This is a genomic window from Salinivibrio sp. AR640, from assembly GCF_001995405.1.
GTDB classification, from domain to species: domain Bacteria; phylum Pseudomonadota; class Gammaproteobacteria; order Enterobacterales; family Vibrionaceae; genus Salinivibrio; species Salinivibrio costicola.
On the sequence record NZ_MUFD01000015.1, the window covers coordinates 1 to 57,671 of the forward strand.

Here is a 57,671-nt window from a genome sequence, read left to right on the forward strand (position 1 = left end):
AATATTATAAATTTAAGGTGATTGTGGTATCCGCGTAAAAGGACGCCTGCTCTAAAGCTGATATTGACAATGAAGTAGATAGGTGTGGGTGTGGGTGTGGGTGTGGGTGTGGGTGTGGGTAGAATACTAGGGAAGTGAGAGAAAACCAGAGAGAGTAAAAAAAAGAAAAGGGAGCCTGAGCTCCCTTTTCTCCAGAATCTTAGCGACGGATGCCTAGACGCTTGATAACGTCCAAGTAACGGTCAACACTGTTCTTTTTCAGGTAGTCCAGCAGCTTACGACGACGTGAAACCATGCGTAGCAGGCCACGGCGGCTGTGGTGGTCACCTTTGTGCTCAGAGAAGTGCGATTGCAGATCGTTGATTGATGCGGTCAACAGGGCGATTTGAACTTCCGGTGAACCCGTGTCGTTCTCAGTTTTACCAAAATCAGCAACGATTTGTGCTTTTGCTTCTGCAGTCAGAGACATAATGCTCTCCTAATAAGAGTGTGTGATTATCATGCACCAGCCAATCTCTGATTCAGCCGGTGCCCGAAGGCGCGTATTCTACTGACTTTCGTCTAAGGTAGCAATCTATCCACGCCGCTTTTTCCGTTAAACACGTGCAAATGGCAGCGTGTTTTTTAGCCTGCTTCCGGCTGGCGACTGGCCACTAAACGACGTGGCGCAACCAAGCCATCAGCGTCAATTTCACCGACACCAATAAAGTGACGTTCCTCGCCCGCGGTTAAGCGAACAAAGCCACTGGTAGGTGCATTGGGCACCTGTACCGCTTGTCCTTGTAAGGCATAGCTGGCCATTACCGGCAACAAGTTGATTTCTCGCAAGTCTTGTACCGCGGTATCAAGTGGAAGTAACAAAGGATCCAGCAACTGCTTAGGTTGGATCTCTTGTTCTCTGGCTTCATTCAACAAGCTTTCGAGCTGCTCTAATGTCACCATCTGGCGCGTCGGATAGCCAGAAACACCCGTGCGACGCAGTGCGGTGACGTGGGCACCACAGCCTAGCATTTCTCCAAGATCATCGACGATGGTTCGAATGTAAGTGCCTTTAGAACAATGGACTTCCATCTCAATCTCATCACCTTCAAAGCGCAACAATTCAATTTGATGAACATGAATCGTACGCGCTTCACGCGGTACTTCAATACCTTGACGCGCATATTCATACAAAGGCTTACCTTGATATTTGAGCGCAGAGAACATCGATGGGATCTGCTGAGTTTCACCACGGAACTTAGCAATACAGCGCTCCAGCAATCCTAAATTGACTTTTACATCGCGGGTTTCTACCACTTCACCATCGGCGTCTGAGGTATTGGTGCGCTGACCCAATTTTGCCACCACCCGATAACGTTTGTCGGCATCCAGCAAAAACTGAGAGAACTTGGTCGCTTCACCTAGGCAAATTGGCAACATGCCCGTTGCAAGCGGATCCAAGGCTCCAGTGTGTCCTGCTTTCTCGGCAAAAAAGATACGTTTTACTTTCTGCAGAGCATCATTAGAGGTTATGCCCGTGGGTTTATCGAGTAGGATAATCCCATCAACGGGGCGACCTCGACGACGTTGACGACGCGCCATCTTTTATTCCTCACCTTTGTCATCATCATCACGGCGCTCATTATCACTGCGCACCGCTTTGCTCACCAGGTTCGAGATACGAATACCTTCAGTCAGCGACTCATCAAATACAAACGTCAACTCTGGGGTCACACGCAAACGAATCGCCTTTCCGACCAAAGAGCGGATATAACCACTTGCTTCATTGAGGGCTTTGAGGCTTTCTGTCGGTGCTTGTTCGTCAACGGTTAAAAAGGTGACGAAGACTTTGGCGTAAGCAAGGTCACGCGAGATTTGGACGTCAGAGACGGTCACCATACCGATACGTGGATCTTTCACTTCACGCTGCAGGATCAGTGCAATTTCTTTTTGCAACTGATGGGCGACGCGGTCCGTCCGGCTAAAATCTTTACCCATTTTCTTTTCTCTCAATAAAATGGGGGTAAGCGCATGCGCCTCCCCCCACGGTGTATCCAAACAACCTGGTTGATTTATACGCTTAATTAGTCAATTGAGCGCTGAATTTCAACCGTTTCAAAGACTTCGATTTGGTCACCAACGCGAACATCATTGTAGTTCTTCACGCCAATACCACACTCGTAGCCTTTCTTCACTTCGTTCACATCATCTTTAAAGCGACGCAGCGATTCCAGCTCCCCTTCGTAGATAACCACGTTATCACGCAGAACACGAATTGGGTTGTTACGCTTAATCAAGCCTTCAGACACCTGACACCCGGCAATTGCGCCCAGTTTTGGTGACTTAAAGACATCGCGAACTTCTGCCAAACCAATGATTTCTTGTTTGAACTCAGGCGCAAGCATACCGCTCATCGCTTGTTTCACTTCATCAATCATGGTGTAGATAACAGAATAGTAGCGAAGATCTAAGCTTTCATTCTCGATAGTCTTACGTGCGGTCGCATCGGCACGCACGTTAAAGCCACAAATGATCGCGTTCGATGCCGCTGCCAGTACCGCGTCGGTTTCAGTAATACCGCCCACGCCGGAACCAACAATCTTCACTTTGACTTCGTCAGTTGACAGTTTAACCAGTGAATCGGCAATTGCCTCAATCGAACCTTGTACATCGGCTTTCAGAACGATGTTGAGCTCAGAGACTTCACCTTCTTCCATGTTCGAGAACATGTTTTCCAGTTTGGCTTTTTGCTGACGCGCCAGTTTCACATCACGGAATTTACCTTGACGATAAAGTGCCACTTCACGGGCTTTCTTCTCGTCACGTACAACCGTAGCTTCATCACCGGCGGCAGGGACACCTGACAGACCTAAGATCTCAACCGGAATGGATGGACCAGCATGTTCGATGTCTTGGCCGTTCTCATCACGCATCGCACGAACACGACCGTATTCAAGGCCACAAAGTACAATATCGCCTTTATTCAAGGTACCTTCTTGAACCAAGACAGTCGCAACAGGACCACGGCCTTTATCCAGACGAGATTCAACCACAACGCCACGCGCCATGCCTTTCTCAACCGCTTTCAGCTCAAGGACTTCTGATTGCAACAAGATGGACTCGAGCAAGGTATCAATGTTTTCACCCTGTTTCGCAGAGACGTGAACAAAGATGTTCTCACCGCCCCACTCTTCTGGGATAACATCATACTGCGCGAGCTCATTCTTGACGCTGTCAGGGTTAGCACCTTCTTTGTCCATCTTGTTGACGGCAACAATCAAAGGTACACCCGCGGCTTTGGCGTGTTGAATCGCTTCTTTGGTTTGTGGCATCACACCATCATCGGCCGCAACCACCAACACAACGATATCCGTCGCACCCGCACCACGTGCACGCATCGCGGTAAACGCTGCGTGTCCTGGCGTATCCAGGAAGGTGATCATGCCGTTATCAGTTTGTACATGGTACGCACCGATATGCTGAGTAATACCGCCAGCTTCACCCGTTGCAACGTGTGCTTTACGGATGTAGTCGAGCAAGGATGTCTTACCGTGGTCAACGTGACCCATGATAGTGACAACCGGTGCACGCGGTGCCATAGGTGCATCGTTATCACGATCAGAGAGTACGGCCTCTTCCAGCTCATTCTCTTTGCGCAGGATAACTTTGTGACCCATTTCTTCCGCAACAAGCTGTGCGGTTTCTTGGTCAATCACCTGGTTAATGGTCGCCATTGCACCCATTTTCATCATGGTTTTAATGACTTCTGCACCTTTCACCGCCATTTTATTCGCGAGCTCAGCAACCGTAATGGTTTCACCGATCTCGACTTCGCGGTTGACTTTCTGGGCAGGTTTTTTAAAGCCATGCTGCATCGAAGACGGCTTAGCCATACGGCCTTTGCCTTTACCACCTTTGCCTCGACGGCCGCGGGGGTTTTTGTCTTCTGTTGCAGTGGCTTTTTTCTTTTTCTTACGACGCGGCGCGGCTGTTTCTTCGCGGCGATCCGCTTCGTCTTCCGCTTCGCGGGCATATTCGGAGGTAACCGTATGGTGGTCAGCCGCCTCCATGGTACTTAGCGCTTTGTCTTGATCTGACCAGCGCTCTTGGTTTGCTTCTGCCATTTTGCGTGCCTCTTCTAACTGCCGCTGACTTTCTTCTTCAGCTTTACGCTTGGCTTCCTCTTCCTGGCGACGCTTAAGTTCATCAGCTTCTTTCTTCGCTTGCGCATCAGCAGCACGAGTGGCAGCAGTATCCGCTGCGTCGTCTTCAGGCTGCTCAGATTTTGGTTGCGCTTGCGGCTTGGCTTCACGCTTAGCTTTTTCTTCAGCTTCGCGTTTGGCTTTCTCTTGTGCTTCACGCTTGGCTTTTTCTTCGGCCTCACGTTTCGCTTTCTCTTCTGCTTCGCGTTTTGCTTGCTCTTCCGCTTCTAGACGCGCTTTTTCTTCGGCTTCGCGTTGGGCTTGCTCTTCCGCTTCTTGCGCTGACTTTTGGTCTTCAAGCTCGCTACGCTTCACATAAGTGCGCTTTTTACGCACTTCGACTTGGACATCTTTGTTTTTTCCGCCAGCCCCTGACACGCTCAGTGTGCTACGTTTCTTGCGCTGAAGCGTCAGACGCGTCGGAGCATTGCCGTTGTCACCATGCTCACGCTTTAAATGCGTCAACAAAGCTTGTTTTTCATCTTGGCTTACCTGATCGTCCGCCGATTTTTGCATACCAGCTTCTTTAAACTGCTTCAGCAGACGATCAACCGGCGTATCAATTTCCTTCGCCAGTGTATGTACTGTAACCTCTGACATTCTGCTCCTCCTTTGCCGTCTTTACGCTTCGTCGCTGAACCAGCAGATATTACGCGCTGCCATAATAAGCTCGCCCGCACTGGTTTCGTCCAATCCATCAATATCTAACAGATCGTCAGTGCCTTGATCAGCAAGATCTTCCAGCGTCTTCACGCCTTTCGCGGCCAGTTTAAAGGCCATCTCACGAGAAAGGCTGTCTAATGCCAGCAGATCTTCGGCAGGTTCAGCGTCTCCCAGCGATTCTTCTTGTGCGAGCGCGATGGTGGTCAACGCTTCTTTCGCACGTGCGCGCAAAATGTCGACAGTATCTTCGTCTAAGCCGTCAATTTCGAGCATTTCGCTGGTTGGCACATAGGCCACTTCTTCAAGGGTGGTGAAACCTTCTTCCACCAAGGTTTGTGCAAAGTCTTCGTCAATATCGAGATATTTAACAAACAGCTCTAACGAAGCTTGTGCTTCTTCTTGGTGTTTTTTCTGGAGGTCTTCAACCGTCATCACGTTCAGTTCCCAACCGGTCAGTTGAGAGGCCAAACGCACGTTTTGTCCGTTACGCCCAATCGCTTGCGCCAGGTTATCAGCCTCGACGGCAATATCCATGGAGTGAGTATCTTCATCGACGATGATAGAGGCGACGTCTGCAGGCGCCATGGCATTGATCACAAATTGGGCAGGATTATCGTCCCAAAGCACGATGTCAATACGCTCGCCACCCAGTTCAGTTGATACCGCTTGTACACGTGCACCACGCATCCCCACACACGCACCGACGGGATCGATACGTTTGTCGTTGGTTTTCACAGCAATTTTAGCGCGTGAAGCAGGATCGCGGGCAGCGCCCATCAGCTCAATCATCTCTTCGCCAATTTCTGGCACTTCGATGCGGAATAGCTCACTGAGCATTTCTGGCTTGGAGCGCGTCATGAACAATTGGAAGCCTCGCGCTTCAGGACGCACAGCATACAACAGACCACGTACTCGGTCGCCAGGACGGAAGTTTTCACGAGGGAGTTGATCATCACGTTGGATAACCGCTTCCGCGTTGTTTCCTAAGTCGACAATGATAACATCGCGATTGACTTTTTTGACCACACCGGTGACAAGCTCACCTTCGTTGTCCATGAACTGCTCAACCACTTGTGCACGCTCAGCTTCACGCACTTTTTGTACGATCACTTGCTTAGCGGTTTGGGTGGTAATGCGGTCGAAGACAACCGATTCAATTTGATCTTCTACAAACCCGCCTAGTTCGAGGGTTTCATCATCATATTGGGCCGCTTCCAACGTGATTTCACGCGTTGGCTGGGTGACTTCATCGACGACAAGCCAACGACGGAAGGTGTCGAATTCACCGGATTTGCGATCAATGGCGACACGCACATCGATTTCGGCCTCGTACTTCTTTTTGGTTGCCGTTGCCAGCGCGGTTTCCAGTGCTTCGAAAATACGCTCTCGTGGAACGGCTTTTTCGTTTGAGACCGCTTCGACAACAGCCAAGATTTCTTTATTCATCTACTAATGCCTCATTTACTCTTAAAATGAAGGAACCAGGTTTGCTTTGGCGATGTTACTCAAGGCAAACGCCTCATCTTGGCCGTCCACGCGAACCGTGATGGTATCGCCATCGACAGAAAGGATTTCGCCTTTCCACTTACGGCGGTTTTGCATAGCCATTTTCAGCACGATGTTCACTTCATGCCCGATGAATTGCTGATAGTGATCAGCGGTGAACAGTGGACGATCAACACCTGGAGATGACACCTCTAGGTTGTACGCCACTGTGATTGGGTCTTCCACATCCATTACCGCGCTCACTTGACGGCTCACATCGGCACAATCGTCCACCGTGATACCATTTTCATGGTCAATAAAGATACGCAGTGTTGAATGCTGGCCAGCTCGAACAAATTCAAGCCCAACCAACTCATAATCCAACGCCTCAACAGGCGCGGTTAAAAGTTCAGCCAGTTGTTTCTCTAATCCTGTCATTCCAAACCCCAGAAATAAAAAAAGGGCTTAAAAGCCCAGTTACTATCCGAATGGTCTTCTTCAGATAACAAAAAACCCCGAAAATCGGGGTTTAATGTAACTGGACCCTGATGCTATGCCATCAACATAAGTCGTTAGCATAGCCGTTATTGCTGGTGTCGGAATCATCGCAACAATAACGAGAGAGTAACTCTCTACACAAAGGCTTATTGGTCCGCTTCGTGCTGCCCCGAGGGCAAAAAGGCTAGCACGTGGCTAGCCCGGTCAGCGTGGCTTTGACAACAAACGCTGACGCGTTATTCAGTTTAGCCGTTATTTAAACAACAAACTTAAAATTGGTTGCGCGATGCGATTTTTATCGCTTCACCAACCTAAAATTGGTTGCGGGAGACGGATTTGAACCGCCGACCTTCGGGTTATGAGCCCGACGAGCTACCAAACTGCTCCATCCCGCGTCCGATTCGCGATAATTATATCGCTTTTTACAACAAAGGTGCAAGTGATTGCCCTTTGTGAACTTGGTGCCGAGAGCGGGACTTGAACCCGCACGCCTATAAAGGCACTACCCCCTCAAGATAGCGTGTCTACCAATTCCACCACCTCGGCTCAATTTTTACTGAGGGATCTCACTGTTATCAACAGGGATTTCATCCTCTTTTGGCGCAGCTTGCTGTTGTGTAGCAGGCTCGCTTAAATCTTCAAAACCGCTTTTTGCTTTAGGGTCATGCGCTGTCAGGTTACCGAGCACAAGACTCAGTGCGAAGAACGCGATTGCAAAACCGGTTGTCATTCGGGTTAAAAAGTTTCCAGAGCCGCCAGAGCCAAACACGGTGTTTGATGCCCCAGCCCCGAATGAGGCTCCCATATCTGCGCCTTTACCTTGCTGAACCAGAACCAGGCCAATTACACCGATTGCGGCCAACAGATAAATCACAAGTAGAATTTCGTACATGGTTCCACCTATGCTCCAGGTTGTTGAGCCGGCAGTGTTACTTCTCAGCCAGCGCAGCCCCCTTTGTTGGGAGCGGGTGAATACTAGCGAAAGCGCGGTGATGAAACAAGAGAAATTTACAAAAAACCTTGATTTCGACGTCGTTTGCGCAATCTATGACCACCCGCCCTTTATTATTAACAGTTCGCCTTCACCGCCTCTGCGATTTCGAGTGCGTAGGCGTTCACGTTATCGGCATCCGGTCCTTCGACCATCACCCGAATCAAAGGCTCAGTGCCTGATTTGCGCAGCAACACGCGCCCCTGCTCACCCAGTTTATTTTCCACTGCGGCTTTGGCAGCCAGTACGGGCTCACTTTGTAGTGGGTCGACACTGCCACTAAAGCGCACGTTTTCTAGTACTTGTGGCAATAACGTCATGCCATCGCTTAACGCTTTTAAATCCATTCCCGTGGCGGCAACACTGGCCAGTACCTGCAATGCCGCCACAATGCCGTCTCCGGTGGTGACTTTATCCAAGACAATCACATGGCCTGAATTTTCCGCACCAATTCGCCAGCCTTTTTCTTGGAGTAGCTCCATCACATAGCGATCACCGACTTTGGCACGTGCGAATGGGATCCCGAGCGATTGTAATGCCAACTCCATGCCCATGTTGGTCATCAAAGTGCCAACCACGCCGCCTTTCAGCTCACCACGGCGTAAACTTTCGCGCGCGATGATGTAGGCAATTTGGTCGCCATCAATTTTATTGCCAAGATGATCAACCATGATCACACGATCACCGTCACCATCAAAGGCTACCCCAAGGTCTGCTTTTTCTTCCAACACGCGTTGCTGCAGCGCGCGTACATCGGTAGCCCCCACTTCATCATTGATATTGGTGCCGTTAGGGGCACAGCCAATGGTGGTCACCTCCGCACCCAGCTCACGAAATACCGAAGGCGCAATGTGATAGGTGGCACCATGGGCGCAATCAAGGACAATTTTTAACCCACTCAGGCTCAACGCGCTGGGGAAGGTGCCTTTACAGAATTCGATGTAACGCCCGGCCGCGTCGTTAATGCGGCTGGCTTTACCTAACTCCGCCGACTCGACACAAGTCAGTGTTTTTTCGAGTTCCGCTTCAATCGCAAGCTCAGCATCATCGGGAAGTTTGGTGCCCTCGGAGGAGAAGAATTTAATGCCGTTGTCGTAATGCGGGTTATGTGAGGCAGAAATAACGATCCCTGCTTCAGCGCGAAACGTTTGAGTCAGATACGCAATCGCCGGCGTTGGCATAGGGCCAGTGAAGGCAGCTTCTAAGCCTGCTGCGGATAAGCCTGATTCAAGTGCAGACTCAAGCATGTAGCCCGATATTCGAGTATCTTTACCAATCAGCACTTTGCGGGTGCCTTGTTGCGACAAGACGCGCCCGGCGGCCCAACCTAGTTTGAGCATAAACTCTGGGGTGATCGGAAATTCACCCACCTTACCGCGCACACCATCTGTGCCAAAGTATTTACGTTCTGTCATTGTTTTTATTCTCCTGGTGCTTCATTTTCTTGCATCGTCAACGCCACGACCTTGAGCGCATCGGCAGTCTCTTTAACATCGTGAACACGGATAATCTGTGCGCCTTTCACTGCCGCTAACGTGGCACAAGCGATGCTGCCACCTAGCACGTCGTGAGGTGTTTTATCTAGCGCTTTGTAAATCATAGATTTGCGCGACATCCCCGCCAAGATCGGCAGACCAAAGTGATGGAAATGATCTAATTGTGCGAGCAACTGATAGTTGTGTGCCAGGGTTTTACCAAACCCATAGCCCGGATCCAAAATGATATTTTGCCTGATAACGCCAGCATCTAGGCAAGCATCTATTCGCTGGTTTAGAAACTGCATTACGTCTTGGATAACATCCGTGTAGTCGGGTGCCGCTTGCATGGTTCTTGGCTGACCCTGCATGTGCATGATGCACACGGGTACCTGGAGATCGGCAGCGGCAGTCAATGCGCCAGGCTCTCTGAGCGCGCGAACATCATTGATCAGGTTCGCGCCAGCTTCGACAGCGGCGCGCATGACCGCAGCTTTGCTGGTATCAATCGAGATCCAGCAATCCGATCGCTCGCGGATAGCTTTTATCACTGGTACAACACGATTAATTTCGTCTTGCTCTGCCACATCAGCGGCACCAGGACGGGTCGACTCGCCCCCAATATCGATAATCGTCGCGCCATCAGCCAGCATCTGTCGTGCCCGCTCAACGGCTTTGCTTTGTTGTTGAAACAATCCGCCATCAGAGAAAGAGTCCGGCGTGACATTGAGGATCCCCATAACGACGGGGCTATCAAGAGACAGGGTTTTATTCTGGTGTGTTATTTCCATGCGTTTACTTCCAAGCACGATCAAAAAAACCCCGACGTATCGGGGTTTGTATTACTGTTGGTTTACGCTTCAGATTGGTTTTCTGAATCTAACGGCTTTTGTTTTTTATCATCTGATTGTTCATCAGATGCTTTCGTCGCTGATTCATCCGGTTTTTTGGGCGTGTCATCCGATGAAGACCCCCCGTCACCGCCTTCCCAACCTGCAGGCTCGCGAACATCACGACGGGCCATCAAGTCATCGATTTGTGCCGCATCGATGGTCTCGTATTTCATCAACGCATCTTTCATCGAATGCATGATATCGAGATTGTCTTCCAAGATTTGTTTTGCACGGTCGTAATTACTGTCAATGATTTGACGGATTTCTCCATCAATCAAGCGCGCCGTTTCGTCCGAAATATGTTTGGTCTGTGCCATTGAACGGCCAAGGAAAACTTCGCCTTCCTCTTCCGCATAGAGCAATGGACCTAGTTTCTCTGAAAAGCCCCATTGCGTGACCATTTTGCGAGCAATTTCTGTTGCACGTTCAATGTCATTGGATGCCCCGGTCGAGACTTTGTCTTTTCCGTAAATCAGCTCTTCGGCTAAACGACCGCCATAAAGGCTTGAGATCATCGAGTTCAGGTGCTGACGCGACATGCTGATGCGGTCCTGCTCAGGCAGGTACATGGTCACACCCAATGCGCGTCCACGTGGGATGATCGAGACTTTGTAGACAGGATCATGTTCCGGCACTAAACGTCCAACAATGGCATGGCCTGCTTCGTGGTAGGCAGTCGACTCTTTGATTTCTTCTGACATCACCATCGAACGGCGCTCTGCACCCATCATGATTTTGTCTTTAGCCAGTTCAAACTCGACCATGGAGACCACACGCTTGTTACCGCGAGCCGAGAACAATGCTGCCTCGTTGACCAAGTTAGCTAAATCGGCCCCTGAGAACCCTGGGGTACCACGTGCAATAAGCGATGCATCGACATCATTGCCGAGGGGGACTTTGCGCATGTGCACTTTTAGAATATGCTCACGGCCGCGGACATCAGGCAAGCTCACCACGACTTGGCGGTCAAAACGCCCCGGACGTAATAACGCAGGATCCAAGACATCAGGACGGTTCGTCGCGGCGATAACAATCACCCCTTCGTTCCCTTCAAAGCCGTCCATTTCGACCAGCATTTGGTTAAGGGTTTGTTCACGCTCATCGTGACCGCCGCCTAAGCCAGCGCCACGTTGACGACCCACTGCATCGATCTCATCGATAAAGATAATACACGGTGCCGCTTTCTTGGCTTGCTCAAACATATCACGGACACGTGATGCACCCACACCCACGAACATTTCGACGAAATCAGAGCCGGAAATGGTGAAGAAAGGCACTTTCGCTTCACCTGCAATGGCTTTCGCCAGCAAGGTTTTACCCGTACCCGGAGGCCCCACCATCAATACACCGGTTGGAATTTTACCGCCCAGTTTTTGGAATCGGCTTGGATCACGCAGGTAATCCACCAGCTCTTTGACGTCTTCTTTTGCTTCGTCACAACCAGCGACATCGGTGAACGATGTTTTGACCTGCTCTTCGCTCATCATTTTGGCTTTTGATTTACCAAATGACATAGCGCCTTTGCCGCCCCCGCCTTGCATCTGACGCATGAAGAATATCCATACCCCGATAAGCAACAGCATAGGGAACCACGAGATGAAGATAGACGCCAACATGCTTGGCTCTTCTGGTGGTGTCCCTTTGACACTGACATTTTTGTTAAGCAAGTCATCTAACAACTTTGGATCGTTCATAACAGGCATGTAGGTGACATAATTCGAGCCGTCACGTCGGGTGACACTCAGCTCGCGATCGTCAAATTTTACTTCCTGTATTTGATCGTTGCCGATTTCGCGTACGAAAGAGGTATAGTCGACTTGACGACCGGCGTTGTCACCTGGTCCAAAACTTTGGAACACAGACATTAAGACAACGGCGATAACCAGCCACAGAATCAAGTTTTTTGCCATGTCACTCAAGGTGTTAGCCTCGCATAACTGAGATAGATAAATGTAAGGGTACTACAGTTTATAACCTGTAGCCACAATGTAGACCTCTCGCGACCGTGCGCGGGATGAGTCGGGTTTACGAATTTTGACCGCTGTAAACATTTTACGGACTTCGGCCAGATAATGATCAAAGCCTTCTCCTTGAAATACTTTTACCACGAAGCAGCCTTTGGGGCCTAACACTTCCCGGCACATATCCAACGCCAGCTCCACCAAATACATCGCACGCGGTTGGTCTGCCGCCTGGTTGCCACTCATGTTCGGCGCCATGTCAGACATCACCACGTCAACCATGTCAGGTTGTATACGATCAAGAAGGGCATCAAGAACGGTTTGTTCACGAAAATCGCCTTGGAGAAAGCTGACGCCTGGCATCGAATCCATCGGTAAGATGTCGCACGCGATCACTTGGCCTTCATCGCCGACTTGCGTCGCCGCATACTGCGACCATCCGCCAGGCGCGGCCCCTAAATCGACCACTGTCATACCGGGCTTTAAGATGCGATCTTTTTGCTGGATTTCTTCCAGTTTAAAGATAGCGCGTGAGCGGTAACCTTTTTTTTGCGCTTCGTGCACATACTTATCGTCAAAGTGTTCTTTCAACCAACGTCCTGAGCTAGCTGAATGCTTTTTGTTCGCCATGTTGTTCCTAACCAAACCCTATTGTTGGCAACGCATTATCATAAAATTCAATCGATTGCGCACTGAATGTTATTATTAAAGGTAGCTCAAAAGCGGCTATCTAGATAATTCGGTTGCCATGGAGCATCTTTATACTGTTTCAGTTTGTGATGAGATGGCGTTAGAATGGCATGTTTTCAACCCCTAGCAAATAGAAATCGAGCCAACATGAAACTCAGCACCAAACAAAAACAGTATCTCAAAGGACTGGCTCACCAGCTTAAGCCTGTAGTCTTAATGGGCGCCAATGGCTTAACCGAAGCCGTGGTCGCTGAAATTGAGCTTGCGCTTGACCACCATGAATTGATCAAAGTGAAAGTCGCATCAGAAGACCGCGAGACCAAAAACCTGATTGTCGACGCTATCATTCGTGAAACTGGCGCCGAAAAAGTGCAGGTTATCGGCAAAACACTGGTGATTTACCGTCAAAGCGAAGAGCGTAAAATCACATTACCACGCAAATAGTTTGGGTGGCCTTAGTGGTTTGCCGCACTTGCGCTGAAGCATAACAAAAAAGGCCGCGTCGCGGCCTTTTTACTGTTGAAAACTCAGCGAAAAGTTACATCTCGTAACACTTTACTTAGACGTAATCGACGCTGCCAATCTCAAATTCTTTCACACCACCCGGTGTGGTGATACTCACTTCTTCGCCTTCTTCTTTACCAATTAGGCCTCGGGCAATCGGTGAGTTCACTGAAATAAGGTTGGCTTTAATGTCCGCCTCATCATCACCCACGATACGATAGGTCAGTTCTTCGTCGGTATTGATGTCAATCACAGTCACGGTAGCACCAAAAATCACTTTGCCATTATTCGGCATTTTGGTGACATCAATCACTTGAGCGACCGATAGTTTGTATTCAATATCGCGGATTTGCGCTTCACAAATCCCCTGCTCTTCTCGCGCAGCATGATATTCCGCGTTTTCTTTTAAATCACCCAGCTCACGCGCCTCTGCAATGGCGTTAGAGATCTCTGGGCGACGTTTGGTCAACTTGTCCAGCTCTTCTCGTAGCAGCTGCTCGCCGCGTACGGTCATTGGCACTTTATCCATAAATGACATTACCTCTTTCAATCCACAGCAAAGGGATTTTGGCAAAACAAAGCCACGCCCAAACAAAAATTTGGGCGCGGCGGAATTCAACGCTTTTTTTCGATTGTAAACAAGAATTGGCGCAAAATCATCTCTGATCCGGCAATAGCGTGACCGACCAACCGGTGATTGTCCAGCCGATGAGGTGTATCAGGCCATGCGGGCGGCTTGTCTTCAAGGCTGGACAGGGTAGGATAAACACGATGCAATAACACAAAGGCTCTCACTCATGATTCGCGCTCTTTTTCGCTGCCTAGCACCGATACGTTGCCTAGCGGTTATTTTCTGCCTCGCACTTAGCGTATTGTTCACGACATCACTAGCTTATGCATCGAATCAGCTGACGATTGAACAGCTGACCCCTTTATTGCCCAAAGGCAGTCAGGCCGCCTTGTGGGTCAGCGATCCCCAACACACACAACCGCAGCTTAGTCAGCAAGTGGATGCATTGCTTCCCCCTGCGAGTACACAAAAGCTACTCACCGGGCTCGCTGCACGCCTTTATTTACCCAGTACCTTCCGTTTTTCGACACGGCTGGTACAAGCTGGCGATGACATCGCGCTTATTTTTAATGGCGATCCCTTATTAACTCGCAAAGATATTCGTCAGCTACTTAGTCAACTGCCTCGTCGAGGGCTGGATAATATCAATCATCTTTACCTGGACGGCCAAGCCTTCGCCGGTCGCTCTCGTGCCCCCGGATGGCCTTGGGATATTCTCGCCGTCTGTTACAGCGCTCCCTCAACCGCAATAACACTAGATCATAATTGTGTGCAGGGGGCAATATACAGCCAGCCCGATCAGGGACAAACACGCGTTCATATCCCTCGCCATCAGCCAATTTCAGTGACTAGCGACGCCCTTGCGGTGACAGAAGAACAGCAAACAGCGCGTCACTGCGGGCTTGATTTAACCGCCACCGCGGATAATCAGTATCACTTTTCTGGCTGTCTTGCCCACCGAGACAGGCCGCTACCATTAAATTTTGCGGTTCAAACCCCTTCCGCCTACGTAAAAGCCGTTGTTGCCGATGAGCTCGCACGATTGAATGTGCACCTCAATGGTCAAATTCTGGTCGCACCGGCTCCCCGCCAACATCGTGAACTTGCCCGCCATCACTCTGTCCCGTTGCCGTCACTGCTGACCACCATGTTGCGAGACTCAGATAACTTGATTGCGGATAACCTTTTGAAAGCGCTCGGGCGGCGCTATTTTCAGCAGCCGGGATCTTACCGCAATGGCGTCGCGGCAGTTAAAGCCATCTTGCAAAAGGCAGGGATCGAGCTATCCCGCGCGATTTTAGTAGACGGATCCGGTTTATCCCGAAACAACCGTTTAAGCGCGCGCCAGTTGGCCAGTGTTCTTCACTATATCTCGACGCATCCTGAACTGGGACTGGTTGATATGCTCCCCACAGCAGGCATAGATGGCACACTCAAATATCGTCAAAGTGTCCGAAACGCGCCGATTAAAGGGCGATTAAAAGCCAAGAGCGGCTCGCTTTATGGCAGTTTTAACTTGGCCGGTTTACTAGAGGATGACACCGGGCAGGCGCATATTGTGGTGCAGTTGGTCAGTCATTATCACCCGGATGAAGACGCGTTACCTGACAATGTACCCGCACCGATCACCCAATTTGAACGTGAGTTTTATCACGCATTGATCCGTGGCCAGCTCGTACCTGCTTTCGCTCGCGCTCAGCCATAAACGCACGATAAGAAAGACCCGCCAAAAAGGCGGGTCTGATGGCTGCTTATTAACGTCTCATCGGGGTTAAGACTTGGTCAGTACTCGTGCGTGCAGCGATTGCACCGGATTCACTTTGGTGATGTCGGCCGCCGTTAGCGCCATGCACGTGGCGAAGGCCGCATTCAATGTGGTGGTATAGTTGACCTTGGCGGCCAGCGCACCACGACGTAAGACTTTTGAATCTTCAATCGCTTGGCGCCCCTCGGTGGTATTGACAATATAGCTATACTCACCGTTTTTGATGCGGTCAAGAATGTGCGGGCGTCCTTCGTGCACTTTGTTGACAAGGCGCGGATTGATCCCCGCTTCTCCCAGAATAACGGCAGTGCCGTGGGTGGCATCAAGCTCAAAGCCAAGTTTCAGCAGCTTCGCGGCCAGATCAACCACGCGCTGCTTATCGTTGTTGCGAACCGACAACAAAGCTCGCCCGCTTTCGCTATAGGCTTTGCCACAGGCTAAATCCGCTTTAGCAACCGCTTCAGCAAAGGTATCGCCCACGCCCATCACTTCACCGGTTGAGCGCATTTCTGGCCCAAGCAAAGGATCCACGCCTGGGAACTTATTAAACGGGAGTACCACCTCTTTCACGGAATAGTAAGGTGGAATCACTTCGTTCACGAACCCTTGCTCGGCAAGTGATTGTCCTGCCATGACGCGAGCAGCAATTTTCGCCAGCGGCACTCCTGTCGCTTTAGACACAAATGGAACCGTTCGTGCAGCCCGCGGGTTTACTTCAATCAGATAAATTTCATCATCTTTCACCGCAAACTGGGTATTCACCAAGCCGCGTACACCAAGCTCTAAGGCTAATTTACGTACTTGTTCACGCATCCGGTCTTGAACGTCATCGCTCAGCGTATACGCAGGCAGTGAACACGCCGAATCGCCCGAGTGCACCCCCGCTTGCTCAATGTGCTCCATAATGCCACCAATGACAACAATGTCACCGTCACACACGGCATCAATATCAACTTCGGTCGCGTCATCAAGGAAGTGATCGAGCAAGACAGGGGATTCATGCGACACACTCACGGCCTCATTAAAGTAGCGACGCAAATCCACTTCGTCATACACGATTTCCATCGCCCGTCCCCCAAGCACATAAGACGGACGCACCACCAGTGGGTAGCCAATCTCTTTCGCTTTTTCCACCGCCTGCTCTAATGCCGTCACGGTGGCGTTGGCAGGTTGTTTCAGCCCTAGGCGATCTACCGCATCTTGGAAACGTTCACGGTCTTCCGCGCGGTCAATTGCATCAGGACTGGTACCAATGATCGGCACCCCAGCTGCTTCTAGCGCTCGAGCCAGTTTAAGTGGGGTTTGGCCACCATACTGAACAATCACCCCTTCAGGGTTTTCGACCCGAACAATCGCCAACACATCTTCCAAGGTCACTGGCTCAAAGTAGAGGCGATCGGAAGTATCATAGTCGGTAGAGACGGTTTCAGGGTTACAGTTCACCATGATGGTCTCATAGCCGTCTTCGCGCAGCGCTAACGAAGCATGGACGCAGCAATAATCAAACTCGATGCCCTGTCCGATACGGTTCGGCCCACCACCGATAACCATGATTTTCTTTTTATCGGTTGGTTGCGATTCGCATTCATCATCATAGCTTGAGTACATGTACGCGGTATCAGAGGAAAACTCAGCTGCGCACGTATCAACGCGTTTGTAGACCGGATGGATGTTGAATTTATCCCGCAGTTTGCGCACTTCAATTTCAGACACCCCGAGAAGATTCGCCAAGCGCACATCGGAAAAACCTTTACGTTTTAATTGGCGCAGCGCGACCGCATTAAGGCCAGCAAACCCATGCTCTCGGACTTGTTGTTCATGTTTGACGATGTCTTCAATTTGTACCAAGAACCAGCGATCAATATTAGTGAGGTTGAAAACCCCATCGACCGACATGCCGGCACGGAAGGCATCCGCGACATACCAAATCCGCTCGGCGCCCGGCTCTTTCAGCTCATGGCGAATACGCGTCAATGCGGTATCATCATCCAGGTTGACCATCTCATCAAAACCAGACGCGCCGGTTTCTAGACCGCGTAATGCTTTCTGTAACGATTCTTGTTGGTTACGGCCAATGGCCATCACCTCGCCCACGGATTTCATCTGGGTCGTCAGTCGATCATTAGCGCCAGCAAATTTTTCAAAGTTAAAACGTGGGATTTTCGTGACCACGTAATCAATGGTCGGTTCAAATGAGGCCGGTGTGGCGCCGCCGGTAATATCATTCATCAGCTCATCAAGGGTAAAGCCAACCGCTAATTTGGCCGCTACTTTGGCAATCGGGAAGCCGGTTGCTTTTGATGCTAAGGCTGATGAACGCGAGACACGCGGGTTCATCTCAATGATCACCATGCGCCCGTTATTAGGGTTAATCCCAAACTGAACGTTTGACCCACCGGTTTCGACACCGATTTCACGCAGCACAGCCACGGAGGCATTGCGCATCAATTGGTATTCTTTATCGGTCAACGTTTGGGCGGGCGCGACGGTGATCGAATCACCAGTGTGGACACCCATCGCATCGACGTTTTCAATCGAGCAGACAATGATGCAGTTATCGTTTTTATCCCGCACCACTTCCATTTCGTACTCTTTCCAACCAATCAAGGATTCATCAATCAACAGCTCGTTGGTTGGCGACAAATCCAAGCCTCGCTCGCAAATGTCTTTAAATTCTTCTTGGTTGTAGGCAATACCGCCACCGGTGCCGCCCATGGTAAATGAAGGACGGATAATACAAGGGAAACCCACTTCGTCGAGTACCTTGTACGCCTCATCCATACTGTGGGCAATGCCCGCACGCGGACACTCAAGGTTAATGCTGCGCATCGCTTCATCAAAACGGTGTCGGTCTTCCGCTTTATCAATGGCGTCGGCTGTTGCACCAATCATCTCTACGCCAAATTCCGCCAGTACGCCGTGACGCTCGAGATCCAGTGCACAGTTTAATCCCGTTTGACCGCCCATGGTCGGTAACACCGCATCGGGGCGCTCTTTCTCAATAATATGTTTCACTACCTGCCACTGAATCGGCTCGATATAGGTCGCATCGGCCATTTCGGGATCAGTCATGATAGTCGCTGGGTTCGAGTTCACGAGAATAACCCGGTACCCCTCTTCGCGTAGCGCTTTACACGCTTGTGCCCCCGAGTAGTCAAATTCACAGGCTTGGCCGATGACAATCGGGCCTGCGCCCAGGATTAGAATGCTTTTTATGTCTGTGCGTTTTGGCATGCTCAACGACTCCGATTAGGCGCGATGTTGTTTGATAAGGTCGATAAAATGGTCAAAAAGAGGCGCCGCATCATGCGGTCCTGGACTTGCCTCTGGGTGGCCTTGGAAGCTAAAGGCGGGTTTTTCAATATGATGAATGCCTTGTAAGCTGCCATCGAACAAAGACACATGGGTCGCCCGCAATGTGTCTGGCAAGCTATCTTTATCGGCCGCAAAGCCATGGTTTTGGCTGGTGATCATCACCACGCCTCGGTCTAAATCTTTCACCGGGTGATTGGCACCATGATGGCCAAATTTCATTTTCACCGTCTTAGCACCGCTCGCCAGTGCTAAAATTTGGTGGCCCAAGCAAATACCAAATAAAGGCACGCCTTTCGCTAAGAAGGTTTGCGTCGCCGCAATCGCGTAGTCACACGGGGCTGGATCGCCAGGACCGTTGGATAGGAAAACGCCATCCGGATTCATCGCCAGCACCTCGTCTGCGGGCGTGGTGGCAGGCACCACCGTCAAACGACAGCCACGGTCAACCAGCATACGCAAAATGTTACGTTTAGCACCAAAGTCATACGCCACTACGTGATAAGGCAATTCACTATCAGGTAAAGCATCGGGTAAGCCTTGATGAAGTTGCCAAGAGCCTTGTGTCCAGCTGTAGCTTTCCTCAGTGGTCACTTCTTTGGCGAGATCCATGCCCTTGAGGCCAGGAAAATCTTGCGCGTTAACCAAAGCCAATGCTTCATCCACGCTGTCGCCAGCGACAATGCAACCATTTTGCGCCCCTTTTTCACGCAACAAACGGGTGAGCTTGCGTGTATCAATGTCGGCAATGCCAACAATGTTGTGTTGCTTGAGGTAATCAGAAAGGGATTGTTGATTGCGGAAGTTGCTAGCTAACAGAGGAAGATCACGAATCACGAGGCCTTGAGCGTGAACTTGGGAGGATTCTTCGTCTTCGGTATTGGTACCGGTGTTGCCAATGTGGGGATAAGTAAGAGTGACGATTTGACGGGAATAAGAGGGGTCGGTAACAATTTCTTGATACCCCGTCATCGAGGTATTGAAAACCACTTCTCCCACCGCGGAGCCATCCGCGCCGATCGGGGTACCGTGGAACACTGTCCCATCTTCTAGGACTAAGAGCGCAAACTTGCTCAAGACAACCTCCAGTTTATATAACAATGCACTTTTAACGACTAAACTTGCATCTAGGTATTCCATCTAAGATCAAAACCCGCGTCAAGCTGAATTTTGACAAATTGCGCGCATTCTAGGGATGCGTAGCGTAGCTGTCAATTATAGCGCCCTATTTTTCTTTCTTTTATTCGTCACTCAATACGATTGCTCATATAAACCGCCATAACATACAGCCTAAACCGACCTTATCGTGCAAAAAACGACCCGAATACGTTTATTTTAATCATGCATCAGGGGGGAAAGACCTAAAAAAAACAAATCATCAGAGCAAACGTTTACTTTGGACAGTTAATGATTCACAAGGAACAACTCACTCACGTAAGCAGGGATAAGCCCGATAAACTACAGAGACAAAAGAGAAGGTGAAACCAGCAGGCAGGCCGTTTTCGGTGTGATAAAAAAACATCGCGCCGAAGCGCGATGAATAGTTATTTTAAATCGAGGACATCTTGCATGGTATAAAAACCCGACGGGTGCTGATTGAGCCAAACCGCTGCACGGACCGCGCCTTTGGCAAAGGTATTACGGTTTGAGGCCTTATGCGTGATCTCAACACGCTCACCGATATCGGCAAACATCGCAGTATGTTCGCCAACAATGTCACCGGCTCGAAGGGTGGCAAAACCAATCTCGTCTTTGCTGCGCTCGCCGGTATTCCCTTCTCGCGCATAGACAGCCACATCGCTGAGGTTGTTCCCCATTGCCCCCGCAATCGCTTCGCCCATACCTAGCGCTGTGCCTGAAGGGGCATCCACTTTATGGCGGTGGTGGGCTTCAACAATTTCAATATCGCATTCCTCCCCCATCACTTTGGCGGCTTGCTCGAGCAACTTAAACACTAGGTTCACCCCCACACTGTAGTTGGGCGCCATGACTAAGGCAGTTGACTCAGCGGCCTCATGAATGGCTTGTTTTTGCGCCTCGTCAAACCCGGTGGTGCCAATGACTAATTGTTTACCTTGCTGTTGGCATAACGCCAAATGCGCCATCGTGGCCGACGGTGCGGTAAAGTCGATAATCACGTCGAAGTCGTCACTGACATTGGCAAGGTCGTCCACTACGTTAACCCCTAAACGGCCAATCCCTGCCAACTCACCCGCATCTGTGCCTACTAGGCTAGACTCAGGGCGCTCACTCGCCGCCCCCAATGTTGCGCCCGAGTATTGTGCAACCGCTTGAATAAGGTTGCGGCCCATTCGTCCAGCCGCGCCTGCAATGGCAATACGTACCATGATTTTCCCCTTTGTCACTTTGCCAGCAAATTGGCTCCTTGATCATAACTGACCACTCTAGCGCGTTCCCTGGCACTTGTATATTGGCGAAAAAAAGGGAAGCTTTCGCTTCCCGTTTTGGTCTGGATCATCACGGTTAAGTGACCTCACGAATTTGTAATTCCTTCGGCACTTCAAAGAACATGTTTTCTTCTCGTCCAGAGAGATTTTCAACCTCTGTGGCACCAAGCTGCTTGATGCGCTCGATAATATGATTCACCAGCTCTTCAGGCGCCGATGCTCCTGCCGTGATCCCAACGGTATGCTTGCCGTCTAACCAAGCGGGGGCAATGTCTTGTGCTGTATCGACCAAATACCCAGGCGTACCTAGCTTTTCAGAAAGCTCACGGAGGCGATTTGAATTTGAGCTATTTTTCGATCCAACGACAATCATCACATCACAGCTTTGCGCAAGATCGCGTACTGCATCTTGGCGGTTCTGTGTGGCATAACAAATATCATCTTTGCGCGGGCCTTGGATATTGGGAAATACCTGCCGCAAGGTATCAATCACATCTGCCGTTTCATCCACAGACAGTGTGGTTTGACTGACATAGTGTAGGTTATCTGGATCGTTGACCTTGAGGGTATAGACATCGTCTGGAGTTTCAACCAAATACATGCCACCCGTTTCGCTGGCGTATTGACCCATGGTGCCTTCCACTTCTGGGTGGCCCGCATGGCCTATCAGCACCACTTCCATGTTTTTGCGGCTTGCGCGCGCCACTTCCATATGGACCTTGGTCACCAATGGACAGGTGGCATCAAACACGGTCAATTGACGCGATTTCGCCTCGTTCCGCACCGCTTGTGATACACCGTGTGCAGAGAAGATCACAATACTGTCGTCAGGCACTTCGCTGATCTGCTCAACAAAAATCGCCCCACGCTGCTTTAACCCTTCCACGACGAAGCGGTTGTGCACCACTTCATGACGCACATAAATCGGCGGTTGATAGATTTCTAACGCGCGTTCAACAATACTGATTGCACGATCGACGCCCGCACAAAAGCCACGGGGGTTAGCAAGTAGGATCTTCATGACTACGCCTTATTGCACACTTATAATTTCAACGTCAAAAATGACGGTTTTACCCGCCAAAGGATGATTAAAGTCAACGGTGACTGAGTCGCCAGAGACCGCGGTAATAATTCCGGGAATTTCTTGCCCTTGAGGACCACTAAACGCAATGATCGCCCCTTCTTCGGCGGGTGTTTCTCCTCCGAAATGACGACGGTCCATATGATGAATATTATCAGGGTTTGGCTGCCCAAAGGCATCTTCAGGCGCTAAGGTAAAGCTGCTCGAGGCGCCTTCTTTTAAGCCCAACAAGCAGTTTTCAAAATTTTCGGTCAGACTGCCGTCTCCCATCACCAATTTCGCTGGCTTCCCCGCATTATGGGTGGTATCGGCCACCGAGCCATCTTCAAGTTTGATGGTAAAATGCATAATCACTTCGCTAGCGGCGCTGATCGCTTTCATAATTCATCCTTTTTGCAAGTCAGAGTGTGCTGATAGATACGCATTATCCCTGCTTGGTCGATGACGCGTCCTGGCGAAAACTTTCCAGAATCACCAACGCCGCTCCCAAACAAATCGCGGAATCCGCCAAGTTAAACGCCGGCCAATGCGATGTGCCAATGTAAAAATCTAAAAAGTCGATGACATAACCATGAACAAGCCGATCGAACAAATTGCCCAATGCGCCGCCGATGATCATCGCGTAGGCAATATTGATCAGCCGTTGGCTTGCCGGGGTAGTCCGCATCCAATAAGCCAGTAAGCCACTGACTCCTAGTGCAATCACGCTAAACAGCCAACGCTGCCAGCCTCCAGCATCACTCAAAAAACTAAAGGCTGCGCCATGGTTGTGCACGTAGGTAAGATTAAAAAAAGGCAACAGTTCAATGCGGTTAGCAAACCCGTATTCCATGGTTTGCATCACCAGCCACTTACTACCAATATCGAGCGCAAACACCAGAGGCGCCAGCCAAAGCCAGCGCCATCCTGATTGCGAGAGGGAAAGAGTCTGCATCACGCAAATTGGCGAGTTTCGCCTTCTCCTGCAATGTTGGTCACACAACGGCCACAGATCTCTTCATGGCCAGCAATGGTGCCCACGTCGGCGACGTGATGCCAGCAGCGTTCGCACTTCGCCGCACTTGAAGCCGTCACCTCAACAGCAAGGCCTTCAACATCCGTTTTCGTCGCAGATATTGGGGCTTCACCGGCGACCACAGTTGCTTTTGACGTTAACAGCACAAAGCGAAGTTCATCGCCCATTAAGCGCAGTTTTTCGGCAAAATCGGCGGGCGCATACAAGGTCACTTCGGCTTCTAGTGAGCCACCAATGACTTTTTCGTTACGGGCCTGTTCAAGCGTTTTATTGACCGCATCGCGTACGTTTAACAATTTCGCCCAGAACGCCTGATTAAGGGCAGCACTGTCTTCAAGATCAAACAGGCCGTCATACCAGACATCGGTAAAGACAAACTTGCTACGCTCACCCGGCATTTCATTCCAAATTTCATCCGCCGTGAACGACATAATAGGAGCCATCCAACGGACCAAGGCTTCGACAATGTGGAACAGTGCCGTTTGGCAGCTTCGGTGCGCATGGCTGCCGGCTTTCGCGGTGTATTGGCGATCCTTAATAATATCGAGATAAAAAGAGCCCATCTCAATCGAGCAGAACTGCATCAAGCGTTGCGTGACTTGGTGGAAATTACAGGCTTCAAATGCTTCTGTAATTTCTTGCTGTGCCGCCAACGCACGTCCCACCGCCCAACGATCGACCGCGACCAAAACGTCTGGGGCAACCAAGTCGGTTTTAGGATCAAAGCCATGTAGATTAGCCAGCAAGAAACGCGAGGTGTTGCGGATACGACGATACGCATCGGCGCTGCGTTTTAGGATCTCATCCGAGACGGTGATCTCACCCGTGTAATCGGTTGATGCCACCCATAAACGCAAAATATCGGCACCCAGCTTGTTCATCACGTCTTGCGGCGCGATGGTGTTCCCCAAAGATTTCGACATCTTGCGGCCTTTGCCGTCAACGGTGAAACCATGAGTCAGCACTTTTCGATACGGGGCCTTCTCTTTGATGGCGACCGAGGTCATTAACGATGATTGGAACCAACCACGGTGCTGATCCGACCCTTCGAGGTACATGTCAGCTTCTTGGCCGTTGAACTCGTCACGCTGGTTAACCACCGCATAGTGCGTCGCGCCTGAATCAAACCATACATCGAGCGTATCCAACACTTTCTCGTACTGGTCTGCTTCATCGCCAAGCAGTTCGTTAAGATCCAAATCCCACCACGCTTGAATGCCCGATTGCTCTACCCGCTGTGCAACCTGCTCAATCAGGTTAATCGTATCGGGATGAAGCTCTGACGTTTCTTTGTGAACGAACAGGGCAATGGGTACGCCCCAGGTACGCTGACGAGAAATACACCAGTCTGGACGGCCTTCAACCATGGATTCAATGCGGCTTTGCCCCCAGTCCGGGATCCATTCAACGTTTTTGATCTCTTGTAAGGCTTTATCTCGCAGACCGGCTTTATCCATGGCGATAAACCATTGTGGCGTCGCTCGGAAAATAATCGGCGTTTTGTGGCGCCAGCAGTGCGGATAGCTGTGTTCATAGGCATGATGATGCAGCAGCGCGCCGTGCGTTTTAAGCGTTTCAATGACATTATCATTGGCTTTAAACACGTGCTGACCGGCAAACAGTGGTGTATCAGGTAAATACACACCATTGCTCCCCACAGGATTGGCCACTTCTAGGTCGTATTTTTTCCCCACCACGAAGTCTTCTTGGCCGTGTCCAGGCGCAGTGTGGACAACCCCCGTACCCGACTCAGTTGTCACGTGATCGCCAAGGATCACCGGCACGTCAAAATCATAAAATGGGTGTTGAACACGTTGCAGCTCTAACGCTTCACCTTTACAAAAACCAAGGTTGTGATAGTGCTCGATACCAGCACGATCCATGACGTCTTTGGCCAACTCTGCCGCCAGAATTAAGCGCTGTGGCTGCTCGCCTTCGACTTGCACCAGCACATATTCCAGATCCGCGGACACAGCAACGGCGCGGTTAGCCGGCAGAGTCCAAGGCGTCGTCGTCCAGATCACCGCCGAAACAGGCCCTTCGCCTTGATGCTCACCTGCAAGGGTAAAGGTGTTCACGAGCGCCTGCTCATCGACCGCACGGAACATGACGTCAATCGATGGGGAGGTCTTGTCTTGATACTCGACTTCGGCTTCGGCAAGGGCTGAACCACAATCCGTACACCAGTGAACCGGTTTAAACCCTTTGTGCAAGTGGCCATTCCCAGCAATCTTACCCAAGGCACGGATGATGCTGGCCTCAGTGTTAAAGTCCATGGTGAGATAGGGCTTATCCCACTCACCTAACACGCCAAGACGTTTAAAGTCGGCTTTTTGACCTTCCACTTGCTTGGCCGCGTATTCACGACATTTTTCACGGAACTCGGCGGTGGAGATTTTCTGACCCGGCTTGCCCACTTTTTTCTCTACCATCAATTCGATAGGTAGACCGTGGCAGTCCCAGCCAGGGACATACGGTGCGTCATAGTCCGCCAGCGTTTTCGATTTAATAATAATGTCTTTGAGAATTTTATTAACAGAGTGACCAATATGAATATTGCCGTTCGCGTACGGAGGGCCGTCGTGCAAAATAAATGTTTTTTTGCCGTGCTTCGCTTGACGGATTGCACCGTAAAGATCTTCATCATACCAACGCTTGAGCATATCAGGCTCGCGCTTAGCAAGATTACCTCGCATCGGAAACGCAGTTTCCGGCAGGTTTAAGGTATCTTTGTAGTCACTCATTGATTATTGATTCCGTATGGAGGTTACTCTAGACATTATTGCCATCAGCCAGCCACGCACGCGCTGCCGATGCATCTCGTTGAATTTGCATTTTTAATGCGTCTACTGACGCGAATTTGGTTTCATCACGCAATTTGTGCAGTAGGCTAACTTCTAATTGTTTGCCGTATAAATCGAGCGTTTGATCGAATAGATGCACTTCTAACTGCTGATGGGTGCCATTGACCGTCGGTCGATTACCCACGTTGGCAACGCCCGGCAAAGATTGCCCTGCACGCGCACCGGACACGGTTACCGCGTACACACCCGATACAGGAGAGACTCGCCGCTTAAGCAGCACATTCGCGGTAGGAAAGCCGATCGTGCGTCCAAGCTTTCGCCCATGCGCGACCCGCCCGCAAATACTGTAGGGTCGCCCCAACATATCGGCTGCCGCCTCTAACTGGCCCGCGAGAAGCGCATCTCGGATAGCGGTGCTACTCACCCGTCGGTCGCTGACACAAAAGCTTTCGGTACTCACCACCGCAAAGTGATGCGCTTTCCCGGCTTGCTCTAATCGAGAGAAGTCACCGGCACGCTTGAGGCCAAAGCGAAAGTCGTCACCCACTACCAGAAACTTAACACCCAATTGATTGACCAACAAGCGATCAACAAAAGCATCCGGGCTCATGGCGGCAAATGCTGGTGTAAAGCTGACACACAAAAGCCTATCCACGCCTAACTTAGCCAGCTGAGTATATTTGTCGCGCAGCCGGGATAAACGTGCAGGGGCCTGATCGCCTTGAAACAATTCGAGCGGTTGAGGCTCAAACAGCATGACAGTCGCAGGCAAATCGAGGGCCCTGGCCTTCTCGACCACTTGGCGCAAGACCGCTTGGTGCCCAAGGTGGACACCATCAAAGTTACCGATGGTGAGTACACAGCCTCGGTGTTTGGCCCGGATATTGTGAATGCCTCGAATTAATTCCATCGCCTGCTGACTATTTGAACTATAAAAACTGGCGGATTATATACTAGTCAGCGCTGGCAATCAGCCCTGGATTGATATTCCGCGCTTACCATCATCCTCGGTGGCGGATATCGCCTAATCTCACACCAAACATCACTGCCGTGATCAGATAGAGGCTCCCCCCGCCAAGAATACAGCCAGCCAAGCTAATGCTGCGAGAGAATAATGGCATGGCCACCCATTGTGACAAACTTGGCATTAAAACATAAAGCCCAATAACCATGGCACAAACAGCCACCAGTAACTTAACAATAAACATCACTGTTTCTCGAGAAAGGCGATAAATATGACGACGGTGTAGCCCTTGATACAACAGGCCTGCATTAATCAGCGCCGATAAGGCCGTGGCCATTGCTAGCCCCACGTAGCTGAAGAAATAGGCAAAAATCGCGTTAAAGACCATATTGCTGACCATTGCGATGACACCGTATTTGACCGGTGTTTTAGTATCTTGGCGCGCATAATAACCAGGCGCCAGGACTTTGATCACCATAAAATTGACCAAACCACAGGCATAAGCCACCAGAGATAGACTGGCCGCCTCCACGTCAGGTACACCAAATTCACCCCGCATAAACAACACCATCAACATGGGCTTGGCAAGCACAATCAATCCGGCCATGGCGGGGATCCCGAGTAGCAGAACCATACGTACGCCCCAGTCCATGGTCGCAGCAAACTGATCCGCCGATTTATCGACATGTTTTTTGGATAACGCGGGCAAGATCACCGTCGCAATCGCAATGCCAAATAACCCCAGTGGGAACTCTAATAAACGATCGGAGTAATACAGCCAACTGATAGAACCCGTCATTAAGAAGCTAGCAATAAAGGTATCGAATAACAGATTAATCTGACTGACGGATACCCCAAACAATGCTGGGATCATTAACTGTCGAATTTTGACAACGCCGGGATGATGCCATCCCCATTTAGGCCGCACGAGCATCCCCTCTTGCGCTAAAAAAGGCAGTTGGAACAAAAGTTGAATCACACCGCCTGCAAACACACCGATCGCAAGGCCTATTTCAGGTTGTGCCAAATGCGGGGATAGACCGATCGCCGCAGCAATAATCGCAACGTTTAAAAACACCGGCGTAAAGCTGGAAACTGCAAATTTATTCAGCGTGTTAAGGATAGCCCCCGATAGCGCAACAAAGGTAATAAACCACAAATAGGGGAAAGTGATTTTCAACATCAAGCTGGCCAACTCAAATTTTGCACCATCAGGCCCGCCGTCTAGCCAATCGACAAACCAACCGGTACCAAACAACGCGGCTAAAACGGGCGAACCGACCACACCGAGCAATGTCACAACAGTGACCAGCCCACCAAGCGTGCCGACCACATTGGCCACCAACTCACGTGAGTGGGCTCGGGTGTTATCATCTTTATCAAGCGCCTGGTATTCGGTTAATACCGGCACAAACGCTTGTGAAAATGCCCCTTCGGCAAATAGACGACGCAAAAAATTAGGGATTTTATTGGCAAAGAAAAAGACATCGGCGGCCGCACCCGCGCCCATTAAGTTGGCAATGACAACATCGCGCACCAATCCTAAAACACGGGACACTAATGTCATGGTGCTCACGATGAGCCCAGAGCGTAAAAGTCGCTTACTCACGGTTACCTCTTGAAAACACGTGCCCGATGCGCGCGTTGCTTCTACTTTTTCGCCCCTGGCGATACGCCGAAAGGGAGAACAAATCGAAATATAGGTGACGTCGGGGCTGAAATGCTGATAGAATCAGCCGCCATATTAACTGTGATAACCCCGCAGCGCCAATACTACCTTGGAGCGGCGGATCTTTGCACAAATGAATTGACAATAGAGGCAAAAAGAGGCATAGTCCTCCGCCTTGAAATGTCACCGAACAAAAAGATTTGGGAGTTAGACCCTTGGCGAATATCAAATCTGCTAAGAAGCGTGCGATCCAGTCTGAAAAGCGTCGCCAGCACAACGCAAGCCGTCGCTCTATGATGCGCACCTATATGAAGAAAACTGCTTCAGCAATTGCTGCAGGCGACAAAGAAGCGGCAACTGCTGCTTTTGCACAAGTTCAGCCTATTCTTGATCGTTCAGCCACTAAAGGCATGATCCACAAGAATAAAGCAGCTCGTTACAAAGCAGCATTCTCAGCACAAATTAAAGCGCTGTAAGATTGCTCTTTGCTTATAGATAAAAAAAACCGGCCCTGGCCGGTTTTTTTTTGCTTATCACTTGTTGCTTACCTAGGTGCTAATTTGCGGTTTCGCTGCAGTAGAGGTCATGTAAAAGCTGAATGACAGCGACGACTTCATCACTTTTTAGCGAATAATATACCGTCTGCGCCTCTTTGCGCGTTGTCACCAGACCATCTTTTCGTAACCAAGCAAGATGCTGCGATAAGGCTGACTGGCTCAGAGGAACCCGCTCCACTAACTGCCCCACCGACAATTCACCTTGTAGTAAATAACACAGAATAAAAAGGCGTTTTTCATTGGCCATGGCTTTTAGCAGGCTGACTGCCTTAGGCCCATTCTGCTGCATGCGGGCTAAATCCATTCAACTTCCATCATCAGTTAATACTCAATGGCACGAGTCTAGCACGATCTTTATGCTAGCTTGTAATTAAACAAACAAGTGACTGTAATCTGCCTCACAAATCCTTTTTACCGCTGGGTGCTGGATCATACGTTCCGCAAAGATGACGAAATATTCCTCTTTTACCATACTTAGCTCAGCAATTTGTATCGCTTGACCCAAACGGGTAACTTCCTCAGCATAGGTCGTAGGCGCAATAAATAACGCTTGATGGCTAATCCCAAACGCTTTCATTAAGGCGGAATCGTCAAATTCTCCCAGGATATTAGGTACGATGCCTTGTTGATCAAACCACTGCGTTAACTTACGTCCCATTGCGGTCGATTTGCTAGGAATTAAGACTTTCTGTGTCGCTAAACGTATGGGTAACGGCACATCGAGGTCTTCTGCAGGGTTTGAGGAATATAAGCTCATGCTACTTTCACCTAACTTGACGCTAAATAAGCCGGCCTGTTGGGTCGAATCTATCGGGCAATCTGAAAGGATCATATCTAATTTATGCTCTGCGAGTTGCTCAAGCAGCATTTCATGCGTGGATTCAAAACAGCGCAGGTGGATGGCGTTATCGTGAGGTATCGCATGCAAGAGAATTTGGCTAATCAGCCGCTTCGATAATGCATCAGCAACCCCTACATCGAATAAGATATTCTCTTGCTGGCTGTAATTGACAATATCTAGCAATTCGTAGCTCAGGCCAAACATACGATCAGCATATTTAAAAACCAGCTGGCCGAGTTCTGTGGGCTCTACGTAGCGCCCATTGCGTTTAGTGAGCTTACCATTTAAGCGCTGTTCCAGAGCCCGAATTTGCCCAGTAACGGTTTGTGGTGTTAAACAAAGCTTATCCGCCCCTTGGGTGATTGAACCTTGCTTGCAGACCATCCAGAAGTAGTACAGGTGGTTGTAATTTAGGTGAGCCATGCTGATAGATAAAAAAACGCCAGACGAAGCAGCTTACGCTGCCTCTCTGGCGCCTTCAAGTGGCATACGCGTTTTAGTTTTTCACATCGTCTTTATCAAGCGGCTTTCTTACCCGCTCACCCGCTCGATGCTCTAAAGCACGCTCTGAGAAGCTTGAGGATTTATCCTGTTCTTCTCTATCAACCTTATCAACGTTCGATGTCACCATCGCCTTTCCGGCCGCGACACCAGCGCGATAGGCTTGGCAAACATCGCTTTGGTCTTGCTTTCCGTTGCAATACATATCTTGGTTTACCGCCATGGCAGAGCCAGAGACGGTAACCAGGCTAGTAATCAACGCCAGTATTACCTTCTTCATACTCGTCTCCTTGTTCATCTGCAAGCGCGCTGGCTGGTGGCAGTGCAAAGTGCAACACTACGTAGCCAATCACGGCCGCCAAGGTCGATCCTATCAAGATACCAAGACGAGAGAGTGTGACGAACTCGCCATTCACACCAACAAAAGCCAGTGATGAGATGAAGATAGACATGGTGAAACCAATACCACAGAGCACTGACACGGCAAAGATATGGGTGAAATTCACGCGTGCTGGCAGTTTGGCAATACCTAATTTCACTGCGGCCCAACTAAAGGTAAAGATCCCTAGTGGTTTACCCAGAAGCAAGCCCAAGGCAATACCTAGCGGCAACATTTCCGTCAAGTTAGCCAGTGATACACCGTCAAGCGATACCCCAGCATTCGCGAACGCAAAAATCGGCAGGATCAGGTACGACACGTATGGATGTAGCGCATGTTCCATTTTTTTCAATGGCGAGGGAGCATCATCCGTTTTACCTTTAAGCGGGATGGCAAAACCAAGCACCACACCGGCAAGCGTCGCATGAACGCCCGATTGCAACACGCTGAACCATAAAATCAGTCCAACCACGACGTACGCAGGAATACTGGTCACTTTGCGCATATTCATCGCCACTAGTACCACAGTGGCTATAAAGGCTGACGCTAGGGCAACCAGCGATAAGTCGCTACTGTAAAACAGGGCAATGATCACAATCACCCCAAGATCATCAATGATCGCCAATGCCAGTAAGAATACTTTTAACGCAAGCGGGACACGATTACCCAACAACGCCAACACACCGAGCGCAAACGCGATATCCGTAGCAGCTGGGATAGCCCAACCAGACACGGCCAGTGGGTCGCCCCAGTTGAACGCCAAGTAAACCAGTGCGGGAGCGAGCATACCGCCGATCGCTGCAACCGCAGGGAATGTGGCTTTGTCTTTTGAGTTTAGGGCACCTTGAACCAACTCACGTTTGACTTCCAAACCAATCAGCAGGAAAAAAATCACCATCAGACCATCGTTGATCCAATGACCAACGGATAAGCCTGCTACATAGGTATGAAGCGTGCTGTCATATAAAGGCTGTAAATCCGAGTTCGCTACGAACATCGCTAATACCGCCGCTACAATCAGCACAATACCTCCTGCGGATTCCATTTTCAGAAACTGACGAATGACATCAGTCATTTAGAGCACTCCATACAATAAAAGTGGATTTCAGTAGTCTAGACAGTCAGACCACTTTTAGAAAAATCGTTTGTTCTGATAGTAAACATCGGGAAAACCGATGTTAAAACTAACTTACCATTGATTTATTCGTAGTCTAACGCTTTTATATCCTGTTTACCGATTTATAGCCTAACGCTTTCTCTCTAGCATAGTGTCGATTTCAACCTTGTTATTAATTTTTATCTCTGTTTTTTCCATCCGTGTATTTAGGGACAAATAACGCTAGGAATCAGGGGGCTAACAGCCCTTTTGCTGCGGCATATCCGTGCCAAGATCGTATTTTCAACTCACTGCAGTATTTATGTCATATTTCTGAAATATTCCCTTCTTACTATCGCCTCAGATTTTGCTTTGACACTAAACTGACATCGAACTGTCACGGAGATATCTTATGACTCCCCATGCTACAGCAGTAGAGGCAACTCAGAGCTCCTCAAATTGGTTCCGTTGGACCAAGCTTGCCGTCATGCTTTACCTCCTACTGGTGGCCGTTGCCATGGTAGGAAGCGGCTTCAAATGGGCCGTAGGCGACGAAGCGAAGACGCTCTTTGCGTTTGCGTCTCATCCCGTAGCTGGCTTAATGATTGGTATTGTTGCCACTGCATTGATTCAATCTTCAAGTACCGTGACGTCTATTATCGTCGGCCTGGTCGCGGGTGGCTTGCCGGTTGAAGCGGCGATTCCCATGGTAATGGGAGCCAACGTGGGTACCTCAGTGACTAATACTATCGTCAGTTTAGGCCATGCCCGCTGTAAAGTAGAGTTTAGTCGAGCCTTTAGTTGTGCCACTGTTCATGACTTCTTTAATCTCTTTGCCGTTGCTATTTTTCTCCCACTCGAAATGGCATTTGGAATACTGAATAAAATTTCTGGCTGGTTGGTGTCGCCACTGGCACAAGCGAACGATATGAGTATCAAGGGGTTAAACTTTATTAAGCCATTGACCAAACCCGTCGTTAATGCTGTGCAATCGCCCTTGGATGCTATCTTTCCGGGCAACATTGGTGGCTTCGTGATGATTGCCATGGGGATTGTTACTATTGTCGTTGCCATCACCGTGATGGGTCGCGTGATGAAAAAACTGATGGTGGGTCGGGCAAAAGACATGCTTAAAAATGCGATCGGTCGCGGTCCATTGCACGGTATTTTCTCAGGCTCAATCGTCACTGTGTTGGTGCAATCTTCATCAACGACCACTAGCTTGATGGTGCCATTGGTCGGCTCAGGCGTGTTAAAGGTGCGTGATATTTATCCATTCACATTGGGCGCAAACATTGGTACCTGCATTACCGCGTTACTTGCTGCCACAGCCGTCACGGGCGAGTTCGCCGTCTTTGCGCTGCAAATTGCATTAGTACACCTTAGTTTTAATATCCTAGCCACCGCGCTTATCTTTGGTGTGCCGTTTTTACGCGAATTACCGCTCAAAGGTGCAGACTTGTTGGGAAAAATGGCCGCCAAATCAAAAATGGCCGTCCTCGTTTATATCAGCATGGTCTTTGTTGTAATCCCAGGCAGCATCGTCCTCTTATCCCAATAAGCCTAAGATTTAGGTCGCACACAAAAAACGCAGCCAGCTGGCTGCGTTTTTTTATTGAAAATTGGCTCAAGATGACACCAAGTCGTCTCGTTAACGTTACTGCCTATCAAACAGCTATGTGTTAAACAGCAATGCGTTAAACCGCAATCGGCGCTTTAATGGTCGGATGCGGATCGTAGCCTGCAATCTCAAAGTCATCGATTTTATATTCAAAGATAGAGGCAGGCTTGCGTTTAATGGTCAATGTCGGCAACGCACGCGGTTCACGCTTTAGCTGTTCATGGACAATATCATCGGTCAGATGGTTATGATAAAGGTGAACATCACCGAAAGTATGGACAAAATCACCGACCGCTAGGTCGCACTGTTGCGCCACCATATGGGTGAACAGCGCATAGCTGGCAATATTAAACGGCACACCCAAGAAGTAGTCTGCACTACGCTGATAAAGCTGGCATGAGAGCTTGCCATCCGCCACGTAGAACTGAAACAAGCAATGGCAAGGGGCTAAGGCCATTTTGCCTTGCTCCGCGTTCTCTGATGGGCTGATGGACTCATCCGGCAAATCGGCAGGGTTCCACGCAGTGATAATATGGCGACGCGAATTGGGTTTGGTTTTAATTTGCTCGATCAATTGCGCAATCTGATCCACGGTTGAACCATCTGGACACGCCCAAGAGCGCCACTGAGCGCCATAGACGGGACCGAGATCACCTTGCTCGGTGGCCCATTCATCCCAAATACGTACCTTGTTGTCTTGTAAGTACTGGATGTTAGTCTCGCCGTTAAGAAACCACAAAAGCTCGTGGATAATCGCTCGGGTATAGAGTTTTTTGGTCGTTAACAGTGGAAAGCCTTCAGCAAGGTCAAACCGTAGTTGGCGTCCAAATACCGATCGCGTTCCGACACCAGTGCGATCTCCCCTATCTGTCCCATTATCGAGAATATCCTGCATCAACGCCTGATACTGCTTCATAGTGTTTCCTATCATTGACCGAACAAACAAAAGGCACCGCTGAGGTGCCTTGGTGTATCACTTACTATAACCGATTCGCGTTATTCGGTCACTTGGCGGGTTGGCATCGATACGCCCATAGCATCATCAACGCCCCTACGATCACCATCGGCAACGATAAAAGCTGCCCCATACTGAATATTCCTGCAAATAACCCAAGATGTGCATCTGGCTCGCGGAAATACTCCACGGTAAAGCGGAACGTGCCGTAACCGGCCAAGAAAAGCCCCGAGACCGCCCCCATTGGGCGTGGCTTTTTAATGTACATATTGAGGATCACAAATAACGCGACGCCTTCTAATGCAAACTCATAAAGCTGCGAGGGATGGCGTGGCCACGGGCCCCCGGTTGGAAAGACCATTGCCCAAGGCACATCCGTGACGCGCCCCCATAGCTCACCGTTCATAAAGTTGCCCAACCGGCCAGCGCCAAGGCCGAATGGTACTAACGGCGCAATAAAGTCAGCCACGGTAAAAAAGTGGCGCTGCGTTTTACGTGCATACCATGCCATGGCGGTGATCACACCCAACAGACCACCATGGAAGGACATGCCTCCTGTCCATACTTTGAACAAAAACAAGGGGTCGGCGATAAAAGCATCCAATTGGTAAAAAAGCACATAGCCAATGCGTCCACCCAATACCACGCCAAGAAAGCCGGCAAACAGCAGATCGCTGACTTCTTCTTTGTTCCAACCACTGTTGGGTTTTGTCGCACGATGGTTTGCCAGCCAAAGAGCAAACACAAACCCTAACAAATACATCAACCCGTACCAGCGTACCGCAATGGGGCCTAACTCGATTAATATCGGGTCGATTGACGGAAAGGTGAAATAACCTTCAGCCATGAATTTTATCCTTTATTTCAATAACATGCTAGCGCCGACAATAACAAGAAAGACGGCAAAAATACGTTTTATTTGCTCAGTAGGTAACTTCACCGCAAGCTGCGCGCCTACCCGTGTCATCCACACAGACGTGGAAACCACCCCGAGCAACGCGGGTAAATACAAGTATCCGACACTGAGTGGCGGTAAGGGTTCCGTCTGTCGCCAGCCCAACCACACAAAGCTAATCATGCCACCGAACGCTAATACCGCTCCCCCCGCTGAGGCACTACCGATCGCTTGATGCATGCTGACCCCACGCCAGTGTAAATATGGAACAGTAAAGGATCCGCCACCAATGCCTGCCAAGCTAGAAAGCGTCCCAATCAAGGTTCCAGCCGCAGAAAGCCGCCACCAATGCGGCAATGGGCGCGCTTGATAGACGCGGCGATTAAGTAACATTTGCAGTGCCATCGCAAGCACAATCACACCAAATAAACGGGGTAGCCAATCAGGAGGCAGCAAGTCAGCAAATCCGGCCCCAAGACTACCGCCTAACAACATGCCAGGAACAAGAGCTTTGACCGCCTCGACATGCACATTACCTAAGCGAAAATGCCGCCATGCCGACGCACTTGAGGTCAAAACGATCGTTGCTAACGACGTCGCCAGAGCAATGGGCATCACCACCGTCGGTGAAATGCCAAAAACCGGCAATAGAAACGTTAAAGCGGGTACCACCACCAGTCCACCGCCAATGCCAAGCAGCCCTGATAAGGTACCTACGCACGCACCGACTAGCATGCAGACCACAAACAACAACAGTGTTAGGCCAGTGATCATCGCATTTGTCCGATTTTGACTAGCGCATCAAGCCCATGTTCGGCGAGAAAGGCCTCGGTCGATGCTCGAATCGCATCAGGGTCGTCTAATGTCAGCATAGTATTCGCCTGCACCACTAGCGCCTCATACGGTAATCGGCTTAACAGATATTTGATTTTGGCGACATTCCGAGTGTTCATACTCAGTTGCTGGTAACCCAATCCTACTAATAATGCTGCACCCACAGGATCGCCGGCCAACTCACCGCAGACACTTACCGGTAATTGATGGCGCGCCCCCATGGTTGCAATGGATGATAAGGCATGGAGTACTGAAGGATGCAGGGCATCAAAAATATCCGCGACCCGCGCATTATTGCGATCAACGGCGAGTAAATATTGGGTCAAGTCATTGGTCCCTACCGATAAAAAATCGATATCACGCGCGATATTATCCAACTGATACAAAATAGAGGGGACTTCGACCATGATCCCGAGCATAGGGATATTAACGCTCTCACCCGTGCTCTCGGCCTCTTGGCTGACCTCTTGATACGCGCGGCTGACCAAGGTTTTCGCTTCCAATAACTCATTGCGGCCAGAGATCATTGGCAGTAGTAACTTAAGGTTATTTAAACCTATGCTCGCGCGTAACATCGCACGGACTTGGATCAAAAAGATATCCGGATGATCTAAGCTGAAGCGAATACCGCGCCACCCCAGAAAAGGATTATCTTCTTCCACACTTAGGTAAGGAAGCGGCTTATCTCCACCGATATCCAACGTACGCATCACCACAGGCTTATCAGGGTAACTGGCAAGAATGGCGCGATACTGTTTCACTTGTTCGTCTTCAGAGGGGAACCGGCGTAACATTAAAAAAGGGACTTCAGTGCGAAAAAGTCCTACCCCATCCACCCCTTGATTAATCGCAATTTGACTATCGGCACTGAGACCGGCATTTAAATGGACCTCAACCCGGGTGCCGTCTTGGGTTTGTCCCGGGCTGGCCAGTGCTGTCTCAAAGGTCGATTGTAAGCTGGCTTCTTCTTGAACCAATTGCTGGTATTCGTTGATCAAGGCCTCGGCAGGCTCGATCATTAATATCCCTTTGTGTCCATCGAGGATAACGGTTTTGTGGTGCAAGCGTGAGGGAGAAAAGCTGACCCCCATGATCGCAGGGATCCCCAATGCCCGCGCGAGAATGGCAGCATGAGAATTAGCCGCTCCCTGTTCGGCGACAACGCCTGCCAGTAAGGTACGAGGAATCGAAGCCAGCATACCGGCTGTCAGCTCGTGAGCCAGTAACACAACCGGTGATGAAATCGCTGGAGCACTGCCTGCCGGGGCCATCAAAAAATAGAGTAATCGCTGACCCAGTTCTTTTACATCGTCTGCGCGCGCTTTGAGATAAGGATCGTCCATCAGGGAAAAGCGTGCGGAAAAGGCCTCCACAGTTTGTCGCACGGCCCACGTCGCTTCATCGCCTTGCTGGATCCTGACCGTTATGTCTTCTCGCAACATGGGATCATTGAGCAGATGTACAAACAGATCAAAAATCGCTAATGCGTCTTTTTGTAGCTCCTTATCAAAGCGCTTACGCAAACGCCGGAACTCGGTACTGGCCTCATCAATCGCGGCGTCTAAGCGGTCGAGCTCTCGCGACGCATCGAGACTGCTTGCCGGAGCAACGTCTTCTAGCCTTGGTTGCGACTCGTCGCACCAAGCTTGAGCAATACCGATCCCCGGTGACGCCGGCATCCCTTCAAGTAAAACAGGCGATCGGGTACCTTGCCATCCCCCTTGCGCGTCCGCATGAGCAAATACCACCGCCAACTGCGCGGCTAAGGTGACAAGAAACGACTCTTCACTTTGATCAAATTGACGCGGTTGGTGTTGCTGAACGACTAATACGCCCAGCACCTTTTTTCGATAAATAATGGGCGTACCCAAAAAAGATTGAAACGCATCTTCTCCTGTCGCTGGAAAAGGTTTAAACGCAGGATGTCGTCGTGCATAAGCGAGGTTTAAAGGCTCAGCTCGTTGACCAACCACGCCAACTAACCCGTCACCAAACGACATCGACACTTGCGCCGACGGATCGAGCCCCTGCGTTGCCATCAAATCAAAGCTTTGTTGCTCAAGGTTGGCGAGATAGACAGAGCAGCACTCGGTACGCATTGCCAAGCAGGTTTGTTGCACCAACGTATGCAGCGCCTGATCGAGATCGGCTGACACTGCAACGCTTTGCACAATATTCCTTAACTGCGTGAGCACCGAGTTTCTCCTTTACCCTCGCTTATTTTTACGTCGAGGTTTGCGTTCTTTAAAAGGCATCGCAAGCGGCGCAAACTCTTTCATTGCACGCCGATAGACTTCACGCTTAAATGCCACGACTTGACGCACAGGATACCAATAACTGACCCAACGCCAGCCATCAAATTCCGGTGTCCCGCCACGCAAAACGTTCACGTGTGACTCATCACACTCAAGCTTAAGCAAAAACCATTTTTGCTTTTGCCCAATACATACGGGTTTAGAATCCCACCGCACCAAGCGTTTCGGTAATTTATAACGTAACCAATGTCGACTAGTCCCCAAGATGCGCACATCTTTTTTGGTCAGTCCAACTTCTTCATACAATTCACGATACATGGCTTGCTCAGGACTTTCTCCTTCATCAATACCACCTTGTGGAAACTGCCATGAATGCTGACCATATCGACGAGCCCAGAGTACTTGACCGTGGCCGTTACAAATTACTATCCCCACATTGGGACGATAGCCATCGCCATCAATCACTGGACAACCTCAATGATAAATCTCTACTGAACCTGATTTTTTCACAAAAAGCGGCTGAGGGTAAACAAACATTGTGGATTGACCTTCTTTTTTGCGCTCTCGTCGTCATCTGAGGATAACTCACCCTCTAACAGGAAGTTATAAACATAGCAATGAGAGTTTGCGCACATTTATTCACGCTTTCTGTGGATAGATTTGTGAAGAAGCCTAGAAAAAGTGCATTAAAGCATCAGGCATCGATCATCTAACGGAAAGAAATATTGTCATAAAAATAAAATAAATCATTAAATTCAGAAATTTAAAAGTAAACTGCTAAGATAGGATCCTTAACAAGATCAGACGATCATTAAATACGCACAGATCGCTCAAAGATCCACCAGTTAGTGAATTATCCACATCGATAGCTCAAAAAAACGACAGATTAGCTCTTTTATCCATTTTTCTCTGATTTTTATTACTGTATATATGATCATGCGCCTCATTTTACGCGCATAAAATGATATCCATGTGGATAACTAAAGGACAGTCATGACATTCTCTCCCCAAGGATCCACTTGCAGCACTGATGACAGTTCTCGATAATGCACGACCGTTATGCTCATAAACAGGATCGAGCCACTGTGATACATCCTCCTGAGTCTGAACAGATACTGATGGACCGAGCACTAGAGCTTGCAGGTCTGACGCTGGGTGAAGTGAGCCAGTCACTAAGGATAAGCTGTCCGGAAACACTCTCTCGGGAAAAAGGCTGGATCGGTATGTTACTCGAGACCTGTTTAGGTGCCAATGCGGGGAGTAAGCCTGAACAAGACTTCGCACATTTGGGGATTGAGCTAAAAACCATTCCCGTCAACCAAAACGGTAAGCCTCTAGAAACAACCTTTGTCTGTGTCGCGCCGCTCACTGGGATTGCGGGGGTTCGTTGGGAAACCAGCCATGTAAGACAAAAACTATCACGCGTGTTATGGGTCCCCGTGGAAGGCGAGCGTGATATTCCCGTGGCGAAGCGACGGATAGGGACTCCCCTGCTGTGGTCTCCTAGCTCAGAAGAAGACGCATGCTTACGCGCCGACTGGGAAGAATTAATGGATTGGGTGGCATTGGGACGCGTGACAGAAATCACGGCACGTCAAGGCCAATACCTACAATTGCGGCCCAAGGCTGCTAATGGCAGCGTACTCACCGACGCCTTTGGGCCTCATGGCGAGCCAATTCGAACGCTACCACGAGGGTTTTATTTACGGACACAATTTACCCACCAGATCCTGAACCGTTACTTCCTCGATCCACAATAATAGTGCCTTAAAATCGAATCGGCATGTCTTCGCGACACCCAGGCTCCCCACCGGTCGCGAACTCATCATAGGGATCCATTAAGCGTAACACGCCCTGTTCAATGCCAAGCGCCTTGAGCTTATCCCCTACTTGTCCCACATGATCAAACTGCATCACCTCGCCGGTTTGATCGGAACGTAAAGGCTCGAGCTGCTTCTTGATTTCGACTTCTACCGAATACTTGGCGCCTCCCGCATGAGCCATGATGTAGCATTGCGGACATGACTGGGGATCCGCGCGCATCCACGCCTTGAGTTGTGCATAGTTCATTTGACTTTCCTCTTGTCGCTTTCTTTGGCGCCTGTTGCTACCTGACCCAATACACCCCATCGCCCGGCAATTCATGGCGTCACCCATACAAGTAATGGTTAAAGTTTGCACACCTGTCAAGCCGAGCGGTGCGGTTAAACCGCTTTCGATTAAAGGCAAAATTCTCTACTATGGACTGCCATAGGTCGATTGCAGACAAGGAGATAGGATGCAATACCACCGTTTGCCCCATTCCTCGCTAGACGTGAGTAAAGTGTGTCTTGGCACAATGACATTTGGTGAGCAAAATAGTGAAGCCGACGCGCATGCTCAGCTCGATCTTGCTTTTGAGCGCGGTGTTAATTTTATCGACACCGCAGAGATGTACCCCGTCCCCCCAAGCCAACCTACACAAGGGTTAACCGAGCAATATATCGGTAACTGGCTGGAAAAGTCGGGAAAGCGCGATCGTGTGATCCTCGCCACTAAAGTGGCTGGCCCGCGCAATGTTCCTTACATCCGTGACAACATGTCGCTCAACCGACGTCATGTTCATCAAGCCGTTGAAGATAGCCTGACGCGACTGAAAACCGACTATATCGATTTGTATCAAGTCCATTGGCCGCAACGGCATAATAACTGTTTTGGTAAGCTCAATTATCCTTATCAAGACGAGCATTCTGGGGTGACGATTTTGGATACCTTGGATGCACTGAACGAGCTAGTACAAGCGGGAAAAATCCGTTATATCGGCGTTTCTAATGAAACCCCTTGGGGCGTGATGCGCTATTTGCATCTGGCAGAGAAGCACAGCCTCACACGTATCGTCTCTATTCAGAATCCGTATAACCTGCTTAACCGGACGTTTGAGGTGGGGCTCTCTGAGATCAGCCACCAAGAAGGGGTGGAGTTATTGGCTTACTCACCGCTTGCCTTTGGCGCACTGAGCGGTAAATATTTGCAAGGTGCACGTCCAAAAGGCGCACGCTGTACACTGCACCAACGCTTCGCCCGTTATTTTACTGAATCAGGGCAAAAGGCCACGCAAGAATACGTCGATCTGGCTCAGCGTCATGGTCTTGATCCGGCGCAAATGGCACTCGCGTTCGTCAACAGTCGTCCTTTTGTCGCTTCCAATATTATTGGCGCCACGACGCTAAAACAGCTGGAGAGTAATCTCGATAGCTTGGAGCTAACGCTGAGTGACGATGTGCTTGCCGGTATTGATGAGATCGCTAACCGCTACCCTAACCCCTGCCCTTAGATCGCAAACGGCAGCCAAATTGGCCGCCGCGCGGTGTTTTATTCGATGATGGGGCGGCGTATCAACCGATACGCCGCTTCCTGGGACCCATTATAGCCACCGCCATCGTCGTCGCCATGTCACAAGATAACGTTTTGCCGCAAATTGTGTGCTAACGGGCAAGGCGTATTGTTTGTCAGGCGCAATACCAATATCACGCTGCAGATGACGATTTAACGCCACATCTGTGTAGCGGTGACGGTGTGTGCTTGTACGACGCTGACGAGCCGCATCCAAACGTACCAGTACTTGGGCTAAAGGTAATAAAGATAGTTGAGTCATGATGGCTCTCCTTTTGGGTTATAGGAGGCCACAGGCATAAAGCGAAGTGGGACTGCAAACTGGTCGCGTTATACCTGCGACCAGTTACAGTTGGACGCAGAGTCAGATGCGTGAGCGGGTATCCTGCGCCAAGTGGTTGGCACAGTGACGCGCAGAGGCAACGATGACAGCGAATTTTTTCATCGGATAATAAGTCATGGCAGTTACCTCCTAGGCATAAGAATCTGCGTGAATGGAGCTATTATTATTCAATAACTTATATTCAACATCAATAATTTATATTAATATTGTTCAAATAAAGCGCAACAGTCTGTCTGGTAATAAAGACATGGGGGATTGTGCTGCTCTCACTCAGGGTATACGTAAATATACAAACATTTGTACTATTTCTATCCATGTATCGATACCCACTGGTACACGGTGCTCTATCAGTGACGGAGATCACTACCGACAATAAGGTGGAGAACATCTTGGTTGAGTTGCTGGTCATTACGTGTAATCTGGCCGCATTATCCAACCGCAACCGGAAATCTGATGCGAACAAAAGCAGACAGATGGCGCCATGCTATCGGTTTTGAACTAACGGGCTTGATCTTGGTGGTCTTGGGGCTCAATTGGATTCTGGGAGCGGACATCGGTCATCTTGGGATCATGGGCGCGATTTTTTCGGTGCTCGCCACCTTCTGGAATTATGTCTACAACATTGGCTTTGATAAAGCGATGTTGGCTTGGCGGGGCTCAGTGATCAAAACCCTCCCCTTGCGTCTGTTGCATGCTGTGCTTTTTGAGGCTGGGCTTCTGGTCGCCACTATTCCCTTTATCATGTGGTGGCTGTCGATGAGCTTTTGGCAAGCTCTGAGCATGGATATTGGGCTCGTCATTTTTTATCTGATTTATGCGTTTGTTTATAACTGGCTGTATGACTATTTGTTTCCGATCCCAGCTCCCCACTCAAAACAAGGCTGAGTACATTAACCTTCATAGAAATACGTCAAAAGGTTTATTGACGAAACGTGCGTGGCGCGGGGATCAAATTGTGTTTATTTAAAAGCCGATACATGGTCGCACGTGAAACACCGAGCTCTTTAGCCGCGGCCGATACTTGTCCCTTATTTTCCTCTAGCACAGCAATTAACGCATCGCGTTCCGACTCTTCACGGATTTTACGTAAGCTTTGTTTATAATCACCCTGATGGGGCAAATCTAAGTGCTCCGCATCAATCACCAGATGATCGGCCAGCAATACCGCGCGCTTCACCTGGTTGATAAGCTCGCGCACATTGCCCGGCCACGAATAACTGCTCAGTACGCGCTTGGCTTCATCAGAAAAGGTTCGTGCTTGCGTATTATATTGACGTGCAAACTTAAGCAAAAAATACTCTGCTAACTCAGGCACATCGGACTGGCGATCTTTGAGCGCCGGCATATTAATACGCAGCACATTCAATCGATAATACAAGTCTTCACGAAATAATCCTTCGGCGACACGCTTTTCTAAATCCATATGGGTGGAGGCAATCACGCGCACATCGAGATCACGATTATATTGGTCATGGGTGATATCTAAGGTGCCTTCTTGCAGCAAATGCAGTAAGTGCCCTTGTAAGTGCAGAGGTAAATCGCCAATTTCATCAAAAAACAAGGTGCTTTTATGACACTGGCGGATTTTCCCTGGCATCTTTTCATCGCCCAGCAACGCATGCTGCATCGACTCATCGGCTAACGCCGAGCATTTCACCGACTCAAACGGCGCTTTCGCACGAGTGGATGCATGATGAATCGCTTGGGCCACTAGCTCTTTACCGGTACCGCTCTCGCCGGCGATTAACACAGACACATCGGTTGGCGCGACACGACGTACTTGATCACGCAACTTTTTCATCGCCGGGCTCGTTCCCTCTAGTCCCATATCACTGTGGTCACCGAGTTGTGGCCAGACATGGCGCTCAAGACGCAGCATACCGAGTTGGTGACCAATGGTACTCATCAGTTGCGAATTAGGAACAGGCGAAGTGAAGTAGTCAATACAGAAACTGACAATAAACTGGCAGATCGCTTCATTAGTAAGCTGATTTTCTCTCACCAAGGCTAACCAACGCACCTGCTTGTTACGGTTAACTAGCGAAGCGACACCATTGAGGCTAAAGTCGTTATGGCTGAGATCGACAATACCAATACAAGGGCCGATATCTTGTAACAATGACTGCGCAGCACGCAAATCATAGCAGCGATGACAATGCCAGCCAGCTTGCTCAAGGGTTGCCAGCCAAGGCTCATAAGCGCCACCGACCACCACGAGTGAGCTTAAGGTTTTGTCACTCCCTGCATCAAATCCCATAACACCTGCCTTACATCCAGTCTGTCATACTACTTGCCAAACAAAGCCTTATTATAAAGATGGCCGATTTTAAATCTGTCTCAATAAAGAGACATCAGCTGGACACCATAAGCATTATTTTAGTCAAATATACGAATAAACCCGATAAAATGTTGAGTCTTTGACCTAAATATCGGGTATAAGGCACAAAAAAAGCGGCTCTGTGAGCCGCTTCCATGGTGGTCTTTCCAGTTTTAGCTACCTTGTTGAGGGCGCATCGCTGGAAACAAAATCACATCGCGAATGGTATGTGTATTGGTAAAGAGCATCACCAGGCGATCAATGCCAATCCCCTGCCCTGCCGTTGGCGGCAAGCCATGTTCAAGCGCATTAATATAATCGGCATCGTAATACATGGCCTCATCATCACCGGCATCTTTGGCATCAACTTGGGCTTTGAAGCGCGCATCTTGATCTTCGGCATCATTCAGCTCCGAGAAGCCATTGGCCACTTCACGCCCACCCACGAAGAATTCAAAACGGTCAGTCACGAATGGGTTGTCGTCATTGCGACGAGCCAATGGTGAGATATCTGCTGGGTATTCGGTAATGAAGGTCGGCTGAATTAATTGTGGCTCCGCTGTTTCACCGAAGATTTCTTCAAGTAACTGGCCAGCCGTCCAAAACGATTCGACACTGATATTCAGTGATTTCGCAATGGTGGCTAGATGATCTCGCTCTTGCACATTCTCATCGTTCAGCGCTTGAATCTCAGCATGATCAGGGTTGTACTGCTTAATGGCATCAAGCATGGTAATGCGTGGGTAAGGCCCAGCAAAATTAATCTCATGTTCGCCATAAGGCATTACAGATTGCCCCATCACTTCCAGCGCCACACGCGATAACATATCTTCGGTGAGATCCATCAGATCGTTATAGTCCGCGTACGCCATATAGAATTCCATCATGGTGAATTCTGGGTTATGGCGTGGCGATAAACCTTCGTTACGGAAATTCCGGTTCACTTCAAACACACGCTCGAAACCACCGACAACGAGACGCTTGAGGTATAGCTCAGGCGCGACACGTAGATACATGTCGATATCAAGCGCATTATGATGAGTGGTAAATGGACGTGCTGTTGCCCCACCTGGGATAACGTGCATCATCGGTGTTTCCACTTCCATAAAGTGTTTTTCTACCATGTAGTTACGAATGGCAGTCACCACACTTGAACGTACTTGGAATGCGTGACGTGACTCTTCGTTGACAATCAAGTCGACATAACGTTGACGATAACGCAGCTCTTGATCAGCCAAGCCATGGAATTTTTCTGGCAACGGACGCAATGCTTTGGTCAGTAGCTGGTAGCGCTCCATGTTGACATACAGATCGCCTTTGCCCGACTTATGCAACGCACCATGCACGCCAATAATGTCACCAATATCTAAGCCTTGATACTCGGCTTTCAGCGCTTTTTGTACGTCTTTCGAGGCATAGGCTTGCACACGGCCCGAGACATCTTGTACCACCATAAATGGCCCGCGCTTGGCCATAATACGGCCTGCGATCGTAACTTTGTGATCAAGTGTTTCAAGCTCGGCTTTGTCTTTATCACCAAATTCAGCCTGCAGGTCTGCGGCAAGATGCTCACGACGAAAGTCGTTAGGATGGCCGTTTGCCTTACAGTTTTCACGAATGTGATTCAGTTTGGCGCGACGCTCGGCAATCAGCTTATTTTCGTCTGGTAACTGGTCAGTCATAGAAAACCCTTTACATTAAATCGTGATTACAGGCCAGATTTGAGGCTGGCTTCAATAAATTTATCTAAATCGCCATCAAGAACGGCCTGGGTATTACGGTTTTCAACACCGGTACGCAAGTCTTTGATACGCGAATCATCCAAGACATAGGAGCGAATTTGACTGCCCCAACCAATATCCGACTTTGCATCTTCGTTGGCTTGTTTTTCCGCATTTTGCTTTTGTAGCTCAAGTTCAAACAACTTAGCTCTTAGCTGTTTCATCGCTTGATCTTTGTTTTTGTGTTGCGAGCGATCGTTTTGACACTGCACCACAGTATTGGTCGGCACATGGGTAATACGGACCGCTGATTCTGTGGTGTTAACGTGCTGACCACCAGCGCCCGACGCACGGTAAACATCAATGCGTAAATCAGAAGGATTGATCTCGATATCAATGTCGTCATCAATTTCAGGGTACACAAAGGCAGACGCAAATGAGGTATGACGGCGCCCGCCAGAATCAAACGGCGACTTACGCACCAAGCGATGTACGCCTGTCTCCGTACGTAACCACCCATAGGCGTATTCGCCCGAGATACGCACAGTCGCGGATTTAAGCCCAGCGACATCGCCTTCAGACACTTCGATAACTTCGGTTTTAAAGCCTTTCGCATCCGCCCAACGCAGGTACATGCGGAGCATCATGTTGGTCCAATCTTGCGCTTCTGTGCCGCCAGACCCTGCTTGCAAGTCAATATAGCTATCGGATGCATCATGCTCGCCAGAGAACATACGACGGAATTCAAGCTTAGTGAGCTTTGCTTCAAGGTCGGCCAACTCAGGCTCAACTTCATCAAAGGTTTCTTGATCGTCTTCTTCGACCGCCAGCATCAACAGCTCGTTGACCTCTTCGCCCCCTTGGGTCAAGTGATCGATGGTTTCAACCACTGCCTCCAGTGAAGCACGCTCTTTACCCAGCGCTTGGGCACGTTGTGGTTCATTCCATACGTCGGGTTGTTCTAATTCGGCATTAACTTCTTCTAGACGCTCTTTTTTAGCATCGTAGTCAAAGATACCCCCGAAGGACATCGGTGCGTTCAGCGATATCCGCGAGGCGATTTTTGATTGGATTAATCTCAAACATGGTCAAGCATCTTCATTATTTGCGGAAATTTAACCGCCGAATTTTAGCGAATTGTCGCGCTAATAAACAGGGCGTGATGGAAAAAGCCGCACAATTAAGCCGGTTCAAGGTAAGAAACAATCAGCTGAGCACTGCGATTACCACGAAACTCATTGATATCCAGTCGATAAACGAGGTGAAGCGTTTTGACACTGGGATCCGGCCAGCGACGCACATCCACGTTAAATGCGATCGCATCTATCATGGTGCCACCACCTTCAGGCTCAACCATCAATTTTAAGTGTTTTCCTCCCACCAGCTTTTGCTGTAATACATGAAAGTTGCCATCGAACTGCGGCTCTGGAAACCCTTGTCCCCAAGGTCCGCCAGATTGAATGATCTCGGCAGTCTCTATCCCCAGCTCATGGCTTTGCAGCGCGCCGTCGCTCAATAGTACCCCTTTCAAATCATCCTCACTGACTTGCTCGCGCACCTGCGCATCAAACTGCTTGGCGAACGTATCAAACTGTGCTTCGTCGATGGTCAGTCCCGCGGCCATGGCATGGCCGCCAAACTTTTTAATTAACCCGGGATTGAGCGTATCTATCCTATCTAGCGTGTCACGCATGTGTAAGCCGGGAATCGAGCGTGCCGATCCTTTGATCAGCCCCTCGCCACCGTCGGCAAAGGCGATCACCGGACGATGAAATTGATCTTTTAAGCGCGACGCGAGAATGCCAATGACACCCTGGTGCCAATCGCGCTGGAATAAGGCCAGTCCCACCGGTAAATCTTGCTCAGAGTGTTCGGCAATCAAGCGCTCGCACCAAGCCACGGCTTCTTGCTTCATACCTTGTTCGATATCTTTACGCGTTTGATTTAACGCATCCAGCTCGGACGCCATCCGTCTGGCCGCATGGATGTTGTCGCACAGTAATAGCTCTACCCCGAAGGCCATGTCATCTAACCGTCCTGCCGCATTGATTCTGGGCCCTAGCGCAAAACCAAAATCACTGGCGACCAGTGTTGCCATATTGCGATTGGCGACCTCGATCAAGGCTTGAATCCCTGGCCGACAACGACCTGCTCGGATCCGCTGTAACCCTTGATGAACAAGAATGCGGTTGTTGCTATCAAGCGCCACCACATCCGCCACCGTGCCGAGTGCGACTAAATCGAGTAGCTCAGCCAGATTAGGGATAGCCAAACCTTGTTGCGTAAACCAACCTTGGTCACGCAAGTGCGCTCGCAAAGCAAGCATTAAATAAAACGCGACCCCGACCCCTGCTAACGCTTTAGAGGGAAAGTGGCAGTCATCTAAATTCGGGTTGACCATCGCATCCGCATTCGGCAGTTGATCGCCGGGCAAATGATGATCGGTTACCAATACGTGCATACCGAGGGCTTTGGCATGGGCAACACCTGCTAATGAAGATACGCCGTTATCGACGGTCATAATCAGCTCTGCGCCTCGCTCAGCGGCTTGATCAACCACCTCTGGGCTCAAGCCATAACCATCATCAAAGCGATTGGGCACCAAATAATCTACCCGTGTCGCGCCCATCATACGCAGTGCTTTCACTGATAGCGCCGATGAAGTCGCGCCATCAGCATCAAAATCTCCAACGATTAAAATAGACCGATGGGCCGCCAAGGCCTCGGCAAGCAAGTGTACGGCGGCATCGATCCCTTTGAGCGCTTGATATTGATGGAGCCCCGCTGCGCTGCGATTTAGCTCGCTATCTGTTTGTAGCCCACGGTGCGCATATAAACGCTGTAAGAGCGGAGGAATGGCATCGCTGAATGCTGGCGTGACTGACGGCGTCCGTCTTTTTATTTCTATCATGAAGTGATTACCAATTGCGGGTTAACCTCGAGGATGATGCGCTTGATGAAGCTGTTTCAAACGCTCCGTCGCCACATGGGTATAAATTTGCGTCGTTGAAAGATCACTGTGCCCCAACAACATCTGTACTACCCGCAAATCCGCACCATGATTAAGCAGATGGGTCGCGAAAGCATGTCGAAGGACGTGTGGAGATAAATCATCGGTCTCAATACCGGCCAGTTGAGCATAATATTTAATTCGATGCCAAAAAGTTTGTCGTGTCATTTGCCGCGCGCGTTTACTCGGAAAAAACACATCGGTGCTGGTTTGGCCCAATAAGACGGGACGACTGTGAGCTAAATACTGTTCGAGCCAATCCACCGCCGATTCACCCATCGGTACTAACCGCTCTTTATCGCCTTTCCCTGAGACACGCACGACACCTTGGCGAAGGCTCACGGTTTCAGTGGTGAGTTCAATTAATTCGGTTACACGTAGCCCGGTGGCATAGAGTAGCTCTAGCATCGCTTTATCTCGCAACTCTAACGGATCGCGCGTGTTCGGTGCCTCTAATAAATCGTCGATCTGCGCTTCAGTTAGATCTTTTGGCAATCGTTTAGGTTGTTTGGGACTTATCAGCGTCGCACTCGGATCGTCGGGACGCAACTTCTGACGGTATACATATTGAAAAAGCCGACGTAATGCCGACACCATTCGGCTGCGAGAGCTGGACTGGTAGCCTTGTTCGTGTAACCAATACTGATAATCTTGTAAATCTTGCTTACTCACTGCCACCAATGCACGACGGTCGAGCCAGTGACAAAGCTTGAGTAAGTCGGCACGATAGGAATTTAAGGTATTCTCGGATAACCCGCGTTCCATCCACATGGCGTCCAGAAACTGTTCGATTAATTCAATGTTTTTATTCACGTTCAGCCTGCTTGGTTATAAATCGGAAAATACGTGGTTTGCCGGGGTAGGGACGACCAACATTATACAAAATGTCGCTAGCCCTTGCTGGATCAAATTGCCGTTCAACAGGTAAACTGCCCGCATGATAAACAACAGAGTCGCGCTATGAAAATCGGTCTTTTTTATGGCTCTACCACCTGCTACACCGAAATGGCCGCGGAAAAAATCCGTGATTTTATCGGTGACGATCTGGTCGAGCTCCACAATGTTAAAGAAACGCCGCTCGCCAAGATGGCAGACTATGACTTACTACTGCTAGGTATTTCCACCTGGGATTTCGGTGAGCTCCAAGAAGACTGGGAAGCCGTTTGGCAAGATATAGATAGCTTGCAGCTAAACGATAAAGCCATCGCCCTGTTCGGTTTAGGGGATCAGGAAGGCTACGCGGAATGGTATCTCGATGCCATGGGCATGCTTCATCAGCAGTTACAAGGTTGTGGCGCGCAGTTTATTGGCTACTGGCCAACCGCAGGCTACCGCTTTGATGCATCCAAGGCGGTGACCGAGGATGGCAAACAGTTTGTCGGCTTAGCCCTCGATGAAGACAGCGAATACGATCTCAGTGATGAGCGCATTCAAACCTGGTGCGAGCAAGTGCTGGTAGAATATCAGGCAATGCTTTAGCGCGCACTGCGCGCAATCAATCCGACGCTAAACACTTGCTAAGCGTGAGCGCTTGAATCGCCTAGGCGGTGATAGAGTTACCACTACCATAATAAAAAAACCGCGCTACTTGGCGCGGTTTTTATCTTAATGCAAGGCGATTACGCTTCGGCTAAGGCCGAGTCTCGGGCGCCAACAAACTTGGCTACTACCATGGCGACTAACGTCGGCAGTAACCACGCCATACCGACATCAAACAATGGCAAGAAGTTGAAGGTGCTCATATCGACTCCCATTACTTTTACCGCATCGAGTAAGCTAAATACCAAGGCAACGCCCATCACTAAACGATAACCCAGTGCTGGATTCGGCAACCAACGACGAATAAAGGTCAAGCCAATCAGGGCAATCGCGACGGGGTATAAAGCGAACAACACCGGAACGGAAATGGCGATTAACTGCTTTAGGCCAACATTGGCAACCACGGCACAGACGGTTGCTACCACTACCACCCAGCGGCGGTATGTCCATGAAGTCAGTGAGCTAAAATAGTCTGCACATGCGCTGACCAAGCCAATTACCGTGGTCAAACACGCCAAACCGATGATGGCGGCAAGGATCATTTGTCCAACCGGACCAAACAGCGCATCCACATAGGCGGCCATGATTTCGCCACCGTTTTGTGTCCCCTGTGCCACCACACTCGCGGTTGAGCCTAAATAAAACAAGGAAACATAGACAAACGCTAAGCCTGCGGCAGCAATAATACCGGCGTAAATCAGATACATGCAGGTCGCTTTGTTGTCTTCAATACCTTTTTTGCGGATAACATCGACAATCAACATACCAAACATCAAGGCGGCGAAGGTATCCATGGTGTTATACCCTTCAAGAAAACCGGTCGTCAGCGCATTCTCAACGTAACTTCCTTGCGCGGCGGCCACCTCACCTTGTGGATTAACAATCACCGCGATCGCCAAGATCGCTAATGCCGCAAATAATAAAGGCGTCAAGAATTTACCGATCGTGTCGATCAGTTTTCCTTGCGAAAGAGAGAAAAACATCGCGGCGGCGAAAAAGACAACAGAAAACGCACCCAGCTCAAGCTGTCCAGGCGATGACAAAAAAGGCTTAAAACCAATCTCGTAAGCGACCAATCCGGCACGAGGCGCCGCAAAAGCCGGGCCAATGATAATAAAAATCAACACTGCCATTAGGGTCGCGACACCGGTTGGCAAATCACGAGTGAGCCCTTTCCAGCCCCCTCCTGCAATGGCAACGGCGATAATACCAATCAGCGGAAGACCGACGGCAGTGATCAAAAATCCGATCATGGCGGCGGTGTAATGGTCGCCAGCTAACATGCCAGCTTGTGGTGGAAAGATTATATTTCCCGCGCCTAAGAAAAAGGCAAAGGTCATAAAACCTAACGCTAAAATATCTACTAATTTTAAACGTTTAGTCACGATGAATACCTACAGCTTTAGAGGGTGTTTGCAAATGAATAATCTTTCGCCCATCTGAAACGCTGATTTATAATATTTTGTTTCAGACGATAGGCGGAATGCAGAATAATGAACAAGTTCCCTGTCACAGTAAAGGCATTGGCAAAAAACCTTGTGATCTTCTGCTTTAGCAATAACAATCAGCTCAATAAACTGGCTAAATAATTATCTCTGGCATTTTTCAATAACGATATCTTGCAACACTCTGATCACATTAAAGCAAAAAATGCTATCGGCTTGCTGACCAAACTACGGAGACACTGAGCATCTTGTGAGTCAATTTCAATTTAAACAGTTCACGATTGAACACAGTCACTGTGGCATGAAAGTCAGTACCGACGGGGTGCTGTTAGGGGCGTGGGCCGAACCGAATCAGGCACAACACAGTTTAGATATAGGGACTGGCACCGGATTATTAGCCCTTATGTTGGCACAACGTTTTCCTAACCTAGCAATGACAGCCGTCGACTATGACGTGTCAGCGTTTCACTGTGCATACGACAATGTGGCAAGGTCACGGTTTGTGGATCAAATTCAGGTACAACAGACCGATATCAACACCTATCGCAGCCCGCATCTATGGCCTCACATTGTGTGTAATCCGCCGTATTTTACCAGTGGTATTTCATCAAAAAACAAGCAACGTGCGATCGCCAGACACACGCAAACGCTTAGCCATGAAGAGTTAGTCCACTGCTTGGCTCGCCTTTTAACGCCAACAGGATGTGCTGATCTGATTTTACCCCTCAAAGAAGCCGAGGCGTTGATCGAACAGGCCGCTGAATGTGGTCTTTACTTACGCCGCTATGTCCGCGTGAAGCCTAGCTCGAATAAACCGCCATCACGATTATTGTTCACTTTAAGTCCCACGACGGGAACGCTAAGATCTGATACGATCACCGTACGTGATCAACATGGCGACTACACCCAAACGTTTGCCGCCTTGACGCGCGCGTTTTATCTCAAATTGCCGTAAGCAAAACATCGCAGTGTAGGACAACCTGTATTGGTGATGACGCGCTGCCTATTTACACCATTTGCGTCTATAATGCCGCGCTTAACTATCCTTGGAGAATTACCCTGTGCGAAGCTTTGCCGAACTAGAGCTGGATCCTGAACTGCTCAGTGCACTCGACGATATGGGCTATCAGCGCCCAACGCTTATCCAATCGGAGGTCATCCCCCATGGTATGGATGGGCGCGACATCCTCGCGTCGGCACCAACCGGAACGGGAAAAACCACGGCTTTTTTGCTGCCAATGCTGCAGCACTTGTTAGATTTCCCACGGCAAAAGCCAGGACCAGGCCGCGTGCTTATTCTGACCCCCACGCGTGAACTGGCAATACAAGTCGCTGATGAAGCGCGTGCATTAGCCAAAAACACAAGTCTAAAGGTGTTCACCATTACGGGCGGGATTTCGTATCAAGAGCACGCCGAGCAATTGGGAAAAACCCAGGATATTGTCGTCGCGACCCCAGGTCGCTTAATGGAGTACATCGAGGCAGAGCGTTTCGATTGTCGCGCCGTTGAGTGCCTTATTCTCGATGAAGCAGATCGCATGTTGGATATGGGCTTTGCCAATACGGTCAATCGCCTCTCTGATGAGTGCCAACGTCGTCGTCAGACCATGCTATTTTCAGCAACACTTGAAGGTCGCGGGGTTAGCGGATTCACTGACAGTCTTTTGGACGAGCCAGAGCTAATCGATGTCACTCCTCCTCGCCGTGAACGCAAAAAAATCACCCAGTGGTATTACCGTTGTGACGACCTCAATCATAAACGCGCGCTACTCAAAGCCATTGTGAACGATCAAGCGGCGCGCGCAATTGTCTTCATAAAAACACGTGAACGCTTGGCGGAACTTCGCGAGTATATGCAGTCACAACAACTCGAATGCGCCTGGATTCAAGGTGAAATGCAACAAGCCAAACGCAATAATGCCATCAGCCGTTTTAGTGAGGGAAAAGTGCGTATTCTCCTCGCGACCGATGTGGCCGCTCGCGGCATTGATGTGCCTGATATCACCCACGTGATTAACTACGATCTTCCGCGGACTGCCGATGTGTATTTACACCGTATTGGTCGCACAGCACGCGCGGGTAAGAAAGGATCTGCCATTTCGCTGGTTGAGGCCCACGATCAGCCCATGATGGATCGGATCACCCGTTATATGGATGAAGATATCAAAGAGCGAACCATTGATGGTTTGAAGCCAAAACATAAAAAAGCAGAGCACAAAAAGAAAAAAAAGAAGCAAAGCGATAAAAAGACAACCACAGCTAAAAAGCCCAAAAAACGCAAATAGATTTAGACATCCATCCGTCACACTGACTGGCTGAAATATAAGGATTTACTCAAGGAGGCCCTACACGGTCTCCTTTTTTTCGCCTGTCACGTCCATTTTACTGCACACTAAACGATCAATTTCACACATCACGCAATGCAATGACACAAAATATTAACAATTGAGCTGCAAATCAGTTTAAGATGCTAGGCGCGATTACAATAAAACATGATGCAAACACAGTAGAAGGAACTCACTATGCAATCGTTTGTCGATTTCTTAAATAGCATCATATGGAGCCCAGTGCTGATCTACACCTGCCTAGGTGCAGGACTGTTCTACTCCATATTGACACGTTTTGTGCAAGTCCGTCATTTCTCCGAGATGTGGCGACTGCTTTTTTCTGGGAAAAGTTCGGAAAAAGGGATCTCTTCATTCCAAGCGCTCGCCGTTTCCCTTTCTGGTCGTGTCGGTACCGGTAATATTGCCGGTGTGGCAGCAGCGATCGGTTTTGGCGGTCCAGGCGCTGTTTTTTGGATGTGGGTTGTTGCCTTCTTGGGGGCGGCAACGGCATTCACCGAGTCAACCCTAGCGCAGATTTATAAAGAAGAAGACAACGGTGAGTTCCGCGGTGGGCCAGCGTATTATATTGAAAAAGCGATGGGCCAAAAATGGTATGCCATTCTTTTTGCACTCGCGACACTCCTCGCTTGTGGCGTCATGTTGCCGGGCGTACAGTCGAATGCCATTGGTAATGCCGTTGAAACCGCCTTTGGCTCAGGTGCTATGGTTGATACCGCCATGTTTGGCGCACTCGAGGTGTCTAAAATCATCACCGGCGCCTTTATTTCTGTCGTACTGGGTTTCATTATTTTTGGTGGTGTGAAGCGTATCGCCCACTTTACCCAGATCGTCGTGCCATTTATGGCGCTGGCGTACATTATTATCGCCTTCGTCATCATTTTGCTCAACATCAGCGAAGTACCTACCGTGTTTGCCATGATTGTTGGCGATGCTTTCACACCAATGGCCGGTGCTGGCGCAGCAATCGGTTGGGGGGTGAAACGTGGGGTTTACTCTAACGAAGCCGGTCAGGGAACAGGCCCTCATGCCGCCGCTGCTGCGAACGTTGAGCACCCAGCTCAGCAAGGTTTGGTGCAGTCGTTCTCCGTGTATATTGATACGCTATTGGTCTGTTCAGCCACCGCATTTATGATCATCATTACCGGTGCTTACAATGTGCACGGTGCCGGTGACGCCTTTATCGTACAAAACTTAGCCTCATCGGTGGCAGCCAATAGCCCTGAGTTTACTCAGCTTGCCATTGAAGCGGCGATGCCTGGACTGGGCAAACCCTTTATCGCGTTTGCACTTTTCTTCTTCGCCTTTACTACCATTCTTGCCTACTACTACATTGCGGAAACCAACATTGCGTACCTACGTCGCACGTTTAAAGTGCCTGGTATGATGTTTGTACTGAAACTGGTGCTGATGTCCGCGGTATTCTATGGTTGTGTTCGTAGTGCTAACCTCGCTTGGGCATTTGGTGACGCTGGCGTTGGCTTAATGGCTTGGCTCAACATTGTCGGTATCATCATCATCTTCTTCATGTCCAAACCGGCGATGAAGGCGTTGAAAGACTATGAAGAGCAGCAAGCCCAAGGGGTTGAAACTTACACCTTTGATCCCGTCAAACTAGGAATCAAAAATGCTGACTACTGGGAGCAGCGCTTGGCGCGTCGCAATGGTACTCAGGACAGCCAAGCAACAGATGCAGATGGAAAGCCGATTAATCCAACCGCGTAATCCATCCTAAAGCGATAAAATACAGGGCGCCTTAGAGGGCGCCCTTTTTTATGGGTATAGCGGTAATGCCGTGCGCATTACGTATTACAGGCTTAGTCTTCTAAACGAAAAATAATATCGACTTGATCGCGTATCTGCATAGTCGCATCCTGATAGGTCGCTGCCACTTCAGCACTGTCACTACGCATTTGTGCGTTCATCATTACCGGGCGCGGATGACTTGAGCGGTAGCGAACTTGCCAAACGCCATCAATGCGCATCCCCAGGCTTTTAGCCAAGGCATCTGCTTTATCTTTTGCGTCGTTAACAGCAGCCTCGCGCGCCTTGTCTTTAAGCGCCAACTGTTCGCTACTGGTTAGCTGTACCTGCCGGATACGGTTGATCCCCTCGCCCAACGCACCATCTAGCACTGCATTCAATTTGTCTAGCTGATTTAGCGTCACCGTCACCTGTCGTTCGGCACGATAGCCTATCAGTTCAGGCGCTTTGTCTTTTGTATGTTGATAACGTGGAGATAGCTGGATATGGGCGCTCTCTATCTGTTCACGTTTCACACCTTGTTTTGCCAGCCGTTCGATAAAAGCAGCAACCGCTTTATCTGATGCGCTTTTTGCTGCTTTGGCGGTTTTTCGCTCAGTGATCACGCCAACATCAATATTGGCCATATCAGGCGCTGCCGTGATTTCCCCAACACCTGTGATCTCTAAATGAGGAAAATCGATGTTGGCCATCACCGCCGGGGAAATAACCAACGCGCCGGTGAGCCATATTAGTGCTTTAAACTTACGCATCATCTCTCCTTTTATGGATTCAAATTATCATGAGGTTACAGGTCAGACTCTTTTATCAGCGAAAGACTCCCTCGCTTAGGTCAAGTTTATGTTAAAACCCGCTCAACGCCATTTATGACTCGGCACAAACCTGTGTGTGATCGGCAATTTCTCTTCCTGCTCCCGTATCCGTTACATGATTAAGAAAATTCGATTCCCT

The 57,671-nt window shown here is 49.6% G+C and carries 50 protein-coding genes and 2 tRNA genes; 11 read left to right on the forward strand and 41 right to left on the reverse strand.

Annotation, left to right across the window (positions count from 1 at the left end; genetic code table 11):
* Positions 1-199: 199 nt before the first annotated feature.
* From rpsO to rlmE, 13 genes are all read right to left on the reverse strand, one after another.
* Entirely contained in the window at positions 200-469 is a 270-nt protein-coding gene (gene rpsO / locus BZG75_RS08935) for a 30S ribosomal protein S15 (RefSeq protein WP_077576765.1), read from the reverse strand.
* A gap of 155 nt (positions 470-624) precedes the next feature.
* A complete protein-coding gene (truB, locus tag BZG75_RS08940) occupies positions 625-1,581 on the reverse strand; it encodes a tRNA pseudouridine(55) synthase TruB (protein WP_077461712.1) in 957 nt (318 codons plus the stop codon).
* 3 nt (positions 1,582-1,584) lie between these two features.
* The gene (gene rbfA / locus BZG75_RS08945; RefSeq protein ID WP_077576766.1) at positions 1,585-1,977 is read right to left on the reverse strand and encodes a 30S ribosome-binding factor RbfA; all 393 of its coding nucleotides are present in this window, start codon (positions 1,975-1,977) and stop codon (positions 1,585-1,587) included.
* An 86-nt stretch (positions 1,978-2,063) separates the two neighbouring features.
* Positions 2,064-4,781 carry a translation initiation factor IF-2 gene (gene infB, locus BZG75_RS08950; RefSeq protein WP_077576767.1) on the reverse strand — a complete coding sequence of 906 codons (2,718 nt, stop codon included), beginning with the start codon at positions 4,779-4,781 and terminating at the stop codon, positions 2,064-2,066.
* A 21-nt stretch (positions 4,782-4,802) separates the two neighbouring features.
* A complete protein-coding gene (gene nusA, locus BZG75_RS08955) occupies positions 4,803-6,290 on the reverse strand; it encodes a transcription termination factor NusA (RefSeq protein WP_077461715.1) in 1,488 nt (495 codons plus the stop codon).
* Positions 6,291-6,311: 21 nt separating this feature from the next.
* Positions 6,312-6,767 carry a ribosome maturation factor RimP gene (gene rimP, locus BZG75_RS08960; protein ID WP_021023286.1) on the reverse strand — a complete coding sequence of 152 codons (456 nt, stop codon included), beginning with the start codon at positions 6,765-6,767 and terminating at the stop codon, positions 6,312-6,314.
* Positions 6,768-7,145: 378 nt separating this feature from the next.
* Positions 7,146-7,222, reverse strand: a tRNA-Met gene (locus BZG75_RS08965).
* Positions 7,223-7,286: 64 nt separating this feature from the next.
* Positions 7,287-7,373: transfer RNA gene (locus BZG75_RS08970), tRNA-Leu, on the reverse strand.
* Positions 7,374-7,380: 7 nt separating this feature from the next.
* A complete protein-coding gene (gene secG, locus BZG75_RS08975) occupies positions 7,381-7,719 on the reverse strand; it encodes a preprotein translocase subunit SecG (protein WP_021023287.1) in 339 nt (112 codons plus the stop codon).
* Between the two features lie 176 nt (positions 7,720-7,895).
* Positions 7,896-9,233 (reverse strand): phosphoglucosamine mutase, encoded by a 1,338-nt coding sequence (gene glmM / locus BZG75_RS08980; protein WP_077576768.1) that lies wholly within the window; start codon positions 9,231-9,233, stop codon positions 7,896-7,898.
* Between the two features lie 5 nt (positions 9,234-9,238).
* Complete coding sequence (gene folP, locus BZG75_RS08985; protein WP_077576769.1) at positions 9,239-10,084, reverse strand: dihydropteroate synthase; 846 nt, start codon at positions 10,082-10,084, stop codon at positions 9,239-9,241.
* Positions 10,085-10,146: 62 nt separating this feature from the next.
* A complete protein-coding gene (gene ftsH / locus BZG75_RS08990) occupies positions 10,147-12,096 on the reverse strand; it encodes an ATP-dependent zinc metalloprotease FtsH (RefSeq protein WP_077576770.1) in 1,950 nt (649 codons plus the stop codon).
* Positions 12,097-12,147: 51 nt separating this feature from the next.
* On the reverse strand, positions 12,148-12,777 hold the full coding sequence (gene rlmE / locus BZG75_RS08995; RefSeq protein WP_077461719.1) for a 23S rRNA (uridine(2552)-2'-O)-methyltransferase RlmE: 630 nt from the start codon (positions 12,775-12,777) through the stop codon (positions 12,148-12,150).
* A 207-nt stretch (positions 12,778-12,984) separates the two neighbouring features.
* Between rlmE and yhbY the strand changes: the two genes are divergently transcribed.
* On the forward strand, positions 12,985-13,281 hold the full coding sequence (gene yhbY / locus BZG75_RS09000) for a ribosome assembly RNA-binding protein YhbY (RefSeq protein ID WP_021023292.1): 297 nt from the start codon (positions 12,985-12,987) through the stop codon (positions 13,279-13,281).
* A gap of 115 nt (positions 13,282-13,396) precedes the next feature.
* Here the strand turns inward: yhbY and greA are convergent, their stop codons facing one another.
* Positions 13,397-13,870 carry a transcription elongation factor GreA gene (gene greA / locus BZG75_RS09005; RefSeq protein ID WP_021023293.1) on the reverse strand — a complete coding sequence of 158 codons (474 nt, stop codon included), beginning with the start codon at positions 13,868-13,870 and terminating at the stop codon, positions 13,397-13,399.
* Between the two features lie 268 nt (positions 13,871-14,138).
* Between greA and dacB the strand changes: the two genes are divergently transcribed.
* The gene (gene dacB / locus BZG75_RS09015) at positions 14,139-15,617 is read left to right on the forward strand and encodes a D-alanyl-D-alanine carboxypeptidase/D-alanyl-D-alanine endopeptidase (RefSeq protein ID WP_077576772.1); all 1,479 of its coding nucleotides are present in this window, start codon (positions 14,139-14,141) and stop codon (positions 15,615-15,617) included.
* Between the two features lie 66 nt (positions 15,618-15,683).
* Here dacB and carB read toward each other — a convergent pair whose 3' ends face one another.
* The 9 genes from carB to murJ all read right to left on the reverse strand — a co-directional run bounded on the left by carB (position 15,684) and on the right by murJ (position 28,870).
* Positions 15,684-18,911, reverse strand: coding sequence for a carbamoyl-phosphate synthase large subunit (carB, locus tag BZG75_RS09020; RefSeq protein WP_077576773.1), 3,228 nt, complete (start codon positions 18,909-18,911; stop codon positions 15,684-15,686).
* Positions 18,912-18,926: 15 nt separating this feature from the next.
* Positions 18,927-20,066 carry a glutamine-hydrolyzing carbamoyl-phosphate synthase small subunit gene (gene carA, locus BZG75_RS09025; protein ID WP_077576796.1) on the reverse strand — a complete coding sequence of 380 codons (1,140 nt, stop codon included), beginning with the start codon at positions 20,064-20,066 and terminating at the stop codon, positions 18,927-18,929.
* Positions 20,067-20,533: 467 nt separating this feature from the next.
* On the reverse strand, positions 20,534-21,337 hold the full coding sequence (gene dapB / locus BZG75_RS09030; protein WP_077576774.1) for a 4-hydroxy-tetrahydrodipicolinate reductase: 804 nt from the start codon (positions 21,335-21,337) through the stop codon (positions 20,534-20,536).
* A gap of 136 nt (positions 21,338-21,473) precedes the next feature.
* Positions 21,474-22,418: a 4-hydroxy-3-methylbut-2-enyl diphosphate reductase gene (gene ispH, locus BZG75_RS09035; RefSeq protein ID WP_077461723.1), complete on the reverse strand. Its 945-nt coding sequence runs from the start codon at positions 22,416-22,418 to the stop codon at positions 21,474-21,476.
* Positions 22,419-22,427: 9 nt separating this feature from the next.
* A complete protein-coding gene (gene fkpB, locus BZG75_RS09040) occupies positions 22,428-22,859 on the reverse strand; it encodes an FKBP-type peptidyl-prolyl cis-trans isomerase (RefSeq protein ID WP_021023299.1) in 432 nt (143 codons plus the stop codon).
* Positions 22,860-22,902: 43 nt separating this feature from the next.
* Positions 22,903-23,412 carry a signal peptidase II gene (gene lspA, locus BZG75_RS09045; protein ID WP_021023300.1) on the reverse strand — a complete coding sequence of 170 codons (510 nt, stop codon included), beginning with the start codon at positions 23,410-23,412 and terminating at the stop codon, positions 22,903-22,905.
* Positions 23,412-26,237: an isoleucine--tRNA ligase gene (gene ileS / locus BZG75_RS09050; RefSeq protein WP_077576775.1), complete on the reverse strand. Its 2,826-nt coding sequence runs from the start codon at positions 26,235-26,237 to the stop codon at positions 23,412-23,414. Before ileS ends, lspA begins: the two co-directional genes overlap by 1 nt.
* A 28-nt stretch (positions 26,238-26,265) precedes the next feature.
* The gene (ribF, locus tag BZG75_RS09055) at positions 26,266-27,207 is read right to left on the reverse strand and encodes a bifunctional riboflavin kinase/FAD synthetase (protein WP_077576776.1); all 942 of its coding nucleotides are present in this window, start codon (positions 27,205-27,207) and stop codon (positions 26,266-26,268) included.
* Between the two features lie 91 nt (positions 27,208-27,298).
* Positions 27,299-28,870, reverse strand: coding sequence for a murein biosynthesis integral membrane protein MurJ (murJ, locus tag BZG75_RS09060; RefSeq protein ID WP_077576777.1), 1,572 nt, complete (start codon positions 28,868-28,870; stop codon positions 27,299-27,301).
* 275 nt (positions 28,871-29,145) lie between these two features.
* On the opposite strand from murJ, the gene rpsT reads away from it, so the two are divergent.
* Complete coding sequence (gene rpsT, locus BZG75_RS09065) at positions 29,146-29,406, forward strand: 30S ribosomal protein S20 (protein WP_021023304.1); 261 nt, start codon at positions 29,146-29,148, stop codon at positions 29,404-29,406.
* A gap of 79 nt (positions 29,407-29,485) precedes the next feature.
* On the opposite strand, the gene BZG75_RS09070 is transcribed toward rpsT, so the two are convergent.
* From BZG75_RS09070 to nhaA, 4 genes are all read right to left on the reverse strand, one after another.
* Positions 29,486-29,791, reverse strand: coding sequence for an ArsR/SmtB family transcription factor (locus BZG75_RS09070; protein WP_077576778.1), 306 nt, complete (start codon positions 29,789-29,791; stop codon positions 29,486-29,488).
* A 66-nt stretch (positions 29,792-29,857) separates the two neighbouring features.
* Complete coding sequence (gene nhaR / locus BZG75_RS09075; protein WP_077576779.1) at positions 29,858-30,751, reverse strand: transcriptional activator NhaR; 894 nt, start codon at positions 30,749-30,751, stop codon at positions 29,858-29,860.
* 73 nt (positions 30,752-30,824) lie between these two features.
* Entirely contained in the window at positions 30,825-31,109 is a 285-nt protein-coding gene (locus BZG75_RS09080; RefSeq protein WP_021023307.1) for a hypothetical protein, read from the reverse strand.
* Positions 31,078-32,283 (reverse strand): Na+/H+ antiporter NhaA, encoded by a 1,206-nt coding sequence (gene nhaA, locus BZG75_RS09085; protein ID WP_077461730.1) that lies wholly within the window; start codon positions 32,281-32,283, stop codon positions 31,078-31,080. The genes BZG75_RS09080 and nhaA overlap by 32 nt, the downstream gene beginning before the upstream one ends.
* 433 nt (positions 32,284-32,716) lie before the next feature.
* On the opposite strand from nhaA, the gene BZG75_RS09090 reads away from it, so the two are divergent.
* Positions 32,717-33,865: a Na/Pi symporter gene (locus BZG75_RS09090; protein WP_077576780.1), complete on the forward strand. Its 1,149-nt coding sequence runs from the start codon at positions 32,717-32,719 to the stop codon at positions 33,863-33,865.
* 136 nt (positions 33,866-34,001) lie between these two features.
* On the opposite strand, the gene BZG75_RS09095 is transcribed toward BZG75_RS09090, so the two are convergent.
* The 5 genes from BZG75_RS09095 to rppH all read right to left on the reverse strand — a co-directional run bounded on the left by BZG75_RS09095 (position 34,002) and on the right by rppH (position 39,329).
* Positions 34,002-34,841: a thymidylate synthase gene (locus BZG75_RS09095; RefSeq protein ID WP_077576781.1), complete on the reverse strand. Its 840-nt coding sequence runs from the start codon at positions 34,839-34,841 to the stop codon at positions 34,002-34,004.
* 88 nt (positions 34,842-34,929) lie between these two features.
* The gene (gene lgt / locus BZG75_RS09100; protein WP_077576782.1) at positions 34,930-35,727 is read right to left on the reverse strand and encodes a prolipoprotein diacylglyceryl transferase; all 798 of its coding nucleotides are present in this window, start codon (positions 35,725-35,727) and stop codon (positions 34,930-34,932) included.
* A gap of 12 nt (positions 35,728-35,739) precedes the next feature.
* Positions 35,740-36,546 (reverse strand): sulfite exporter TauE/SafE family protein, encoded by an 807-nt coding sequence (locus BZG75_RS09105; RefSeq protein WP_101494559.1) that lies wholly within the window; start codon positions 36,544-36,546, stop codon positions 35,740-35,742.
* A complete protein-coding gene (gene ptsP, locus BZG75_RS09110) occupies positions 36,546-38,804 on the reverse strand; it encodes a phosphoenolpyruvate--protein phosphotransferase (protein ID WP_077576784.1) in 2,259 nt (752 codons plus the stop codon). Before ptsP ends, BZG75_RS09105 begins: the two co-directional genes overlap by 1 nt.
* 12 nt (positions 38,805-38,816) lie before the next feature.
* The gene (gene rppH / locus BZG75_RS09115; protein ID WP_021023314.1) at positions 38,817-39,329 is read right to left on the reverse strand and encodes an RNA pyrophosphohydrolase; all 513 of its coding nucleotides are present in this window, start codon (positions 39,327-39,329) and stop codon (positions 38,817-38,819) included.
* Between the two features lie 581 nt (positions 39,330-39,910).
* Here rppH and mutH point away from each other — a divergent pair.
* Entirely contained in the window at positions 39,911-40,624 is a 714-nt protein-coding gene (mutH, locus tag BZG75_RS09120) for a DNA mismatch repair endonuclease MutH (RefSeq protein ID WP_199878877.1), read from the forward strand.
* Between the two features lie 7 nt (positions 40,625-40,631).
* Here the strand turns inward: mutH and BZG75_RS09125 are convergent, their stop codons facing one another.
* Positions 40,632-40,934, reverse strand: coding sequence for a DUF6482 family protein (locus tag BZG75_RS09125; protein ID WP_077461734.1), 303 nt, complete (start codon positions 40,932-40,934; stop codon positions 40,632-40,634).
* Positions 40,935-41,142: 208 nt separating this feature from the next.
* On the opposite strand from BZG75_RS09125, the gene BZG75_RS09130 reads away from it, so the two are divergent.
* Entirely contained in the window at positions 41,143-42,177 is a 1,035-nt protein-coding gene (locus tag BZG75_RS09130) for an NADP(H)-dependent aldo-keto reductase (protein WP_077461735.1), read from the forward strand.
* Between the two features lie 90 nt (positions 42,178-42,267).
* Here the strand turns inward: BZG75_RS09130 and BZG75_RS09135 are convergent, their stop codons facing one another.
* Positions 42,268-42,498, reverse strand: coding sequence for a hypothetical protein (locus BZG75_RS09135; RefSeq protein ID WP_077576785.1), 231 nt, complete (start codon positions 42,496-42,498; stop codon positions 42,268-42,270).
* A 534-nt stretch (positions 42,499-43,032) separates the two neighbouring features.
* Here BZG75_RS09135 and BZG75_RS09140 point away from each other — a divergent pair.
* The gene (locus BZG75_RS09140) at positions 43,033-43,464 is read left to right on the forward strand and encodes a PACE efflux transporter (RefSeq protein ID WP_077461736.1); all 432 of its coding nucleotides are present in this window, start codon (positions 43,033-43,035) and stop codon (positions 43,462-43,464) included.
* A 34-nt stretch (positions 43,465-43,498) separates the two neighbouring features.
* Here BZG75_RS09140 and BZG75_RS09145 read toward each other — a convergent pair whose 3' ends face one another.
* From BZG75_RS09145 to xerD, 5 genes are all read right to left on the reverse strand, one after another.
* Positions 43,499-44,836, reverse strand: a complete 1,338-nt coding sequence (locus tag BZG75_RS09145) for a sigma-54-dependent transcriptional regulator (RefSeq protein WP_077576786.1) — start codon at positions 44,834-44,836, stop codon at positions 43,499-43,501.
* Between the two features lie 233 nt (positions 44,837-45,069).
* Positions 45,070-46,578, reverse strand: a complete 1,509-nt coding sequence (gene lysS, locus BZG75_RS09150) for a lysine--tRNA ligase (protein ID WP_077576787.1) — start codon at positions 46,576-46,578, stop codon at positions 45,070-45,072.
* A gap of 26 nt (positions 46,579-46,604) precedes the next feature.
* Positions 46,605-47,703 (reverse strand): peptide chain release factor 2 gene (gene prfB / locus BZG75_RS09155; RefSeq protein ID WP_108742909.1). Its coding sequence is split into 2 segments (ribosomal slippage): positions 46,605-47,627 and positions 47,629-47,703, totalling 1,098 coding nucleotides; the frame shifts between segments, so codons are not numbered across the junction.
* Between the two features lie 94 nt (positions 47,704-47,797).
* A complete protein-coding gene (gene recJ / locus BZG75_RS09160) occupies positions 47,798-49,528 on the reverse strand; it encodes a single-stranded-DNA-specific exonuclease RecJ (protein ID WP_077461739.1) in 1,731 nt (576 codons plus the stop codon).
* 21 nt (positions 49,529-49,549) lie between these two features.
* Positions 49,550-50,398 carry a site-specific tyrosine recombinase XerD gene (xerD, locus tag BZG75_RS09165; RefSeq protein WP_217706594.1) on the reverse strand — a complete coding sequence of 283 codons (849 nt, stop codon included), beginning with the start codon at positions 50,396-50,398 and terminating at the stop codon, positions 49,550-49,552.
* Positions 50,399-50,587: 189 nt separating this feature from the next.
* Here xerD and fldB point away from each other — a divergent pair, with 189 nt between their 5' ends.
* A complete protein-coding gene (gene fldB, locus BZG75_RS09170; RefSeq protein ID WP_025744416.1) occupies positions 50,588-51,106 on the forward strand; it encodes a flavodoxin FldB in 519 nt (172 codons plus the stop codon).
* 140 nt (positions 51,107-51,246) lie between these two features.
* Here fldB and brnQ read toward each other — a convergent pair whose 3' ends face one another.
* Positions 51,247-52,551, reverse strand: a complete 1,305-nt coding sequence (gene brnQ / locus BZG75_RS09175) for a branched-chain amino acid transport system II carrier protein (protein WP_021023325.1) — start codon at positions 52,549-52,551, stop codon at positions 51,247-51,249.
* Between the two features lie 310 nt (positions 52,552-52,861).
* On the opposite strand from brnQ, the gene BZG75_RS09180 reads away from it, so the two are divergent.
* From BZG75_RS09180 to BZG75_RS09190, 3 genes are all read left to right on the forward strand, one after another.
* The gene (locus tag BZG75_RS09180) at positions 52,862-53,566 is read left to right on the forward strand and encodes a tRNA1(Val) (adenine(37)-N6)-methyltransferase (protein WP_242413594.1); all 705 of its coding nucleotides are present in this window, start codon (positions 52,862-52,864) and stop codon (positions 53,564-53,566) included.
* A gap of 106 nt (positions 53,567-53,672) precedes the next feature.
* Positions 53,673-54,896 (forward strand): ATP-dependent RNA helicase SrmB, encoded by a 1,224-nt coding sequence (srmB, locus tag BZG75_RS09185; protein WP_077461742.1) that lies wholly within the window; start codon positions 53,673-53,675, stop codon positions 54,894-54,896.
* 237 nt (positions 54,897-55,133) lie between these two features.
* Positions 55,134-56,681: an alanine/glycine:cation symporter family protein gene (locus BZG75_RS09190; RefSeq protein WP_077461743.1), complete on the forward strand. Its 1,548-nt coding sequence runs from the start codon at positions 55,134-55,136 to the stop codon at positions 56,679-56,681.
* A 92-nt stretch (positions 56,682-56,773) separates the two neighbouring features.
* Here the strand turns inward: BZG75_RS09190 and BZG75_RS09195 are convergent, their stop codons facing one another.
* On the reverse strand, positions 56,774-57,472 hold the full coding sequence (locus BZG75_RS09195; RefSeq protein WP_242413595.1) for an oxidative stress defense protein: 699 nt from the start codon (positions 57,470-57,472) through the stop codon (positions 56,774-56,776).
* Between the last annotated feature and the right edge of the window lie 199 nt (positions 57,473-57,671).

Excerpts from the sequence above, each read along its gene's own strand:
- infB (WP_077576767.1), bottom strand. The coding sequence starts at position 4,781 with ATGTCAGAGGTTACAGTACATACACTGGCGAAGGAAATTGATACGCCG.
- ispH (WP_077461723.1), bottom strand. The coding sequence starts at position 22,418 with ATGAAGATCCTACTTGCTAACCCCCGTGGCTTTTGTGCGGGCGTCGAT.
- BZG75_RS09190 (WP_077461743.1), top strand. The coding sequence starts at position 55,134 with ATGCAATCGTTTGTCGATTTCTTAAATAGCATCATATGGAGCCCAGTG.
- secG (WP_021023287.1), bottom strand. The coding sequence starts at position 7,719 with ATGTACGAAATTCTACTTGTGATTTATCTGTTGGCCGCAATCGGTGTA.
- lysS (WP_077576787.1), bottom strand. The coding sequence starts at position 46,578 with ATGACTGACCAGTTACCAGACGAAAATAAGCTGATTGCCGAGCGTCGC.
- rimP (WP_021023286.1), bottom strand. The coding sequence starts at position 6,767 with ATGACAGGATTAGAGAAACAACTGGCTGAACTTTTAACCGCGCCTGTT.
- mutH (WP_199878877.1), top strand. The coding sequence starts at position 39,911 with ATGCACGACCGTTATGCTCATAAACAGGATCGAGCCACTGTGATACAT.
- BZG75_RS09095 (WP_077576781.1), bottom strand. The coding sequence starts at position 34,841 with ATGAAGCAGTATCAGGCGTTGATGCAGGATATTCTCGATAATGGGACA.
- carB (WP_077576773.1), bottom strand. The coding sequence starts at position 18,911 with ATGCCAAAACGCACAGACATAAAAAGCATTCTAATCCTGGGCGCAGGC.
- glmM (WP_077576768.1), bottom strand. The coding sequence starts at position 9,233 with ATGACAGAACGTAAATACTTTGGCACAGATGGTGTGCGCGGTAAGGTG.
- fkpB (WP_021023299.1), bottom strand. The coding sequence starts at position 22,859 with ATGAAAGCGATCAGCGCCGCTAGCGAAGTGATTATGCATTTTACCATC.
- rlmE (WP_077461719.1), bottom strand. The coding sequence starts at position 12,777 with ATGGCGAACAAAAAGCATTCAGCTAGCTCAGGACGTTGGTTGAAAGAA.
- ribF (WP_077576776.1), bottom strand. The coding sequence starts at position 27,207 with ATGGAATTAATTCGAGGCATTCACAATATCCGGGCCAAACACCGAGGC.
- ftsH (WP_077576770.1), bottom strand. The coding sequence starts at position 12,096 with ATGGCAAAAAACTTGATTCTGTGGCTGGTTATCGCCGTTGTCTTAATG.
- ileS (WP_077576775.1), bottom strand. The coding sequence starts at position 26,237 with ATGAGTGACTACAAAGATACCTTAAACCTGCCGGAAACTGCGTTTCCG.
- BZG75_RS09070 (WP_077576778.1), bottom strand. The coding sequence starts at position 29,791 with ATGGATTTAGCCCGCATGCAGCAGAATGGGCCTAAGGCAGTCAGCCTG.
- rpsO (WP_077576765.1), bottom strand. The coding sequence starts at position 469 with ATGTCTCTGACTGCAGAAGCAAAAGCACAAATCGTTGCTGATTTTGGT.
- lgt (WP_077576782.1), bottom strand. The coding sequence starts at position 35,727 with ATGGCTGAAGGTTATTTCACCTTTCCGTCAATCGACCCGATATTAATC.
- BZG75_RS09145 (WP_077576786.1), bottom strand. The coding sequence starts at position 44,836 with ATGGGATTTGATGCAGGGAGTGACAAAACCTTAAGCTCACTCGTGGTG.
- BZG75_RS09140 (WP_077461736.1), top strand. The coding sequence starts at position 43,033 with ATGCGAACAAAAGCAGACAGATGGCGCCATGCTATCGGTTTTGAACTA.
- BZG75_RS09080 (WP_021023307.1), bottom strand. The coding sequence starts at position 31,109 with ATGAAGAAGGTAATACTGGCGTTGATTACTAGCCTGGTTACCGTCTCT.
- rbfA (WP_077576766.1), bottom strand. The coding sequence starts at position 1,977 with ATGGGTAAAGATTTTAGCCGGACGGACCGCGTCGCCCATCAGTTGCAA.
- recJ (WP_077461739.1), bottom strand. The coding sequence starts at position 49,528 with ATGATAGAAATAAAAAGACGGACGCCGTCAGTCACGCCAGCATTCAGC.
- dapB (WP_077576774.1), bottom strand. The coding sequence starts at position 21,337 with ATGGTACGTATTGCCATTGCAGGCGCGGCTGGACGAATGGGCCGCAAC.
- fldB (WP_025744416.1), top strand. The coding sequence starts at position 50,588 with ATGAAAATCGGTCTTTTTTATGGCTCTACCACCTGCTACACCGAAATG.
- nhaR (WP_077576779.1), bottom strand. The coding sequence starts at position 30,751 with ATGGCTCACCTAAATTACAACCACCTGTACTACTTCTGGATGGTCTGC.
- nhaA (WP_077461730.1), bottom strand. The coding sequence starts at position 32,283 with ATGACTGATGTCATTCGTCAGTTTCTGAAAATGGAATCCGCAGGAGGT.
- folP (WP_077576769.1), bottom strand. The coding sequence starts at position 10,084 with ATGGAAATAACACACCAGAATAAAACCCTGTCTCTTGATAGCCCCGTC.
- BZG75_RS09090 (WP_077576780.1), top strand. The coding sequence starts at position 32,717 with ATGACTCCCCATGCTACAGCAGTAGAGGCAACTCAGAGCTCCTCAAAT.
- nusA (WP_077461715.1), bottom strand. The coding sequence starts at position 6,290 with ATGAATAAAGAAATCTTGGCTGTTGTCGAAGCGGTCTCAAACGAAAAA.
- BZG75_RS09125 (WP_077461734.1), bottom strand. The coding sequence starts at position 40,934 with ATGAACTATGCACAACTCAAGGCGTGGATGCGCGCGGATCCCCAGTCA.
- BZG75_RS09130 (WP_077461735.1), top strand. The coding sequence starts at position 41,143 with ATGCAATACCACCGTTTGCCCCATTCCTCGCTAGACGTGAGTAAAGTG.
- BZG75_RS09195 (WP_242413595.1), bottom strand. The coding sequence starts at position 57,472 with ATGCGTAAGTTTAAAGCACTAATATGGCTCACCGGCGCGTTGGTTATT.
- truB (WP_077461712.1), bottom strand. The coding sequence starts at position 1,581 with ATGGCGCGTCGTCAACGTCGTCGAGGTCGCCCCGTTGATGGGATTATC.
- dacB (WP_077576772.1), top strand. The coding sequence starts at position 14,139 with ATGATTCGCGCTCTTTTTCGCTGCCTAGCACCGATACGTTGCCTAGCG.
- lspA (WP_021023300.1), bottom strand. The coding sequence starts at position 23,412 with ATGCAGACTCTTTCCCTCTCGCAATCAGGATGGCGCTGGCTTTGGCTG.
- xerD (WP_217706594.1), bottom strand. The coding sequence starts at position 50,398 with ATGTGGATGGAACGCGGGTTATCCGAGAATACCTTAAATTCCTATCGT.
- greA (WP_021023293.1), bottom strand. The coding sequence starts at position 13,870 with ATGGATAAAGTGCCAATGACCGTACGCGGCGAGCAGCTGCTACGAGAA.
- BZG75_RS09135 (WP_077576785.1), bottom strand. The coding sequence starts at position 42,498 with ATGACTCAACTATCTTTATTACCTTTAGCCCAAGTACTGGTACGTTTG.
- yhbY (WP_021023292.1), top strand. The coding sequence starts at position 12,985 with ATGAAACTCAGCACCAAACAAAAACAGTATCTCAAAGGACTGGCTCAC.